This is a genomic window from Actinomadura graeca, assembly GCF_019175365.1.
Lineage (GTDB): Bacteria > Actinomycetota > Actinomycetes > Streptosporangiales > Streptosporangiaceae > Spirillospora > Spirillospora graeca.
This window is the reverse complement of sequence record NZ_CP059572.1, coordinates 277,909-330,663: the sequence shown is the minus strand read 5'-3', so window position 1 is coordinate 330,663 and position 52,755 is coordinate 277,909. Positions and strand designations below refer to the sequence as shown.

Annotated in this window: 66 protein-coding genes and 2 pseudogenes (2 of these 68 cut by a window edge); 28 read left to right on the top strand and 40 right to left on the bottom strand. The window is 72.0% G+C overall.

Translation table 11 applies throughout. The features are described 5' to 3' along the window. The 4 genes from AGRA3207_RS01715 to AGRA3207_RS01700 all read right to left on the bottom strand — a co-directional run. Positions 1-252: the 5' end (the start) of an MFS transporter gene (locus AGRA3207_RS01715; RefSeq protein ID WP_231332784.1), read on the bottom strand. 1,080 nt of this gene lie to the left of the window's left edge; only the first 252 of its 1,332 coding nucleotides appear in the window; the start codon lies at positions 250-252; the stop codon falls past the left edge of the window. 27 nt (positions 253-279) lie between these two features. Continuing rightward, the gene (locus AGRA3207_RS01710) at positions 280-498 is read right to left on the bottom strand and encodes a hypothetical protein (protein WP_231332783.1); all 219 of its coding nucleotides are present in this window, start codon (positions 496-498) and stop codon (positions 280-282) included. A 20-nt stretch (positions 499-518) separates the two neighbouring features. Next, on the bottom strand, positions 519-1,028 hold the full coding sequence (locus AGRA3207_RS01705; protein WP_231332782.1) for a GNAT family N-acetyltransferase: 510 nt from the start codon (positions 1,026-1,028) through the stop codon (positions 519-521). 78 nt (positions 1,029-1,106) lie between these two features. Continuing rightward, positions 1,107-1,703: a TetR/AcrR family transcriptional regulator gene (locus AGRA3207_RS01700; RefSeq protein ID WP_231332781.1), complete on the bottom strand. Its 597-nt coding sequence runs from the start codon at positions 1,701-1,703 to the stop codon at positions 1,107-1,109. Positions 1,704-1,770: 67 nt separating this feature from the next. Between AGRA3207_RS01700 and AGRA3207_RS01695 the strand changes: the two genes are divergently transcribed. Next, complete coding sequence (locus tag AGRA3207_RS01695) at positions 1,771-2,199, top strand: nuclear transport factor 2 family protein (RefSeq protein ID WP_231332780.1); 429 nt, start codon at positions 1,771-1,773, stop codon at positions 2,197-2,199. A 40-nt stretch (positions 2,200-2,239) separates the two neighbouring features. On the opposite strand, the gene AGRA3207_RS01690 is transcribed toward AGRA3207_RS01695, so the two are convergent. Both AGRA3207_RS01690 and AGRA3207_RS01685 read right to left on the bottom strand, forming a co-directional pair. After that, complete coding sequence (locus AGRA3207_RS01690) at positions 2,240-2,890, bottom strand: hypothetical protein (RefSeq protein WP_231332779.1); 651 nt, start codon at positions 2,888-2,890, stop codon at positions 2,240-2,242. Between the two features lie 117 nt (positions 2,891-3,007). Further along, positions 3,008-3,751, bottom strand: a complete 744-nt coding sequence (locus AGRA3207_RS01685) for a TetR/AcrR family transcriptional regulator (protein ID WP_231332778.1) — start codon at positions 3,749-3,751, stop codon at positions 3,008-3,010. Positions 3,752-3,804: 53 nt separating this feature from the next. On the opposite strand from AGRA3207_RS01685, the gene AGRA3207_RS01680 reads away from it, so the two are divergent. Further along, entirely contained in the window at positions 3,805-5,253 is a 1,449-nt protein-coding gene (locus tag AGRA3207_RS01680; RefSeq protein ID WP_231332777.1) for a DHA2 family efflux MFS transporter permease subunit, read from the top strand. Positions 5,254-5,297: 44 nt separating this feature from the next. On the opposite strand, the gene AGRA3207_RS01675 is transcribed toward AGRA3207_RS01680, so the two are convergent. Then, on the bottom strand, positions 5,298-5,594 hold the full coding sequence (locus AGRA3207_RS01675) for a hypothetical protein (protein WP_231332776.1): 297 nt from the start codon (positions 5,592-5,594) through the stop codon (positions 5,298-5,300). 77 nt (positions 5,595-5,671) lie between these two features. Continuing rightward, positions 5,672-5,926 (bottom strand): annotated as a pseudogene (locus AGRA3207_RS01670) (low molecular weight phosphatase family protein); the annotation flags it as partial. A gap of 256 nt (positions 5,927-6,182) precedes the next feature. Here AGRA3207_RS01670 and AGRA3207_RS01660 point away from each other — a divergent pair. Next, positions 6,183-7,640 carry a benzaldehyde dehydrogenase gene (locus tag AGRA3207_RS01660; RefSeq protein ID WP_231332775.1) on the top strand — a complete coding sequence of 486 codons (1,458 nt, stop codon included), beginning with the start codon at positions 6,183-6,185 and terminating at the stop codon, positions 7,638-7,640. Positions 7,641-7,680: 40 nt separating this feature from the next. Here the strand turns inward: AGRA3207_RS01660 and AGRA3207_RS01655 are convergent, their stop codons facing one another. From AGRA3207_RS01655 to AGRA3207_RS01605, 11 genes are all read right to left on the bottom strand, one after another. Beyond that, positions 7,681-7,941 (bottom strand): hypothetical protein, encoded by a 261-nt coding sequence (locus AGRA3207_RS01655; protein ID WP_231332774.1) that lies wholly within the window; start codon positions 7,939-7,941, stop codon positions 7,681-7,683. A 130-nt stretch (positions 7,942-8,071) separates the two neighbouring features. Further along, positions 8,072-9,025: an alpha/beta hydrolase gene (locus AGRA3207_RS01650; protein WP_231332773.1), complete on the bottom strand. Its 954-nt coding sequence runs from the start codon at positions 9,023-9,025 to the stop codon at positions 8,072-8,074. Between the two features lie 231 nt (positions 9,026-9,256). After that, complete coding sequence (locus tag AGRA3207_RS01645; protein ID WP_231332772.1) at positions 9,257-9,697, bottom strand: gas vesicle protein K; 441 nt, start codon at positions 9,695-9,697, stop codon at positions 9,257-9,259. Then, the gene (locus AGRA3207_RS01640) at positions 9,694-9,897 is read right to left on the bottom strand and encodes a gas vesicle protein (RefSeq protein WP_231332771.1); all 204 of its coding nucleotides are present in this window, start codon (positions 9,895-9,897) and stop codon (positions 9,694-9,696) included. The genes AGRA3207_RS01645 and AGRA3207_RS01640 overlap by 4 nt, the downstream gene beginning before the upstream one ends. Further along, the gene (locus AGRA3207_RS01635) at positions 9,894-10,748 is read right to left on the bottom strand and encodes a GvpL/GvpF family gas vesicle protein (RefSeq protein ID WP_231332770.1); all 855 of its coding nucleotides are present in this window, start codon (positions 10,746-10,748) and stop codon (positions 9,894-9,896) included. Before AGRA3207_RS01635 ends, AGRA3207_RS01640 begins: the two co-directional genes overlap by 4 nt. After that, positions 10,745-11,143 carry a gas vesicle protein gene (locus tag AGRA3207_RS01630; RefSeq protein ID WP_231332769.1) on the bottom strand — a complete coding sequence of 133 codons (399 nt, stop codon included), beginning with the start codon at positions 11,141-11,143 and terminating at the stop codon, positions 10,745-10,747. Before AGRA3207_RS01630 ends, AGRA3207_RS01635 begins: the two co-directional genes overlap by 4 nt. A gap of 6 nt (positions 11,144-11,149) precedes the next feature. Next, the gene (gvpO, locus tag AGRA3207_RS01625; protein WP_231332768.1) at positions 11,150-11,407 is read right to left on the bottom strand and encodes a gas vesicle protein GvpO; all 258 of its coding nucleotides are present in this window, start codon (positions 11,405-11,407) and stop codon (positions 11,150-11,152) included. A gap of 14 nt (positions 11,408-11,421) precedes the next feature. Continuing rightward, positions 11,422-11,661 carry a gas vesicle protein GvpG gene (locus AGRA3207_RS01620; protein ID WP_231332767.1) on the bottom strand — a complete coding sequence of 80 codons (240 nt, stop codon included), beginning with the start codon at positions 11,659-11,661 and terminating at the stop codon, positions 11,422-11,424. Between the two features lie 4 nt (positions 11,662-11,665). Next, positions 11,666-12,436, bottom strand: coding sequence for a GvpL/GvpF family gas vesicle protein (locus tag AGRA3207_RS01615; protein WP_231332766.1), 771 nt, complete (start codon positions 12,434-12,436; stop codon positions 11,666-11,668). Continuing rightward, entirely contained in the window at positions 12,433-12,876 is a 444-nt protein-coding gene (gvpJ, locus tag AGRA3207_RS01610; protein ID WP_231332765.1) for a gas vesicle protein GvpJ, read from the bottom strand. The genes AGRA3207_RS01615 and gvpJ overlap by 4 nt, the downstream gene beginning before the upstream one ends. 152 nt (positions 12,877-13,028) lie before the next feature. Continuing rightward, a complete protein-coding gene (locus AGRA3207_RS01605) occupies positions 13,029-13,307 on the bottom strand; it encodes a hypothetical protein (RefSeq protein WP_231332764.1) in 279 nt (92 codons plus the stop codon). A 200-nt stretch (positions 13,308-13,507) separates the two neighbouring features. On the opposite strand from AGRA3207_RS01605, the gene AGRA3207_RS01600 reads away from it, so the two are divergent. The 8 genes from AGRA3207_RS01600 to AGRA3207_RS01565 are packed head-to-tail and all read left to right on the top strand — an operon-like array spanning position 13,508 to position 18,376. Next, entirely contained in the window at positions 13,508-14,077 is a 570-nt protein-coding gene (locus AGRA3207_RS01600) for a hypothetical protein (RefSeq protein ID WP_231332763.1), read from the top strand. Then, positions 14,074-14,325 (top strand): monovalent cation/H+ antiporter complex subunit F, encoded by a 252-nt coding sequence (locus AGRA3207_RS01595; protein WP_231332762.1) that lies wholly within the window; start codon positions 14,074-14,076, stop codon positions 14,323-14,325. The genes AGRA3207_RS01600 and AGRA3207_RS01595 overlap by 4 nt, the downstream gene beginning before the upstream one ends. A gap of 14 nt (positions 14,326-14,339) precedes the next feature. Beyond that, positions 14,340-14,627: a monovalent cation/H(+) antiporter subunit G gene (locus tag AGRA3207_RS01590; RefSeq protein WP_231332761.1), complete on the top strand. Its 288-nt coding sequence runs from the start codon at positions 14,340-14,342 to the stop codon at positions 14,625-14,627. Next, positions 14,620-14,982 carry a hydrogenase subunit MbhD domain-containing protein gene (locus AGRA3207_RS01585; protein ID WP_231332760.1) on the top strand — a complete coding sequence of 121 codons (363 nt, stop codon included), beginning with the start codon at positions 14,620-14,622 and terminating at the stop codon, positions 14,980-14,982. The genes AGRA3207_RS01590 and AGRA3207_RS01585 overlap by 8 nt, the downstream gene beginning before the upstream one ends. Continuing rightward, on the top strand, positions 14,979-15,668 hold the full coding sequence (locus tag AGRA3207_RS01580; protein ID WP_231332759.1) for an MnhB domain-containing protein: 690 nt from the start codon (positions 14,979-14,981) through the stop codon (positions 15,666-15,668). The genes AGRA3207_RS01585 and AGRA3207_RS01580 overlap by 4 nt, the downstream gene beginning before the upstream one ends. Next, positions 15,665-16,012 carry a sodium:proton antiporter gene (locus AGRA3207_RS01575; protein ID WP_231332758.1) on the top strand — a complete coding sequence of 116 codons (348 nt, stop codon included), beginning with the start codon at positions 15,665-15,667 and terminating at the stop codon, positions 16,010-16,012. The genes AGRA3207_RS01580 and AGRA3207_RS01575 overlap by 4 nt, the downstream gene beginning before the upstream one ends. Next, a complete protein-coding gene (locus tag AGRA3207_RS01570; RefSeq protein WP_231332757.1) occupies positions 16,009-17,790 on the top strand; it encodes a complex I subunit 5 family protein in 1,782 nt (593 codons plus the stop codon). Before AGRA3207_RS01575 ends, AGRA3207_RS01570 begins: the two co-directional genes overlap by 4 nt. Before the next feature lie 46 nt (positions 17,791-17,836). Then, the gene (locus AGRA3207_RS01565) at positions 17,837-18,376 is read left to right on the top strand and encodes a dihydrofolate reductase family protein (protein WP_231332756.1); all 540 of its coding nucleotides are present in this window, start codon (positions 17,837-17,839) and stop codon (positions 18,374-18,376) included. A gap of 23 nt (positions 18,377-18,399) precedes the next feature. On the opposite strand, the gene AGRA3207_RS01560 is transcribed toward AGRA3207_RS01565, so the two are convergent. Genes AGRA3207_RS01560 through AGRA3207_RS01550 form a run of 3 tightly spaced genes read right to left on the bottom strand, consistent with a single transcriptional unit; the run spans position 18,400 to position 20,378 of the window. Then, complete coding sequence (locus AGRA3207_RS01560; protein WP_231332755.1) at positions 18,400-18,825, bottom strand: nucleoside deaminase; 426 nt, start codon at positions 18,823-18,825, stop codon at positions 18,400-18,402. Positions 18,826-18,885: 60 nt separating this feature from the next. Then, positions 18,886-19,515, bottom strand: coding sequence for a hemerythrin domain-containing protein (locus AGRA3207_RS01555; RefSeq protein ID WP_231332754.1), 630 nt, complete (start codon positions 19,513-19,515; stop codon positions 18,886-18,888). Between the two features lie 59 nt (positions 19,516-19,574). After that, positions 19,575-20,378, bottom strand: coding sequence for a TetR/AcrR family transcriptional regulator C-terminal domain-containing protein (locus AGRA3207_RS01550; protein ID WP_231332753.1), 804 nt, complete (start codon positions 20,376-20,378; stop codon positions 19,575-19,577). 83 nt (positions 20,379-20,461) lie between these two features. Here AGRA3207_RS01550 and AGRA3207_RS01545 point away from each other — a divergent pair, with 83 nt between their 5' ends. Next, complete coding sequence (locus AGRA3207_RS01545; RefSeq protein WP_231332752.1) at positions 20,462-22,741, top strand: ATP-binding cassette domain-containing protein; 2,280 nt, start codon at positions 20,462-20,464, stop codon at positions 22,739-22,741. 24 nt (positions 22,742-22,765) lie between these two features. Here AGRA3207_RS01545 and AGRA3207_RS01540 read toward each other — a convergent pair whose 3' ends face one another. After that, a complete protein-coding gene (locus AGRA3207_RS01540; RefSeq protein WP_231332751.1) occupies positions 22,766-23,221 on the bottom strand; it encodes a pyridoxamine 5'-phosphate oxidase family protein in 456 nt (151 codons plus the stop codon). 116 nt (positions 23,222-23,337) lie between these two features. Here AGRA3207_RS01540 and AGRA3207_RS01535 point away from each other — a divergent pair, with 116 nt between their 5' ends. From AGRA3207_RS01535 to AGRA3207_RS01510, 6 genes are all read left to right on the top strand, one after another. Beyond that, a complete protein-coding gene (locus AGRA3207_RS01535; protein WP_231332750.1) occupies positions 23,338-24,303 on the top strand; it encodes a helix-turn-helix transcriptional regulator in 966 nt (321 codons plus the stop codon). Between the two features lie 81 nt (positions 24,304-24,384). Beyond that, entirely contained in the window at positions 24,385-25,308 is a 924-nt protein-coding gene (locus tag AGRA3207_RS01530) for an aminoglycoside phosphotransferase family protein (RefSeq protein WP_231332749.1), read from the top strand. A 148-nt stretch (positions 25,309-25,456) separates the two neighbouring features. Next, positions 25,457-26,377, top strand: coding sequence for a serine protein kinase RIO (locus AGRA3207_RS01525; RefSeq protein WP_231332748.1), 921 nt, complete (start codon positions 25,457-25,459; stop codon positions 26,375-26,377). Positions 26,378-26,640: 263 nt separating this feature from the next. Beyond that, positions 26,641-27,066, top strand: a complete 426-nt coding sequence (locus AGRA3207_RS01520) for a nuclear transport factor 2 family protein (protein WP_420830853.1) — start codon at positions 26,641-26,643, stop codon at positions 27,064-27,066. Beyond that, positions 27,063-27,911: an NmrA family NAD(P)-binding protein gene (locus AGRA3207_RS01515; protein ID WP_231332747.1), complete on the top strand. Its 849-nt coding sequence runs from the start codon at positions 27,063-27,065 to the stop codon at positions 27,909-27,911. The genes AGRA3207_RS01520 and AGRA3207_RS01515 overlap by 4 nt, the downstream gene beginning before the upstream one ends. Positions 27,912-27,971: 60 nt before the next feature. Then, complete coding sequence (locus tag AGRA3207_RS01510; RefSeq protein ID WP_231332746.1) at positions 27,972-28,571, top strand: TetR/AcrR family transcriptional regulator; 600 nt, start codon at positions 27,972-27,974, stop codon at positions 28,569-28,571. 11 nt (positions 28,572-28,582) lie between these two features. On the opposite strand, the gene AGRA3207_RS01505 is transcribed toward AGRA3207_RS01510, so the two are convergent. The 5 genes from AGRA3207_RS01505 to AGRA3207_RS01485 all read right to left on the bottom strand — a co-directional run bounded on the left by AGRA3207_RS01505 (position 28,583) and on the right by AGRA3207_RS01485 (position 31,683). Then, positions 28,583-29,083 (bottom strand): MarR family winged helix-turn-helix transcriptional regulator, encoded by a 501-nt coding sequence (locus AGRA3207_RS01505; protein ID WP_231332745.1) that lies wholly within the window; start codon positions 29,081-29,083, stop codon positions 28,583-28,585. 185 nt (positions 29,084-29,268) lie between these two features. Beyond that, complete coding sequence (locus AGRA3207_RS01500) at positions 29,269-30,306, bottom strand: hypothetical protein (protein ID WP_231332744.1); 1,038 nt, start codon at positions 30,304-30,306, stop codon at positions 29,269-29,271. Positions 30,307-30,486: 180 nt separating this feature from the next. Continuing rightward, complete coding sequence (locus tag AGRA3207_RS01495; protein ID WP_231332743.1) at positions 30,487-31,107, bottom strand: MerR family transcriptional regulator; 621 nt, start codon at positions 31,105-31,107, stop codon at positions 30,487-30,489. Continuing rightward, positions 31,094-31,333 carry a hypothetical protein gene (locus AGRA3207_RS01490; protein WP_231332742.1) on the bottom strand — a complete coding sequence of 80 codons (240 nt, stop codon included), beginning with the start codon at positions 31,331-31,333 and terminating at the stop codon, positions 31,094-31,096. The genes AGRA3207_RS01495 and AGRA3207_RS01490 overlap by 14 nt, the downstream gene beginning before the upstream one ends. After that, entirely contained in the window at positions 31,330-31,683 is a 354-nt protein-coding gene (locus AGRA3207_RS01485) for an ATP-binding protein (RefSeq protein WP_231332741.1), read from the bottom strand. The genes AGRA3207_RS01490 and AGRA3207_RS01485 overlap by 4 nt, the downstream gene beginning before the upstream one ends. Positions 31,684-32,113: 430 nt before the next feature. On the opposite strand from AGRA3207_RS01485, the gene AGRA3207_RS01480 reads away from it, so the two are divergent. Continuing rightward, positions 32,114-33,004 (top strand): helix-turn-helix domain-containing protein, encoded by an 891-nt coding sequence (locus AGRA3207_RS01480; protein WP_231332740.1) that lies wholly within the window; start codon positions 32,114-32,116, stop codon positions 33,002-33,004. A 477-nt stretch (positions 33,005-33,481) separates the two neighbouring features. On the opposite strand, the gene AGRA3207_RS01475 is transcribed toward AGRA3207_RS01480, so the two are convergent. After that, positions 33,482-35,443, bottom strand: a complete 1,962-nt coding sequence (locus AGRA3207_RS01475) for a hypothetical protein (RefSeq protein WP_231332739.1) — start codon at positions 35,441-35,443, stop codon at positions 33,482-33,484. A gap of 808 nt (positions 35,444-36,251) precedes the next feature. On the opposite strand from AGRA3207_RS01475, the gene AGRA3207_RS01470 reads away from it, so the two are divergent. Next, positions 36,252-36,572: a recombinase family protein gene (locus tag AGRA3207_RS01470; protein WP_231332738.1), complete on the top strand. Its 321-nt coding sequence runs from the start codon at positions 36,252-36,254 to the stop codon at positions 36,570-36,572. 479 nt (positions 36,573-37,051) lie between these two features. On the opposite strand, the gene AGRA3207_RS01465 is transcribed toward AGRA3207_RS01470, so the two are convergent. Genes AGRA3207_RS01465 through AGRA3207_RS01450 form a run of 4 tightly spaced genes read right to left on the bottom strand, consistent with a single transcriptional unit; the run spans position 37,052 to position 39,088 of the window. Beyond that, the gene (locus AGRA3207_RS01465) at positions 37,052-37,564 is read right to left on the bottom strand and encodes a GNAT family N-acetyltransferase (RefSeq protein WP_231332737.1); all 513 of its coding nucleotides are present in this window, start codon (positions 37,562-37,564) and stop codon (positions 37,052-37,054) included. Continuing rightward, a complete protein-coding gene (locus AGRA3207_RS01460; RefSeq protein ID WP_231332736.1) occupies positions 37,561-37,986 on the bottom strand; it encodes an arsenate reductase ArsC in 426 nt (141 codons plus the stop codon). Before AGRA3207_RS01460 ends, AGRA3207_RS01465 begins: the two co-directional genes overlap by 4 nt. Then, a complete protein-coding gene (locus AGRA3207_RS01455) occupies positions 37,983-38,717 on the bottom strand; it encodes an aquaporin (protein ID WP_231332735.1) in 735 nt (244 codons plus the stop codon). Before AGRA3207_RS01455 ends, AGRA3207_RS01460 begins: the two co-directional genes overlap by 4 nt. Continuing rightward, entirely contained in the window at positions 38,714-39,088 is a 375-nt protein-coding gene (locus AGRA3207_RS01450) for an ArsR/SmtB family transcription factor (protein ID WP_231332734.1), read from the bottom strand. Before AGRA3207_RS01450 ends, AGRA3207_RS01455 begins: the two co-directional genes overlap by 4 nt. Positions 39,089-39,178: 90 nt before the next feature. Here AGRA3207_RS01450 and AGRA3207_RS01445 point away from each other — a divergent pair, with 90 nt between their 5' ends. Then, positions 39,179-39,664 carry an ArsI/CadI family heavy metal resistance metalloenzyme gene (locus AGRA3207_RS01445; protein ID WP_231332733.1) on the top strand — a complete coding sequence of 162 codons (486 nt, stop codon included), beginning with the start codon at positions 39,179-39,181 and terminating at the stop codon, positions 39,662-39,664. A 131-nt stretch (positions 39,665-39,795) separates the two neighbouring features. On the opposite strand, the gene AGRA3207_RS01440 is transcribed toward AGRA3207_RS01445, so the two are convergent. After that, positions 39,796-40,989 (bottom strand): MFS transporter, encoded by a 1,194-nt coding sequence (locus tag AGRA3207_RS01440; RefSeq protein ID WP_231332732.1) that lies wholly within the window; start codon positions 40,987-40,989, stop codon positions 39,796-39,798. A gap of 59 nt (positions 40,990-41,048) precedes the next feature. Between AGRA3207_RS01440 and AGRA3207_RS01435 the strand changes: the two genes are divergently transcribed. Beyond that, entirely contained in the window at positions 41,049-42,020 is a 972-nt protein-coding gene (locus tag AGRA3207_RS01435; protein WP_231332731.1) for an ArsR/SmtB family transcription factor, read from the top strand. Between the two features lie 99 nt (positions 42,021-42,119). Next, complete coding sequence (locus AGRA3207_RS01430) at positions 42,120-43,301, top strand: MFS transporter (RefSeq protein WP_231332730.1); 1,182 nt, start codon at positions 42,120-42,122, stop codon at positions 43,299-43,301. A gap of 4 nt (positions 43,302-43,305) precedes the next feature. On the opposite strand, the gene AGRA3207_RS01425 is transcribed toward AGRA3207_RS01430, so the two are convergent. Next, a complete protein-coding gene (locus AGRA3207_RS01425) occupies positions 43,306-44,316 on the bottom strand; it encodes a tyrosine-type recombinase/integrase (RefSeq protein ID WP_231332729.1) in 1,011 nt (336 codons plus the stop codon). Between the two features lie 119 nt (positions 44,317-44,435). On the opposite strand from AGRA3207_RS01425, the gene AGRA3207_RS01420 reads away from it, so the two are divergent. Further along, positions 44,436-45,581 carry a coiled-coil domain-containing protein gene (locus AGRA3207_RS01420; protein ID WP_231332728.1) on the top strand — a complete coding sequence of 382 codons (1,146 nt, stop codon included), beginning with the start codon at positions 44,436-44,438 and terminating at the stop codon, positions 45,579-45,581. Between the two features lie 50 nt (positions 45,582-45,631). On the opposite strand, the gene AGRA3207_RS01415 is transcribed toward AGRA3207_RS01420, so the two are convergent. Further along, the gene (locus tag AGRA3207_RS01415) at positions 45,632-46,744 is read right to left on the bottom strand and encodes an ABC transporter substrate-binding protein (RefSeq protein ID WP_231332727.1); all 1,113 of its coding nucleotides are present in this window, start codon (positions 46,742-46,744) and stop codon (positions 45,632-45,634) included. A gap of 361 nt (positions 46,745-47,105) precedes the next feature. Between AGRA3207_RS01415 and AGRA3207_RS01410 the strand changes: the two genes are divergently transcribed. Together AGRA3207_RS01410 and AGRA3207_RS01405 are read left to right on the top strand one after the other, a co-directional pair. Next, positions 47,106-47,945, top strand: coding sequence for a helix-turn-helix domain-containing protein (locus AGRA3207_RS01410; protein WP_231332726.1), 840 nt, complete (start codon positions 47,106-47,108; stop codon positions 47,943-47,945). A 64-nt stretch (positions 47,946-48,009) separates the two neighbouring features. Beyond that, positions 48,010-48,591, top strand: coding sequence for a dihydrofolate reductase family protein (locus AGRA3207_RS01405; protein ID WP_231332725.1), 582 nt, complete (start codon positions 48,010-48,012; stop codon positions 48,589-48,591). Positions 48,592-48,629: 38 nt separating this feature from the next. Here the strand turns inward: AGRA3207_RS01405 and AGRA3207_RS01400 are convergent, their stop codons facing one another. The 4 genes from AGRA3207_RS01400 to AGRA3207_RS01385 all read right to left on the bottom strand — a co-directional run bounded on the left by AGRA3207_RS01400 (position 48,630) and on the right by AGRA3207_RS01385 (position 52,062). Further along, positions 48,630-49,409 (bottom strand): class I SAM-dependent DNA methyltransferase, encoded by a 780-nt coding sequence (locus tag AGRA3207_RS01400; RefSeq protein WP_231336200.1) that lies wholly within the window; start codon positions 49,407-49,409, stop codon positions 48,630-48,632. A 132-nt stretch (positions 49,410-49,541) separates the two neighbouring features. After that, on the bottom strand, positions 49,542-50,033 hold the full coding sequence (locus AGRA3207_RS01395) for a darcynin family protein (RefSeq protein ID WP_420830852.1): 492 nt from the start codon (positions 50,031-50,033) through the stop codon (positions 49,542-49,544). 77 nt (positions 50,034-50,110) lie between these two features. Next, complete coding sequence (locus AGRA3207_RS01390; RefSeq protein ID WP_231332724.1) at positions 50,111-51,268, bottom strand: serine hydrolase domain-containing protein; 1,158 nt, start codon at positions 51,266-51,268, stop codon at positions 50,111-50,113. 245 nt (positions 51,269-51,513) lie between these two features. Continuing rightward, a complete protein-coding gene (locus AGRA3207_RS01385; protein WP_231332723.1) occupies positions 51,514-52,062 on the bottom strand; it encodes a dihydrofolate reductase family protein in 549 nt (182 codons plus the stop codon). Positions 52,063-52,242: 180 nt separating this feature from the next. On the opposite strand from AGRA3207_RS01385, the pseudogene AGRA3207_RS01380 reads away from it, so the two are divergent. Both AGRA3207_RS01380 and AGRA3207_RS01375 read left to right on the top strand, forming a co-directional pair. Next, positions 52,243-52,380, top strand: a pseudogene (locus tag AGRA3207_RS01380) (VOC family protein); the annotation flags it as partial. 315 nt (positions 52,381-52,695) lie between these two features. Beyond that, positions 52,696-52,755: the beginning of a DUF1062 domain-containing protein gene (locus AGRA3207_RS01375; protein ID WP_231332722.1), read on the top strand. It continues 480 nt past the right edge of the window; 60 of the gene's 540 nt are visible here — the first part of the coding sequence; the start codon lies at positions 52,696-52,698; its stop codon lies beyond the right edge, outside the window.

The following is a 52,755-nucleotide window of genomic DNA, read 5'->3' as shown; positions in this document are numbered from 1 at the left end:
GACGGCGAGCAGCGCCCCGACGGCCCCGCTCGCCGCGATCATCGACACCTGCGCCGCCCCCACGTGCAGGAGGAGGATCGCGATCAGGGGGAACGCGTCCAGGGCCAGCCAGGTCCCCAGCGTGCTGGCGGCGTAGGCCCGCCACAGCCGCGTGAAGTCCCGTCCCAGGCGGTCGTCCTCGCGCCGTCCCGCTCCAGCGCCGCCGCCGTCCGCCGCGATCGGCGACGGCCCGGCTCGATCCCGACCGGCCATCGCGGACGATCATAGGCGCGCCCGGGCTCACGGCGTCAGGCGGGCCGCCGGCCAGGCCGGCGCCGGAGACCGGCGGCGCGCCCGCAAGGACACACGGGACCGGAAGCCGTCCCACCAGCGGAAGATGCCGCCGTCATAGTCGCGCAGGTGACGGGCGGCGTGCGGGAAGTGCGGGAGGCACCGGGCCTCCGACCCCGCGCCGCCCGAGTGGCCGGCGAACACGCCGGACAGGTCCGGCCGCAGCATCGAGATGATCGCGGCGACGGTCAGGGCCGCCGAGAGGCCGCCTCCAGGTCGAAGCGCCAGTCGTTGGAGCGGAGCAGGCGGCCGGGCGGATACTCGAAGTCGCATTCCCCGAGGAGTATGAACCCGGCCTTGCGGCAGACGCCGTTGGACGCATGATGGTCCACCGACGGGAACGCGTGCAGGTGGCGGCGCCGGCCGTGGTCCCTTGCGGCGCCGAGGACCTCGCGCACGGCGGCGACCGCGACGCCCCGCCCCTGGAACTCCGGCAGCACGCTCCAGCCGCTCTCGTAGACCGGTTCGTCCCGCCACACCCGCGACCAGAAGCCGACCGTCCCGGCGGCCTCGCCGTCGGCGACGATCCGGTACATCCGCCCACCGATCTCGTCCGGGCGCAGGTACCGCGCGTGCCGGACGCGCACCTGCTCCTCGGTCTCGGGCCCGCCGAGGTGCTCCTTCATCTCCGGGACGTTCACGCGGCGCAGCAAGCCGAAATCGTCCTCGGACCAGGGCAGGATCCGCACACTCGTCATGGTCGGGCCTCCGCGATATCCGTCGCGCCACTGATCAGGCAGGCCGCGCATCGTAGCGCCTCCCGCAGCTCACCAGATTCAGGCGTCCTCGGGTCGGCTCTTTTCCGCCCCCTCGCCGCAGGCCAGTCCATCGAAGACGATTCCGAGCGCGCGGGCCCGGACCTGTTCGTCGAGGTGAAGGTGGGCGGCGGCGCGGGAGACGCCGACGAGGAGCGCGTAGACCTCCTCAAGGCGGGCGTCCGCGCGGACCGCTCCGGCCTCCTGGGCGCGCGCGAGCAGGACGCCGAAGGCCGCACGCAGGTCGAGCGGCCTGTGGTCCGCCTTGTCGCGGGCGTCACCGCCGGCGTCGGTGAACGCCTCGATGATGGCGAGCTTGCCCGCGGCGTCGTCCACGAGATGGCGGAAGAAGCCGAAGAAGGCGCGGCCGGGATCCGCCGAACCGGCCAGGTCGTCGGCCTGCCCGCAGAGACGGTCGAAGTGCTTGACCAGGACCGCCTCCAGCAGCGCCCGCTTGGTGGGGTAATGCCGGAAGACGGTGGCGATGCCGACCCCGGCGAGCCGTGCGACCTCCTCGGTCGAGGCCGCCGAGCCGCCCCGGCCGAACACCTCCTCCGCCACCTCCAGGATCCGGGCCCGGTTGCCGCGGGCGTCGGCGCGTGTGGGTTCCATTGACATCCGAAGTCTCCACTTCGTATATTCGGAGTCTCCACTTCGGTAGCCTACCGTGTCGTCAGGAGGCGTCATGCCGCCCACCCCCCGCGAGGTGTTCCTCCAGCTCGTCTGGGGCGTCTCAGAAGGCCGCTGGGACGAGCTGCCCGAGCTGTACGCGGAGCAGACCCGCGTCGAGCACCCGTTCTCCCCGCTCGGGGACAAGCCGCTGCGCAACCGCGAGGAACTGCGCAAGCACTTCTCCGCCGGGAGGCTCCTGCCGCCCCTCCACCAGGAGCCGGCCGACATCACCGTGCACGAGACCACGGATCCCGAGGTGATCATCGCCGAGTTCGCCTACCGGGGGACGGTCGAGAACGGCGAGCCGTTCCGGGTCCCCTGCATCTTCGTGCTCCGCGTCCGGGACGGGAAGATCATCGCCTCCCGCGACTACATCGACCACATCTCCTCGGCCCGCCGCCGCGGGCTCCTCGACGAGCTCATCGAGGCCATCCGGGCGTGACCGGCCTCCGCCGGGCCGGGCGGCGCTCCGGCCACCGCGCTCACGAGGGACCCGCATCGGCGCGGGAGACCACGTCCTCGGACATCAGGACACGGATGTCGCGGCCGTCGGCCGTGAGGATCTTGGTGTAGGGGCTCTGCACGTTCATCACGTAGCCGGTCACGCTTCCGCCGCCGCGCAGGCCGATGCGCTCCTCGGGGACCCACACCGTGTCGGTGAGCCCGCCCAGCGCCAGGAACGCGAGCCAGCCGACGACGCCCATGTGGGCGTAGACCTTGTACAGATACGGCCTGAGCGGGCCGTGGCGCCACATCACCGTGAAGACCGCCGTGCTGCTCCCCAGGACGACCAGCAGTGTGGGCCACGCGCGCAGCGTGATCAGGGCCGCCGCGAACACCCCGGCGAGGACGGCCATGAAGACCGCTTGGTGAGGTTTCCAATCGCCGTCCCTGAGATGGCGGACGTGCCGGGCGACGGCGAGCGGGAGCACCAGGGCGAGCAGCACGCCCGTCAGCGTCCCGGCGCCGAGGAAGGTGCCGACCACGACACCGATCACGTCGTCGAAGTTGATCGAGTCGGAGAGCGAGAACGCCACCTGCCAGTCGTAGTGGGCGACCGCGAGCAGGCGCAGCAGCAGGAAGAGCATCCCGCCCAGTCCCACGGCGTTCACTCCGGTCGCCCTGGATGCCACGCCCCTGCCCTCCGCCGCAACCGTCACGCCGATCATCTCCGAGCGAGTCCCACCGGGCCGCCAACGCACCGCCCACGCTCGGGAAAGCCGGGCAGGTCGCTCCCGCCAACCGGGCGGTCATCGCCCTCCGGTGCGTTCGCCTGGATGCGGGACGAGGCCGTCGAGCATCAGGCCGAGGGTGAAGTCGAACCGCTGGTGTCCGCTGCCGGAGGTCAGCTCGGCGGCGTGGCGCCGGGTGTGGGGGAAGCGGTCGGAGGGCAGGGAGCCCAGACGATCGAGGAGTTCGTCGCGGCCGAGGACCCACTCCTGGTCCTGGTCGGCCTGCCGCGCGCGGACCATGGAGATCTCCAGGGTGTAGGCCGCGACATAGAGCGACAGGGAGTCCAGGGCCCATGCGGCGGTGTGGGGCTCCACTCCGCCCGCGAGCAGGATCGCCAGGATCGCCTCGCTCACCCGAAGCGTCTCCAGGTTGGTGGGGACGGTGGCCAGCGCGGCGCGGGAGATGCCCGGATAGCGCAGGTACTGGTCGCGTATCTGGGTGTAGACCTCCACGACCTGTTCCCGCCACCGGGCCGGATCGGGCTCGGGCAGGACGAGCTCGGAGCTGAGCCGTCCGATGATCAGGTCGTCGATGTCGGCCTTGTTGACCACGTGCGCGTACAGCGAGGACGGGCTGGTGCCGAGCTCGCCGGTGATGGCCCGGACCGTCAGCGCGTCATAGCCCTGGACCGCCACGACGCGCAGCGCGGCGTCGACGATGCGGTCGACGGTGAGGGGTTCGCGGCGCACCGGGGCCGGGGCCGCGGCGGTGTCCGCCTGCAGGTGCCGGGCCGCCCGGCGTGCTCTCGGATCTTGGGCCATGGCCCCATCCTACCCTTTGACAAGAACTAAGTTCGCCGGATAGAACTAAGTTTATGAGCACTGAACAAAGTTCTCCCCCGGTGCGGTCCCCCGCCGCGCGGTCGCCGGTCCTGCCGCTGCGCCGCGCCTGGCTCGTCCTCGCGGTCGTCTTCGTCGCCGACGTGATGGACGTGCTGGACTCGACCGTCGCCAACCTCGCCGGCCCCTCGATCCAGGGCGATCTGGGCGGCAGCGGCACCACCGTCCAGTGGGTGCTGGCCGCCTACACCGCGGCGTTCGCCATCGGCCTGGTCGTCTCCGGCCGGCTGGGCGACCTGATCGGCCGCCGCCGCCTGTTCCTGCTCGGCATGGCCGGCTTCACCCTGGCCTCGCTGGCCTGCGGCCTCGCGCCCGGTGTCGGATTCCTGATCGGCGCCCGCGCGCTGCAGGGCCTGTGCGGATCGGTGATGATCCCGCAGGGCTTCGCCCTGGTGAAGATCGTCTTTCCGCCCGAGCACCTGCGCCGGGCGCTCATCCCCTTCGGCCCGATGATGGGCCTGGCCACCGTGGCCGGGCCGATCCTGGCCGGCTGGCTGCTGCACCTGGACCTGTTCGGCGGACAGTGGCGCCCGATCTTCCTGATCAACGTCCCGATCGGGGTCGCCGCCTGGATCCTCGGCCGGTGCTTCCTGCCCCGCGACGCCGGCGAGAACCCCTCCGCCCGCCTGGACCCGCGCGGCGTCGCCCTGCTCACGCTGGCCTCGGCCCTGCTGATCATCCCCCTGGTCCAGGGCCGCGAGCTCGGCTGGCCGGCCTGGACGTTCGCGATGATGGGCGCCTCGGTCCCGGCGCTCGTGCTGTTCGCCGTCTCCGAGCGCCGTGCCGCCCACCCCGTCATCACGCCGTCGCTGCTGCGCAAGCGCAGCTTCATCGTGGGCCTGGTGATCGTCTGCGGCTTCTACTCCGCGCTCACGGGATTCCAGCTCGCCCTCAGCCTGATGCTCCAGCTAGGCGCGCACTGGACACCTCTGCACACCGGCCTCACCCTGATCCCGTGGGCCCTGGGCAGCGCCGTCGCCGTCGGCCTCGCCGGGGCCTTCCTCGCCCGGCGGCTCGGCCGCGCCACCCTCCGGCTCGGCCTCGGCATCGCCGCCGCGGGGCTGATCGCGCTGTGGTGGACCGTCGCCCGCGGCCAGGACACCCTGAGCTCCTGGACCCTCGCGCCCGCGCTGCTGATCACCGGATTCGGCTCCGGGCTGGTGTTCATCCCCGTCTTCGACCACGTCCTCGGCGACGCCACGGCCGACGAGGTCGGAACCGGATCCGGGATGCTCAACGCCGCCCAGCAGTTCGCCAGCGCCATCGGCGCCGCCGCCCTCGGCACCGCCTTCTTCGCCCGGGCGGGACATGGGGGCCTCTTCGACGCCGGCGGACTCGTCATGGCGGTCGCCGCCGCGCTCTACCTGGCCACCTTCCTCCTGGTGGGCCTGCTGCCCAAGCACGCCCAGCAGGCACACGGCTGACCCGTGACCGTCGAGCCGCCTCGCCGCCCGATCGCCCTGGGAGATCAGCGGACGAAGACGCTGCCGGCCTGCCGGAACCGGGCGGCGTCGCCGGGCGACAGGGGACGGCCGGCGAGCGGGCCCCTGCAACCTGGGAAGACGAACACGAGCGCGGCCTCGTCGGTCCGGTTGTCGACCGCTACCGGCTTCGGCGGGGGCGTTCCCTGGACGGGGATGCAGCCGCTCGGGTCCTCATACCGGGTCTGGTCGATGATCAGGGTCCCGGTGGCGGCGGCGGCCGGGCCGGCCGGTGCGAGCAGGGCGGCGAGCGCGAGCGCGGCCAGCAGGAAGCGCGTGATCATGTGGTTCCTTTCCCAGATTCTGCAAGGAACTCACGGATATCACTATGAGTAGCTATATAGACACTATCTGTGCGGTGCTAAGGCTGTGATGGTCGCGGCTCAGGCCGGATGCCGAGTTCATCGAGCAGACGGCGCACACGACGGTCGATCTCGTCGCGGATCGGACGGATCGCGTCCGCGTCCTGCCCGGCGGGGTCGTCCAGCGTCCAGTCCAGGTAGCGCCTGCCGGGGAAGGAGGGGCAGGCGTCCCCGCAGCCCATCGTGATCACGACGTCACCGGACCGCACGGCCTCGGCGGTGAGGACCGCGGGCTTCGCGGCGGACACGTCGATTACGCCGTGCAGGACAAGGTGAGGGTGACCGGCCGCGGCAAGGAGCCGTGGGAGGTGCACGTGGTGAAGGCCGACACCTTCGGCAAGGACGCCCAGGGCGCCGCCGGGTGCGTGTGCGGCACGTGACGTGCCCCGGGTTCACCTGCCATTCCGGTGAATGGAAAGGTGATGTTCCCCCGCGCCTTCGGCATGGTGAGGCTTAGGGAGGGGATCTGTGCACCCGGCGGGTCCCCGCGCGCTGACCTGAGGAGGAACGATGTCGTTGCTCGACCCCGGCCTGTGGACCGGCAAGATCTTCGACGGCGGCTGGACCGTCGGGCGGGGCGGCGTCTACGACGTCGTCGAGCCCGCCACCGGCGGGACGCTCGGCACGCTGGGCCAGGCGGACGGCTCCGACGTCGCCCGTGCCGCGTCGGCCGCCGCCGCGGCGCAGCGGGACTGGGCGGCCCGTCCCTACGAGGAGCGGGCGGCGATCCTGCGGCGGGCGGGCCGGCTGTTCGAGGAGCACACCGAGGAGATCCGGGACTGGATCGTCCGGGAGGCGGGCTCGATCCCTCCCAAGGCCGAGCTGGAGACGCATTTCGCCGCGAACCTGTGCTATGAGTCGGCGGCGCTGGCCTCGCATCCGCAGGGGCTCGTCCTGCCGTCCGCGCAGCCGCGCTGGAGCCTGGCGCGGCGGCGGCCCGCGGGGGTGGTGAGCGTCATCTCGCCGTTCAACTTCCCGCTGATCCTGTCGATGCGCTCGGTGGCGCCGGCGCTGGCGCTGGGCAACTCGGTGCTGCTCAAGCCCGACCCCCGCACCGCGGTGTGCGGCGGTGTGGTGCTCGCGCGGGTGTTCCAGGAGGCGGGGCTGCCCGAGGGGCTGCTGCACCTGCTGCCGGGCGGCCGCGAGGCCGGTGAGGCGGTCGTCGCGGCGCCGGAGGTGCGGGTGGTGTCGTTCACCGGCTCCACCGCGGCCGGACGCAAGATCGGTGAGGTGTGCGGGCGGATGCTCAAGCGCGTGCACCTGGAGCTGGGCGGCAACAACGCGCTGATCGTGCTGCCGGGCGCGGACGTGTCCAAGGCGGTGTCGGCGGGCGCGTGGGGCTCGTTCCTGCACCAGGGGCAGATCTGCATGACGACGGGACGGCACCTCGTCCACGAGAGCCTGCACGAGGAGTACGTCGCGGCGCTGGCCGACAAGGCCGACAAGCTGCCGGTCGGTGACCCGGCCGCCGGGCCGGTGGCGCTGGGCCCGATCATCGACGAGCGGCAGCTCGCGCACATCGACGGGCTGGTCCGCGGGACGGTCGCGGCGGGCGCGCGGCTGGCGGCGGGCGGCACCCACGAGGGGCTGTTCTACCGTCCGACGGTGCTCGCGGAGGTGAGCCCGGAGATGCCCGCGTACGCGCAGGAGGTGTTCGGGCCGGTCGCCCCCGTCGTGCCGTTCGCGACCACCGAGGACGCCGTGGCGCTGGCGGCCGACAGCGAGTACGGGCTGTCGCTGGGCATCCTCGGCGACGTCGGCCAGGCGATGAAGATCGCCGACGCGGTCCCGACCGGGCTGGTCCACATCAACGACCAGACCGTCAACGACGAGCCGGTGGTGCCGTTCGGCGGCCTGGCGGCGTCCGGCAACGGATCGCGGTTCGGCGGCCCGGACGCCAACATCGAGGCGTTCACCGAGTCGCAGTGGGTCACGATGCGCGGCGAGATCGCCCCGCACCCGTTCTGACCGGGGACGACGCGAGGCCGGGTCGCGCGGGCCCGGCCTCTCAGATCATCTCGGGGTGGCCGGTGAGGGGGCCCTTGCCCGTCTCGCGCAGCCACCGCCGCTCGCGCTCCCCGGGCGCGGGGCCGGTGGTGGTCTCCAGCGCGCCCACGTGGCCGGCGAGCTCGTCGCCCGGCTCGACCACGAGCTTCTCGTAGTGCGGCGGCCATCTCAGCATGAGCCGGCGCCCGCAGGTGGGGCACGCCCACTCCTCCAGACCGGACTCCTCGGTCCCGACCATCCGCATCTCATGCGCTTTCCGCAAGACGGCCTCCTCAACCGCTGCTCCCACGCCGCGGCGATCTCGGCGAGGTCCCGGTCTCCGGTACGCCTACCGTCATAGCCCTTGACAGCGTCTTTAAACGGTTTTGCCCCCTCTGACCTGCTCGAATGCATCATCGGGAGGGTCGGGACGGCCCGGGCCGCCGGGTGAGGGCGGCGCGGACGGCGGCGCCGATCCCGGCGACGGCCTCGGCGGGACGGCGGGCGAAGGAGCCCCAGCCGAGGAAGCTGTGGTCCAGGCCCGTCCCGGCGATCAGCGTGACCGGCACCCCCGCCGACCGCAGCCGCGCCGCGTGTTCCTCGGCCTGCGGGCGCAGCCGGTCGTACTCGGCCGTCGCGATCACCGCCGGGGGCAGGCCGCCGGGGTCGGGGTCCAGCAGCGGCGACACGTCCGGGCGGGCGCGGTCGACGCCCCGCAGGTAGATCTCCAGGACCGGCCTCACCCCGTGCGGGGGAAGGGCCAGCCCGTCGGGGTCGGGCGGGTCCGGCGGCTCCTCCCGCAGGTCAAGGGCCGGGTAGATCAGCACCTGCAGGGCCGGACGCGCCGGGCCGGGGGCCCGCAGGCGGGACGCGGCGGTCGCGGCGAGCTGCGCGCCCGCGCTGTCGCCCGCCACGCCGATCCGGGAGGGGTCCAGGCCGAGCCGGGCGGCGTTCGACACGGCCCAGCGGACGGCGGCGACGGCGTCGTCCAGGGCCGCCGGGAAGCGGTGTTCGGGCGGCCTGCGGTAGCCGACGGACAGCCAGCCGACACCGCTCGCCACGGCCAGCGCCCGCACCACGGGGTCGTAGCTGTCCACATCGCCGAGCGCCCAGCCGCCGCCGTGGAAGTACACCAGCCCGGGGACCGGCTCCTCGCCCGCGGGACGGTAGAGGCGGGCGGGCAGGGGCCCGGAGGGGCCGTCGACGGCCAGGTCCTCGACCACGCCGACGTGCGGGCGGGGACTGCGGGCGAGGTCGGCGGCGTGCTCGCGGCGCGCGTCCTCGATCGTCCGGTCCCGCGCCGGCGCCGCGGGTCCGGCGGCCAGGCGGCGGCGCATGTAGGCCAGGTACTCGGGATCGCGGCCCATGGAACCCCCGGTGACGGCAGGGCGGACGATCCTCAGCCTACGGCGCCTGGAAAACCCATTGGAGGTCACGGCGAGGTGCCGATGACCTCACCCGGTGTCCGTTTCGAGCCCGGCTCTCCCCTGACACCGTCGTCGCGTTCGCCCATCCGGACCAGTGGGTCGTGCTCTTCCGCGTCCGGCAGGACTACCTCATCCAAGGCGCAGTGACCACGCCGACATCGAAGGCCCCGCTCAGACCTCGGGGAGCAGCGGGCCGAGCGGCCCCAGGTCGAGGTTGAGGTCCTGGTCGTCCAGCTCGAAGTGGTCCTTGAGCTTGACCATCGCCTCGTCCAGCCGCATCAGCGCCAGGCCGAGCTGCTCGACCTGCTCGTCGGTGAGGTCGCCGCCCTCCGCGCGGCGCAGCGCCTGCCGCTCCATCAGCTGGCGGATCAGCTCGACCAGCGTCAGGACGAGCTTCACGAGGTCGCGCTCCACCGTCTCCGGGTCGGTGCGCAGGCGCTGCACGGTCCGCGAGGACGGCGACGGCCCGGGTCCGCGGGCGGGCGCGGCCCGGGCCGGGTCCTCGGAGGCCGCGTCGCCGCCGGCCAGGAGGTCGCCGGTGAACCGGTCCCCCGCCAGCGGGTCCCGCACCGACATCTCGCCGGTGACCGGTTCCCGGCGCGTCCGGCTCATGACTCCCCCTCGGGCAGCAGCTCGTCGCGGACGGTGGTGATCAAGGCGCGCAGCGATATCTGCACCAGGTCGACGTCGGCGACCGAGATGACCAGGTCCCCCGTGATGACGACACCGCCGGCGAGCAGCCGGTCGAGCAGGTCGACCAGCGCGATCCGCTGCGCGGGGGCGCCGGCGCCGGCCTCCAGGGCCGCCGTCACGACGCCGGGTCCCCGGCGGCGGGCGCCGCGGACACCGTGTCGGCGTCGATGAAGGAGTACGGCGGCCAGGGCCCCGTCACCTCCAGCTCGACGCCTTCGAGGTGGCCCGCGGCCGCGCGGGCCGCCGCGAGGAAACCGGCCTCGCGCTCGTCGTCGAGCAGGTAGGCGGCGTTCATGATCTGCGTTCCCGCACGGCCCGACAGCCTCGGGTCCTGCGGCGGATGGTGCCGCGAGGCGATGGCGTGCTCCGCGAGCTCGGCGTGGAGGGCGGACGCCCGCTCGGCCATCCGGCGGCCCGCGTCCTCGCGGCGGCGGCGCTCGTCCTGGCGCCGCCGCAGGTACGCCGTGCCCGCGCCCGCCCCGGGCTTGGGGGGCCGGGAGCCGGTGAGGGGCTCGGCCCTCGGCTCGAGCCCCCCACCGGGGTCCGATCCGGCCGGTTCGGCGGGCTCGGGCGGGCTCGCGTAGACCTTGACGCCCCACTCCGAGCGGCCGGCGATGCCGTCCAGCACCTCGCCGAACCGTTCACGCTGGTCCGCGAGGATCTCGGCGACCCGCGCGTCGTCGCGGTAGAGGGTCGCGATCCGCACCGGCGCCGTGGGCGCGGCGTGCGCCGCCCGGTCCACCACCTCGTGGTGGGCGCGGGCGGTCTCCTCCAGCCACGCCAGGTCCTCCAGGTTGGCGCGCAGCGCCGCCTCGCCGTAGTCGTCCAGCCGGACGGTGCTGACCAGCGCGGTCAGCCCGCCCGCGACGACGCCGCGGACGGCCGCGCCGGACACGCCCGGCGTCCCGCCGAGCGCGGCCGGGTCGAGATCGCGGGCCACCCCGTACAGGTAGACGGCCGTTCCGGTCATGACGCGTCCCCCTCCGCCCCGTTGCCCTCCCTGGCCTCCAGCGCGGCGAGCCGCTCGCGCAGCCGCCGGTTCTCCTCCAGCAGCCCCCCGTCCGCGCCGTCCTCCACCTCACGGTCGCCGCCGTCCCCCTTCCGGGCCCGCGACGACAGTGACGGGTCGTGCTCCCACCAGTCGATGCCCATCTCCTTGGCGCGGTCGACCGAGGCCACCAGCAGCCGCAGCTTGATGGTCAGCAGCTCGATGTCCAGCAGGTTCACCCGGACGTCGCCGACGATCACGATGCCCTTGTCCAGGATCCGCTCCAGCAGGTCGGCGAGGTTCGCCGACTGCTGCGCGGGCGGCCCCGACATCGACCGCGCCGGCGACCGCCCGCCGGTCCAGGAGATCTCGCTCAACGCTTCTCAGTCCCTCTCCACTCGTCCGCGGTTGTAGCGCCGCGCGCGGCGGAAGGCGACCAGGTCGCCGTCCTCGTCCACCTCGGTTTCGTAGACCGCCAGGATGTCGGCGGAATCGGGGATGCGGTGGGTCTCCACCACCTCCACCGTGACGCGCCACCCCTCGCCGGCGCGCTCCATCCCCACGACGCCCTCGGCGCTGCGGCCGGTCATCGCGGTGACGTGCTCGGCCGCGCGCTTGGCGGCCTCTGCCGCGGACATCATCACTGGCCTCCTCGCTACAGGCTCCGCGCCCGGCCCTCGTGGAGCCGGCGGATCAGGTCCTCTTCCAGCACGGCGGCCTCCTCCTCGGTGATCTCGCCGGTGGCCACGTCGTCGGCCACCTGCTGCATCTCCGCGGCGATCCGCCCCGGGTCGTACAGCCGCGCCTCCGCCTGCTCGGTGAGCACCCCGGCCATCCAGACCACGCCGCGGACGGGCGCCAGCGGCAGCGTGACCAGCCCGGTGAAGAAGCCCATCGGGTCACGCCTCCGGGACGAAGTCGTAGGGCGGCAGCGGCCCGATCAGCCGGACCCGGACGCGCTCGGAGTTCGCCTCGCCCAGCTGGTCCACGGCACGCTCGAAGTCCGCGCGCCGCCCTTCGGCGACCAGGAAGGACGCGTCCAGCACGTCCTCCTCGCGGGCGGGCGTCTTGCGGACGAACGCCTCCGCGGCGGGCGCGGCGCCCTCCAGGAGCACCTGCCCGTCGTGCTCGCGGCGCCGCTCCATCGCCTGGGCGATCAGCTCGCCGAGCCGGACCCGGTCGTAGTAGACGGCGTCGGCGGCGTCCGCGGGGACCTCCCGCAGCCGCGCCGCCAGGTCGGCGATCTCGGGCTCGGCCCGCAGGATCTCCGCCAGGACCGCGTCCTGGACGTAGGTGGCCTTCACGCGCATCTCCACCCGGCCCTCAAGCTGGTCCAGGACCTGCCCGAGCCTGTCGGTGTTGCCGGCCAGCAGTTCCTTCTCCACCGCCTCGCGGTCCGACAGCGCCGCGCCGAACCGGAACGGCACGACCGTGACCCCCGCGTCCAGCAGCGCGTTCAGGACCCGCTGGTGCGCGACCAGGTCGGCGCGCTCGCCGAGCGCCCGCCCGGCGGGCAGGTCGCTGATGACCGCCGCGCAATGGCCGCCGTTGCCGACCACCGTCACCGGACGCTCGTCCAGGCCCGTGATGCCGGACGGCAGCTCCACACCGGCGCGGATCACCCCGTACACATACTGGGGGGCGGGCCCCTCGGGCTGCGGCGTCGTCATTCGTCGTCCTCCTTCTTACGGGACGAGCTGCGCCGCGCGGACTGCTTGCCCTCGTCCTCGTCCTCGTCGTCGGAGTCCGACGAGCCGAAGGTCTCCTTGAGGCGTTCCTGGGCGCCTTCGAGGGCGCCCCTCGTCTTCTTCTTCGCGCCGGACTCCTGCATGCCCCCGACGAACTCCGGCAGCCCCTGCGAGGTGCCGTCGTGGGCGATGTCGAGCCGGTTGACGGCCTTGGCGAACCGGAGGTAGGTGTCCACGCTGGCGACGACGATCCGCACGTCCACGGTGAGGATCTCGATCCCCACCAGCGACACGCGGGCGTACAGGTCGATGACCAAGCCCTTCTCGAGGATCAGGTCGACGACGTCAGCCAGGCTGCTGCCCGTGCGGCCTCGTTGGGCGGTATTGCTGCCCGAGGTCTGCTGGGCGATCGGCCCAGTCATCTCATCCACTCCTTGGGGGTTGGGGGGTCTTGCGTTCGGATGGATTTCGGATGGATACGGACGGATTCAGATGGATTCGGTCGTTCCCGGGCCCATCTACCCGTACTGATCTCCTTAAACGGGCTGCGGGTCGTCCGGCCGCCCGCAGCGGGTCAGCGCTTGCGTGCCACGCGCCGCCCGACGAGGACCGCGGCACCCGCGGCGGCGACGACGGGCGCGGCCTTCAGGAGCCGCCGCAGCGTCATCAGCCGCGTGAGCATCACGACGCGTCCGGGCAGGGCCGTGACCTGCCCGCCGACCTTGGCACCGGCCCGTCCGGCCGCGCTTCCGGTGTCGGCGGCCTTCTTCCCGGCCTTCGTGGTGCCCTTCCGGGTGCTCTCCTGTGCTTCCTTCGCAGCGTCCCCGGCCTGCTTCACGGTGGGGGGCTTCATGCGTGTTCCTTCCCTGGGGGTTCCGTTCACCTGCCGGCCGCCATGCGGCCGCGTTCGCGCTTTACCCGAACCAGAGAGGACAAACCAGGCAGGTGGCGGCGTGCTGGTCACCGCGCACAGAGCCCCCCGAGTCGATGTCCCGTGCGGTGGCCGGATCGTGTCGGCGCGGTTGGAACCGTCCGACGGGGTATGCGAAGCGCATGAGGACGCCGGATCCCGTCAGGCTGCTGCGCACCGGACCCGCGCGCCGGGCCGCGGAGCCGCTGGTCTGGTGGACGGTCCTGCTGGCCTCCTACCTCGCGTTGGTCTCCGCCGTCTCCGTGACCGAGATCACCATCGGAGCGCTGACCGCCGCGGCCGGGGCGGCGGCCGCCGTCGCCGGGCGCCGCGCCCTGTTCACCACCGGCACCGCCGGCGACCCCGAGGGCGGTGTGCACCCCGCAGCCGATCTGGTTCCCGGCCGGCGGCCCGTCCCGCCCGCCCGGCTGCTTCCGCCGCTGGCGCTGCTGCCCGGGCAGATCGTCACCGACACCGCCCTCGTCATGGTGCGCGGCGCGGGTGGCGGGTGGGCCGACCAGGGCGTCGCGCCGGGCGCGGCCAACCGCGGCGCCGCCACACTGCTGCTGTCCGTCTCTCCCGGCACCTACGTCGGCGCCGTGGATCCCGGGCGCGGCACGCTGCGCGTGCACCGGCTGCGCGCCCGCCCGTCGCCGTTCGAGCGCCGCCTCCGCAACACGGGCCTGCTCAGGGACGGGGAGCGGCCATCATGAGCCTCGCCGTCCCCGCCCTCGCGGTCATGCTCGGCGGCGTCCTGCCCGCGCTGCTGGCCACCCTGCGCGGCACGGCGGAGGACCGGCTCGCCGGGCTCATCGTCACCGGGCCGCTGGTCACCCTCGCCCTGACCCTGCTGGCCGCCGCCTACGGCAGGCCCTCCTACCTCGACGTCGCCCTCGTGCTGGCGCTGCTGTCGTTCGCCGGGTCCCTGGTGTTCGCGCGGTTCCTCGGCCGGACGCTGTGACGGGACGGACCGCGATGAGCCTCTCCCCCCTCTCCGACGTGCTGATCTGGGCCGGCACCGCCGTCGCCGTGCTCACGCTGGTGCGGCTTCCCTTCACCGCCGGCGCCGCCGCGCGGCTGCACGTCGTCGCACCCGTCACCGTGCTCGCGGCGCCGCTGCTGCTGATCGGCCTGGCGCTGCGGCCCTGGTCGTCGTGGCACGACGTCGCCAAGCTCGCCGCCATCGCGGTGCTGCTCGCCGCGACCGGGCCCGCGACCGTGGTGACCTCCGGCCAGGCGGTCGGGAGGACGCCCCGTGGATGACCCGCTCTCCGGCCCCCTCTCGGGCGTCCTTGCCGGCACCGCGCTGGCCCTGGTCGCGCTGATGGCCACGGCGGTCGTCCTCACCCGCGACCCCACCCGGCAGGCGATCGTGCTGTCGGGCTACGGGCTGACGCTCGGCCTGCTGTTCCTCATCCTGCAGGCACCGGACGTCGCCATGTCGCAGATCGGCGTCGGGACGGTCGTCGTCCCGCTCGTCGTCATCCTGGCCCTGCACGCCACCCGCCGCTACCGCGAGGACGCGGACGGAGCCGGGGACCCGGCCGACGACCCGGCCGACCGGCCCCGCGCACACGGCGAGGACGGCACGCCCGCAGAAGACGGGACGCGCCCGTGAAGGCCCGCGCCAGGACCCTCCTGTTCGCCGCCGGTGCGGCGGGGACCGGGGCGCTGTTCGCCGCCGGGGCCCTGGAACTGCCCGGCTTCGGCGGCCCGTCGCACCCCTACGGGGACCGCGCCGTCCGCGAGGCGCTCGGCACGGGCACCGCCAACGTCGTCTCCTCGGTGAACTTCGACCAGCGGGCGTTCGACACGATCGGCGAGGAGCTGATCCTGCTGGCGTCCGCGCTCGGCGCCGTGGTGCTGCTCCGCGTCGTCCGGAGCGAGGAGGAGGACGACGGCGCCGCGCACCGGCACGGGCCCGCCGAGGTCTCCGACGCGCTGCGGATCGTCGGCTACCTGCTGCTCCCGCTGACCCTGATGGCCGGCGTCTACATCGTCGCGCACGGCGCCCGGTCGCCCGGCGGCGGGTTCCAGGGCGGCGTCGTCCTCGGCACCGCCGTCCACCTGCTCTACCTCGCCGGGGACTATCCGGCGCTGCGGCGGCTGCGGCCCATCCCGGTGTTCGAGGCCGCCGAGGCGCTCGCCGCCGGCGCGTTCGTGGCGCTCGGCCTGGCCGCCGCCGGCCAGGTGCCCGCCCTCAACGCCGTCGTCGGCGCGGAGGTCGGCTGTGCCCTGGTGCTGCTGATCGGCAAGTTCTTCGAGCGGGCACTGCTCGTCCGCGAGCCCCCGGAGCCGCCGTGAGCCACCTGCCCTACCTGACCGCCGGCTGGATCATGCTCGTCGGCGTCTACGGGATGGTCACCAGCCGCGACCTGGTCCACGCCGTGGTGTGCCTGTCGGTGACCCAGTCCGGCACCTACGTGCTGCTGCTGTCCATCGGCTACCGGTCGGGCGCCACCGCGCCGGTGTTCTCCGACCGTCCGCCCGGCGGCCGCCCCGTCACCGACCCCGTCGTGCAGGCCATGACGCTCACCGACATCGTCGTGGGCGCGACCGTCACCGCGCTGCTGCTGGCCCTGGCGGTGCAGGTCGCCAAGCGGCGCGGCACCCTGGACCCCGGCGGGCTCCGCTCCCTCGAATCGTGATCCTCCAGCTCACCGTCGCGGTGCCGGTGCTGGTCGCGGCCCTCCTCGCGGCCGCCGGGCGGTGGCTGCCGCGCCTGGTCGTGGACGCCTCCGCCGTCCTGGCCGTCGCCGCCGTCACCGCTCTCGCCGCCGTCACGCTGGCGCGCTCCCCGCACGGCGCGCAGGTCACCTGGCTCGGCGGGTGGGGCCCCGGCACCGGCGTCGGCATCCCGCTGGTCGCCGACCCCCTCGCCGCCGCGCTCGCCCTGCTCACCGCGCTGCTCACCCTCGCCGCGCTGATGTTCTCCTGGCGCTTCTTCACCGAGGTCCAGGCGATCTTCCACACTCTGCTGCTGCTGTTCCTGGCCGCCATGTGCGGGTTCGTCTACACCGGCGACCTGTTCGACGCGTTCGTGTTCTTCGAGCTGATGAGCGTCGTGGCGTTCGCGCTCACCGGCTACCGGTCGGAGGAGCCGTCCACCGTCCACGGCGCCCTCAACTTCGGGATCATCGCCTCGCTCGGCGCCTACCTCACCCTCGCGGGCATCGGGCTGGTCTACGCCCGCACCGGGGAGCTGGGCCTGGCCGCCATCGGACGGCAGCTCCCCGGGCACGGCGACGCCCTCGTCACCGCCGCGTTCGTGCTGATCTGTACCGGCTACCTCGTCAAGGCCGCCGCCGTGCCGTTCCACTTCTGGCTCGCCGACGCGCACGCCGTCGCGCCGACGCCGGTCTGCGTGCTCTTCTCCGGGGTGATGGTGGAGCTCGGCGTGTACGGGATCGCCCGGACCTACTGGGCCGCGTTCGACGGGCTGGTCCCCCTGCGGGGCGTCGCCGTGCTCGGCGCCGCCGCCGCGCTGCTGGGCGCGGTGATGTGCGTCCTGCAGAGCCACATCAAGCGGATGCTGGCCTACTCCACCATCAGCCACGTCGGGCTGCTGCTGGCCGGCGTCGCGGCCCGGTCCCCGGACGCGCTCGCCGGGACCGCCTACTCCCTCGCCGGGCACGCCGGGGTGAAGGCCGCGCTGTTCCTCGCCGCGGGCGCGCTGCTCAACCGGCACGAGACGGTGGACGAGCACGACCTGCGCGGCCGGGGCCGGAGCATGCCCGTCACCGGCGCGGTCTTCCTGCTCGGGGCGCTCGGCCTGGCGGGCCTGCCGCCGTCCGGGCTGTGGGCCGGGCACGCGGTCACCGAGCACGCGGCCGGGCACATCGGCTGGTGGTGGTTCACCCCGCTGGCGGTCGCCTCGTCCGCGCTGACCGCCGGCGCCGTCCTGCGGGTCTGGTACCGCGTGTTCCGCGCCGGCCCCGCCGGCGACGGCCCGCCCGACGGCGGCGGCCGCGGGCACGAGGACCCCGAGACGCGCCGGAGCCTGCGCTCCCTGCCCTGGACGATGGTCGCCCCCGGCGCCGTGCTGCTCGCCGCCGGCCTGCTGTCCGGGCTGATCCCCGGCGGGCCCGTCGCCACCGCCGCCGCGGCGTTCGCCGACCACGGCGCCTACGCGGGCCTGGTCCTGGACGACAGCGTCCCGCAGCTTCACGCTCCCCCGGCCGACCCGTGGACCGCGCCCGGTCTCGCCGGGGCCGCGGTGTCGCTGCTGCTCGCGGTCGTGGTCGCCGTCCACGCGCTGCGGCGCCCGGCCCGCAGGTCCCGGCCGGACCCCGCCCGCCCGCTGAGACGCGCCGCGCACGCCACGGCCCGGCGCCTGCACGCCCTGCACTCAGGGCACATCGGCGACTACGCCGCATGGCTCACCGCGGGCGTCGCGGTGCTGGCGCTGCTCACGACGCGGCCGTGATCCCGGTAGAGTTAATGAATAGCCGTTCATAAACCGGGAGGCGCGCGTGTCCACCGACCGTCCGTTCACCGCCGCGGTCTTCATCGCCACGAGCCTGGACGGGTACATCGCCCGCGCCGACGGCGACATCGAGTGGCTCACCAGCCGCGGAGAGCAGGCGGGCGACGCGGGGTACGAGGAGTTCGCGGCGGGCGTCGACACCCTGGTGCTGGGACGCGCCAGCTACGAGAAGGTCCTCACGTTCGGCGCGTGGCCCTACGAGGGGATGCGCGTGGTGGTGCTGAGCACCCGCCTCCCCCAGGACGCGGACCCGCGTGTCACCGTCGTCCGCGACATGGACGCGCTGATGGAGGACCTCGCCGCCCACGGGGCCCGGCGCGTCTACGCCGACGGCGGCCAGGTCGTCCAGTCGTTCCTGCGCGCGGACCTGGTGGACGAGCTGACGGTCACCACGGTCCCGGTCCTGCTGGGCGGCGGGCTGCCGCTGTTCGGCGCCCTCGACCGCGACGTCGACCTGGCGCACCGCTCGACCCGCGTGCTCGGCGGCGGGCTCGTCCAGTCCACCTACGCGGTCGCCCGCGGCTGAGCCGCGCGGGCCCGGCCCGCCCGCTACAGGTAGTAGCCCTCGACCGGGACGGACGCCTCGCCGGGCAGCGCCGGGCCCTCGAACCGGACGCCCGGGCCCGTCACCGGCGGCTTCAGCGTCCGCAACTGCTCGGCCGACAGCGCGAACACCACCCGCCCGAGCCCCGAGCGGTCGATCGCGCCCGCGCACATCTCGCACGGCTGGCAGCTGGTGTACAGGGTCGTCGCCGCGGCCGCCGCGGGCCCGAGCTCGCGGCCCGCCCACCGCGCCAGCTTCAGCTCGGGGTGCGCGGTGATGTCGTCGTCGGAGATGCTGGAATTGCGCTCCTCCAGCAGGACGGTGCCGTCCTCGCCTACCAGCAGCGACCCGAACGGCGGGTTCCCGCCCGCGCGCGCCGATGCCGCCAGCTCCAGGGCCCGGCGCAGGAAACGCACGTCGTCGTCGGTCATGGGGCCTCCGTCCGCCACCCGGCCGCGGCGCCGGGAACGACCATGATCCCCCGGCCGGGGTCACACGGTCCACAACCGGCGCCGGCGGTAGTGCGGCTCCCAGACCAGCCGGTTGCGCGCCCGGGCCGCCTCCGGGAGCGCCGAGAGGAACCGGCTCCGCTCGACCGGCGCGATGCCGTCGACGATCCACGGGACGAACAGCGTCATGCGGGACCCGCAGTCGCGGTGGGCCGAGCCGGCGATCCCGCGCCAGTCCTCGGGCCCCAGCACCGACCGGGCCAGCGGCAGCGCGCTGATCTCCTCATGGCGCAGATGCGTCTCCAGGGCGTCCCTCAGCGCCCCGGCGGCGCCCGCCAGGTCGCCGCCGTCCTCCAGCGCCGCGTCGACCGCCACCAGCAGCGGCCCGATGCGGGCGTGCTCGGCCTCCATCTCCGCGAGCACGCCCAGGTCGGCGCGCCGCCCGCCCAGCGCCTGCGCGACCCGGGGCCACAGCAGGGCGTCCTCCATCCGATGGTGCAGGTGGAGCTGCTGCTTGAGGTTCTCCCACCCGGCGCGGACGTGCGGGGCGCGGGCCTTGCCCGCCGTCACGGCCGCCCCGAGCCGCTCCAGGTCACGGCGGAAGGCGTCGTGCGCCGCGTGGACGACGGTCAGGCCGGCGTCCTCCCGCGGCAGCGTCGCGAAAGTCTCCATACCTAGAAGAGGGGCCCGGCCGCCGGGATGTGACGCCTCCGGCTGGCCCGAGACGAAGCTCACATCCGCGGCGGTGAGCCGCCGGCCCGGGCGACGGCGGCCTCGATGCCGTCCAGCACCAGGGCGAGACCGCCCTCGAACGCCGTGCGGGCCGCGTGCTCCAGGTAGGAGACGTCCTCGGCCGCCGGCTCCGGCGGCGCCTCGGTATCGAGCCGCACCGTCGCGGGGAACCGTTCGGCGAAGTCGGGCGCGATGCTCTGGAGGACCTCGGTGCGGGAGTACCACCACTCCTCCTCCGACCTCCCGGTCGCGCGCACCGCCTCCCGCGACTCGGCCACGATCTGCGCCGAGCCGCGCACCACGTTCGACAGGGTCGACACCGCGTGCCGTACGTCCCGCGCGCCGAGCCCCGTCCCGGACAGGACGTTCAGGAGCGTCTCCAGCGCGCGGTACTCGTTCGGCCCGAGCACCGGGCGGGCCTGCGAGACCTGGAGCATCCACGGATGGCGCAGGTAGAAGGCCCAGGAGTCCTCCGCCCAGGCCGTGACCGCCGCCCGCCAGCCCTCGCCCGGGTCGTAGCCGGAGGGCAGCTCGGCGAGCGCCCGGTCGTACATCAGGTCGACCAGCTCGCCCTTGCCCGGGACGTAGGTGTACAGGGCCATCGCCGTCCGCCCGAGGCGCTCCCCGACCGCGCGCATCGACAGCGCGCCCATGCCCTCGGCGTCGGCGACGGCCACGGCGGCCGCCACGATCGCGTCCACGCTCAGCCCCGGCTTGGGCCCCGGGCCGGGTGCCCGCTCCCCGGGGCGCCACAGCAGATCCATGGTGCGGCGGGCGTCGCCCTGCCCGGCGAAGACGACCAACTTGCAACTCCTTATGCCATAAACTAACTTCGTCGGGCTCGACTCTTTACAGCCTAAGCCATCTGAAATGCCGGAGGCACGTGATGACCCAGCCAGCACCGGCGCCCCGGACGGCCGCCGACAGCCACGACGTCATCGAGGTCCGCGGAGCCCGGGAGAACAACCTCTCCGACATCAGCCTGGACATCCCCAAGCGGCGCCTCACCGTCTTCACCGGCGTGTCGGGGTCGGGGAAGTCGTCCCTGGTGTTCGGCACGATCGCGGCCGAGTCCCAGCGGCTGATCAACGAGACCTACACCGCGTTCATCCAGTCCTTCATGCCGAGCCTCGGCCGTCCCGACGTCGACACGCTCCGCAACCTGAGCGCGGCGATCATCGTCGACCAGGAGCGGATGGGCGCCAACGCGCGCTCCACCGTCGGGACGGCGACCGACGCGCACACGCTGCTGCGGATCGCCTTCAGCCGGATCGGCGAGCCGCGCGTCGGCACCTCCTCGGCGTTCAGCTTCAACAACGCCGAGGGCATGTGCCCCGGATGCGAGGGCCTCGGCCGCGCCACCCGGATCGACATCGACCAGCTCGTCGACCGGGACCGGTCCCTGAACGAGGGCGCCGTGACCGTCCCGAACTTCGCGGTCGACTCCTGGTACTGGAAGGTCCTCGCCGGATCCGGCTTCGTGGACCCCGACGTCAAGCTCCGCGACTACACCGACCAGCAGTGGGAGGACTTCCTCCACAAGCCCCCCACCAAGGTCAGGAACAGCGGCCTCAACACCACCTACGAGGGCCTGGTGGTCAAGGTCCAGCGGCTCTACCTCGGCAAGGACAAGGAGTCGCTCCAGCCGCACATCCGCGCGTTCGTCGACCGCGCCGTCACCTTCAGCACCTGCCGCGCCTGCGCCGGCACCCGGCTGGCGCCCGCCGCGCTGGCCAGCCGCATCGGCGGCCTGAACATCGCCGAGTGCGCGGCGATGCAGATCAGCGACCTCGCCCGCTTCGTGCGGGGCATCGACGAGCCGTCCGTCGCGCCGGTGCTGGCGACGCTGCGCGACACCCTGGACGCCCTCGTCGAGATCGGCCTCGGCTATCTGAGCCTGGACCGGGAGTCCACCAGCCTGTCGGGCGGGGAGGCGCAGCGGGTGAAGATGGTGCGGCACCTGGGCTCCAGCCTCACCGACGTGACCTACGTGTTCGACGAGCCGACGATCGGCCTGCACCCCCACGACATCCGCCGGATGAACGAGCTGCTGCTGCGGCTGCGCGACAAGGGCAACACCGTCCTGGTCGTCGAGCACAAGCCCGAGACGATCGCGATCGCCGACCACGTCGTCGACCTCGGCCCCGGCGCGGGCGCGGCGGGCGGACGGGTGTGCTTCGCCGGGGACGTCGCCGGGCTCCGCTCGTCCGGCACGCTCACCGGCCGCCACCTCGACCACCGCGCCCGGTTGCGCGAGCGGAGCCGCGAGCCCTCCGGGCACCTGGCGATCGAGGGCGCGAACCTGCACAACCTCAAGAACGTGGACGTGGAGATCCCGCTCGGCGTGCTGACCGTCGTCACCGGCGTCGCCGGGTCGGGCAAGAGCTCGCTGATCCACGGGTCGCTGCCCGGACGCGACGGCGTCGTGGTCGTCGACCAGTCCGCGATCCGCGGCTCCCGGCGCAGCAACCCCGCCACCTACACCGGCCTGCTCGACCCCGTCCGGACGGCGTTCGCCAAGGCCAACGGCGTCAAGGCCGGCCTGTTCAGCGCCAACTCCACGGGCGCGTGCCCCGCCTGCAAGGGCATCGGCGTCGTCTACACCGACCTGGCGATGATGGCGGGGGTCGCGTCGGTCTGCGAGGAGTGCGAGGGCAGGCGCTTCACCCCCGAGGTGCTCACCTACAAGCTGCGCGGCAAGGACATCAGCGAGGTCCTGGCGATGCCGGTCGACGAGGCCCGGGACTTCTTCACCGGCGGCCAGGCCCGCGCCGTCCTGGACCGGCTGTCGGACGTCGGCCTCGGCTACCTCGGCCTCGGGCAGCCGCTCACCACGCTGTCCGGCGGTGAGCGGCAGCGGCTCAAGCTGGCCATCCACATGGCGGAGAAGGCCGCGATCTACGTCCTGGACGAGCCGACGACCGGCCTGCACCTGGCCGACATCGACCAGCTGCTCGCCCTGCTCGACCGGCTCGTCGACGGCGGCGACACCGTCATCGTCATCGAGCACCACCAGGCCGTCATGGCGCACGCCGACTGGATCATCGACCTCGGTCCCGGCGCCGGCCACGACGGCGGCGAGATCGTCTTCACCGGCACGCCCGCCGACCTGGTGGCCAAGGGCGACTCCCTGACCGCCCGCCACCTGCGCGAATACGTCGCCTGACCCGCAAAAGCCCGGCCCGCCGGGTCAGACGAGCCAGGCCCCGCCGCGCATCAGGTCGCGTCCGGCCAGCTCGTTCGACTCCCGCCAGGATTGGAGCCGGTCCGGGCGGATGCGGTAGTAGGTGTAGGGCTCCGCCTGCGCGCGGGGGTCGAAGCCGGTCTTGGCCGCGAACGCGGCGGCGACGTCCTCGGCGATCCCGCCGTCGGGGACCGGCTCGGCCGTGCCCTCGATGAGGACGACGTCGCGGGTCGGCCCCACCCCGGCCCGCACCTTCCCGGACGACCGCAGGTTCCGTCCCGTCGGGCTGCCGCCCGGCGTGGCGACCAGCAGGGTCGTCCCGTCCCAGAGGAACGACAGCGGGACCATGTACGGCGTCCCGCTGGCGGGATCGGCCGTGGCGACCCAGGCGTCGACGTCGTTCTCCAGCCGGTCGAGCACGTCCCGCTTGCGCTGCTCGGTCGTCCGTGCGGGCGGCTTCATCCTCGTCAGCCTCCTGATCATCTCGTCCGCCACCAGGATGGCCCATCCCCCCGCCCGTCCACGACGGCGGGGCCACTAGGTCGCTGGACGTCCTAGAAGCGCGGCATCATGGAGCCATGCGCGATCCCTCCGGGCGGCTGCTGCGGCTGCTGTCCCTCCTGCAGGCGCCGCGCGAATGGTCGGGCGCCGAACTGGCCGAGCGGCTGGACGTCACCGCCCGTACCATCCGCCGCGACGTCGACCGGCTGCGCGAGCTGGGCTATCCGGTCCACGCCACGCACGGCAACACCGGCGGCTACCGGCTCGGCGCGGGGACGGCGATGCCGCCGCTGCTGCTGGACGACGACGAGGCGATCGCCATCGTCCTCGGCCTGCGCACCGCCGCCACCCTCGCCGTCGAGGACACCTCGCTGCGGGCGCTGGCCAAGCTGGAGCAGGTCCTGCCCCACCGCCTCCGGCACCGCGTGGCCGCGCTGTCCCAGGCGGCGGTCGCCCTGCCGCCGCAGGACCGCGGCGTCCCCGCCGCCGACCCCGGCCTCCTCGCCACGCTCGCCGCCGCCTGCGTGACCCACGAGCGCGTCCGGTTCGCCTACACACGCGCGGACGGCGAGGCGACCCGCCGCCATGCGCAGCCGCACCGTCTGGTGGCCGCCGGGCGCCGCTGGTACCTGGTCGCCTACGACGAGGACCGCGCGGACTGGCGCACGTTCCGCGCCGACCGGATCTCCGAGCCGCACCGCACCGGCGTCCGGGTCCCGCCCCGCGAGCTCCCGGGCGGCAAGGACGCGGTGTCCTGGGCGATGGACACCCTGGCCGGCGGGTCGGGCACGATCCGCGCCCGGCTGCGCCTGCACGTGCCGCTCGCCGAGGCGTCCGAGCAGGTGACCGCCTGGCAGGGCTTCCTGGAACCCCTCGACGACCGTTCGTGCCTGCTGCACACGCGGTCGGACTCGATGCACTTCCTGGCGTACCGGATCACGCTGCTGACCGTCGACTACACCCTGCTGGACCCGCCGGAGCTGGCCCCGCACCTGGCCGCCATCGCCCGCCGGGCGACCCACGCCATCGAGTCCTTCACCTGATCCGGCGGCACACCCCCTGGGCGGGCGTCCCCCCTCCCCGGCCCGAACGAGCCCGCCGCCGCCGAACTACTGTTGCTCCGCATGACGCACGCCGAGATCGAGATCACCGCGGAGCTGGTCCGGGATCTGCTGCGCGATCAGCACCCCGACCTGGCCGACCGCCCTGTGAAACTCGGCGCGCGCGGCTGGGACAACCAGCTGTGGCGGCTCGGTGACGACCTCGCCGTCCGGCTGCCCTGGGCGACGGAGTCCGCGGACGCGCTGCTGCGCAAGGAGCACACCTGGCTGCCCGTCCTCGCCCCCCGCCTCCCGCTGCCGGTCCCCGTTCCGCAGCGTCTCGGCGAGCCCTCCGCGCGGTTTCCACGCCCCTGGATCGTCACCACCTGGGTGCCGGGCACACCCGCCGACCGCGCCCCCGTGACGCGTGGCGCGCAGGCGGCCACCACCTTGGCCGCCTTCCTGACGGCGCTTCACCGGCCCGCCCCCGGGCACGCCCCCGCCGGCCGGGGCCGCGGCGGGCCGCTGGCCGGCCACTCCGAGGGTTTCGCCAGGCAGCTCGCCTCGGCCACCGAGCTGGGGCTCGTCCCCGATCCCGGCGCCGTCCGCGCGGTCTGGGAGGACGCCGCCGCCGCGCCCGCCTGGACCGGCCCGGCGCTCTGGCTCCACGGCGACCTGCATCCGGCCAACGTCCTCACCGCGGACGGCACCATCCGCGGCGTGATCGACTTCGGTGACCTCTTCGCGGGTGACCCCGCCTGCGACCTCGCCGCCGTGTGGAATCTGCTGCCGGACGGCGCCGCCGACCACTTCCACGCCGCCTACCGGCCGGTCCCTGACGCCGCGACCCTGCGCCGCGCCCGCGGATGGGCGGTGGCGCGCGCCCTCGCCTGCCTCCTCATCGCAGACGCCGACGTCCACGGACGCCCCGGCGGCAAGCCGACATGGGGGCCGCCCGCCCACGCCGCCCTGCGACGTCTCACCGCCGACCGATTGTTCCCCCGATAAATACGTTGCGGGTCCCGGAACGGGCGGGCATCCTGGGCCGATCGAGCAGCGGCGAACGCCGCCTGGACGAAGGAGGGCTGACAAATGGCCATCACTGCGCTGCGGCATGTCCGCATCAGCCCCGTCTCTTTGTTCAGGAGCACACCCGTTGTCTTCCGAGTACGAACTCTCTGATCTCTCTCCAGACCTTTCTTCTCCCCGGTCCGCTTCCACCGGTGACGAGCCCCGGCAGGGTCCGGCCGACGCCTTCGCCTTCCAGTTCCATTCGGTCGACGAGACGCTGGGCCCGGATCAGCGGTGGTCCACCTGGCTGGACGTCGAGCGCGGTTCTCGCGGCCCGGAACCACGTCCCTCGTGGGTCGTCACGGAACAGGCCGCGATCGATACCGAGCTCGGCATCCTCAAGACCGGCAAGGAAGCCGACGTCTTCCTGCTCGAACGGGCCGTCGAGGCGATCGGCGACAACCCGGCGAGGTCCTCGCTGCTGGCCGCGAAACGGTACCGCACCGAGGAACACCGTTCCTTCCACCGCAGCACGTCCTACGTCGAGGGCCGCCGCACCCGCAACAGCCGCGACAGCCGGGCGATGGCGAAGAAGACCTCGCACGGCCGCAGCGTCGCGGCCGGCCAGTGGGCGTACGCCGAATGGGACGCCCTCAACCGGTTGTGGAAGGCCGGTGTCCCGGTGCCCTATCCCGTGCAGGTGGACGGCACCGAGCTGCTGATGGAGTTCATCGACGACGGCGAGGGCGGCGCCGCACCCCGGCTCGCCCAGGTCCGGCCGCCGAAGGAACTGCTCGGCGTGTACTTCGAGCAGCTCCGCGACGGCCTGCGCGAACTGGCCCGCGCGGGCCTCGCGCACGGCGACCTTTCGCCGTACAACGTCCTCGCGCAGCCCGAGCGGATCGTGATGATCGACCTGCCCCAGGTCGTCGACGTCGTCGGCAACCCGAAGGGCATGGACTTCCTGATGCGCGACTGCCACAACATGGCCGCCTGGTTCACGAACCGCGGGCTTGAGATCGACGAGCAGGAGCTGTTCGCCGACCTGCTCACGATGGTGTTCTGACCGCCCTCCGCAGAACGACCCATCGGCAAGGGCATCGGGGGCGGGGGACCTGTTGGACACCGTGCGGACGATCGCCGACGGCGACACCCTCCTGTCCACCGCTGCGACCCGCGCTGGTCGCCGTAGTCCGATACCGCGGTTCACCCCGTTTGCAAAGCGGACCGTCGGTCCGTATGGTGGAATCATACGGACCGACGGTCCGTTTGTGGTCGGATGCCTGCCCGCCGGCCGCCACGCTCCCCCGAGAGAACGGATTCTCGATCGTGACAACCCCCATGCCGCCCTCGGAACTCTTCCGCCACGGATTGCGCCTGCTGCTGGAGAAGGACATCCCAGGCTGGGTGGCGCTCTGGGACGAGGACGGCGTCTTCGAGTTCCCCTTCGCGCCCGATGGCTGGCCCGCCCGCCTGGAGGGCAAGGCGGCCGTGGCGGACTACATGCGTCGCTATCCCGACCACATCGACCTGCGGGAGTTCCCTGACGTGCGGATCCACCAGACCACCGTCCCGGAGACGATCGTGGTCGAGATGCGCGGCACCGGCCGTCTGGTGGAGACCGGTGCCCCCTTCGACATGACCTACATCGCCGTGGTCACGGTGAAGGACGGGCGCATCACCTTCTACCGCGACTACTGGAATCCGCTGGCCGTCCAGGAGCCCGGTGCCGGGTTCGCGGGCGTGGGACGATGAGCGGGCCCGGCGCCACCCTGGTCATCGGGGCCACCGGCACCACCGGCCGCCGTGTCGTCGCCGGGCTGGTCGCCGAGGGCCACCAGGTGACGGCGGCCGGACGGCGCGCCACGCCCGTCCCCGGCGCGCGGGCGGTCCGATTCGACTGGGACGAGCCGGAGACGCACGGCGGCGCCCTCGCAGGCAACAGCCGCGTCTACCTCGTACCACCGGTCGGCGCCTCGCATCCGGAGGCCGTGATGCTGCCCTTCCTCCGCCAAGCCCGCGCGGCGGGCGTCCGCCGCGCAGTGCTGCTCAGCTCATCGGCCATCCCCGCGGGCGGACCGGCCGCCGGGCGGGTCCATCAGGCCCTGCCGGGCTTGTTCGAGGAGTGGGCGGTGCTGCGGCCGTCCTGGTTCATGCAGAACTTCACCGGATCCCACTCACACGCCCGCACCATCCGCGAGGACGGCGTCATCCTCACGGCCGCCGGGGACGGCCGCGTCGGGTTCGTCGACGCCGCCGACATCGCCGCCGTCGCCGTCCGCGCCGTGGCCGACGTGCGCGCGCCCTGCGCCGACCTGGTCCTCACCGGCCCGCAGGCATTGAGCCACGACGACGTCGCAGCGATCATCACCGAGGTCACCGGCCGGCCGGTGACGCACAGGCGCCTGACGTTCGAGCGGTTCCGCGACCATTTGACCGCCGAGGTGCCGCTGGAATACGCCGGCATGCTCGCCGAGATGGACCACGCCATCGCCGCCGGGGCAGAGGACCGCACCACCGATACCGTCCGGCGCATCACCGGCCGTCCCCCGCGCTCCTTGCGCACCGTGGTCGAGGAGGAGGCGGCACGGAGCCGCTGACGCGCGATGCCGGTCAAGCTCCTAAGCTTCACCTAGGGGGGCGATCAAGAGGAGGGGCCCGTGGTCCAGCGCGCCGAGCGGGCGGATGCCCTGCGCAACCGTGAGGCGGTCCTCGCCGCCGCCGACGCGCTGTTCACGCGCAGCGGCAGCCCCCACAGCGTGTCGATGGACGACATCGCCGCAGCCGCGGGCGTCGGCAAGGGCACCCTCTTCCGCCGTTTCGGTGACCGCGCGGGACTGATCGCCGCCCTGATCGCCGCCCGCCTCGAACCGCTGCGGCAGGCCCAGGACACCGGCGGCCGGTCCGTCCCGCCCCGGCAGCGGGTGCTGGACCTCCTCGACGCCTCGCTGCGCTTCAAGATCGAGAACCGGCACCTGATGTCGGCCGCCGAGGACGCCGGTCTGGGCAGCCCCTACCAGGCCGGACACTACGGATGGTGGCACGGGGCCCTGCGGGAGGCGCTCGGCCAGGTGCCCGGCGTCGGCGACGCGGACTTCACCGCCCACGCGCTGCTGGCCGCCGTCCGCGCCGACCTGGTCGTCCATCTCATCGACGACGAGGAGAAGGATCCCGAGGCGCTCCGGGCCTCCTTGGCGGCCTATGTCGACCGGGTCCTTGCCAGCGGGCCGGACACCGCTCCGGCCGCGGCCCCGAACTAGGGGCGCACGCGTCAGCGCATGGACGTGTCGCCGAGCGACTCCAGGAGCGTGCGCAGCAGCCCGGCCAGCCGATCGCGGTCGCCGGGTTCCAGGGCCTCCAGCAGGCGGGCCTCGTTGACGACGTGCAGGCCGACGACCTCGTCCACCAGGGACAGCCCGGGAGGGGTGAGGCGGATGCGCACCGAGCGGCGGTCCTCGGCGTCGCGGACCCGCTCGACCAGCCCGCGGGACTCCATCCGGTCGATGCGGTTGGTGATCGCCCCCGAGGTGACCATCGCGGCCTTCAGCAGCGCCCCGGCCGTCAGCTCGTAGGGCTCACCGGCGCGGCGCAGGGTCGCCAGGACGTCGAACTCCCAGCTCTCCAGGCCCTGCCGGGCGAAGAACTCCTTGAGCTCGCGGTTCAGGACGAGCTGCAGCCGCGAGATGCGGCCGATGACGCCCATCGGCCACACGTCCAGGTCGGGTCGCTCCCGCTTCCACTGGGCCAGGATCCCGTCCACCGCGTCCGCCATCCCCACCTCCCCTTTAGCTCAACGTTGAGATTATCAACCGGCGCGGATCTTCGGTGGAAAACGGCGCGGACGCCGACCGCGATCGCGGTCGGCGGCCATCCGGCCCCTCACGACAGGGACACCGCCACCCCTCTGACCCCAGCGCCGCGCAGCGGCCCCCGCCACCAGCACGCCGCTTCGCGATCTCACCCAGTCGGCGTCCGCCAGGGCACCCGGCATACCTCGCACCGGCCCTCTTCGCCCATCCGGCCGGGACTCTCCCGGCCCGTGTCCGCCGGCAGGTCGTACAGGACCTCCCTGCCCATGTTCACCAAGTGCCTTCCTGCCGCCACCACATCCCGGGCCGCGTCGAGGTGGGTCATCGCCAGATCCACCGCCTCCAGACTCTCCGCCTCAGGCCCCGCCACGACGCGCCGCCTTGCGGCGGCGTCCATCCCCGCCACCAGGCGCGGCACCGCGTCTTGCACCTCGCACTGCCGGACGCCCATCGTCCGGTCCGCCGCCAGGCCCAGCGCCCGCCAGCCCGACATCAGCACCTCGTTGGCGATCTCCAGAAAGACGCACAACTGCCCCAGCGTCAGCCACGGCACGCCAGACCCCGGCGCCCTCACCGCCTCGTAGAGCCGGTCGGACGCCTCGCCCAGACTCTCCAGCATCGACTCCGCCGCCTGCGGGCCCGCCGCGCCGCCCGCCCCGCCCTGAGGTGCGCAGCCCGGACAGGCCCCAGCCAACGGCACCGGCGCCCCGCCTGCCGAACCTCCCGCCGCGCCCGGGCCGCGCGCCTCCCCGCTCATCGCGCCCCCGCCATGGGGGTCCCGCGCCGCCCTCACCAGGCGTCCTTTGCCTGGCAGCCGCAGCGACCGCCGCACCGCGGCATCAGCCGATCCCGTGATCTGACGGCGCAGTGCCGCGTCCAGCCCCGCCTCCTGCAGAGCCCCGGCGTAGGCGGCCGAGACCACCCGGATCGCCTCCATCAGCAGCCAGCCCCCGCTATTGCCGGTCTGGACGTCCCCCGGCCTGTACAACTCATACGCCAGGTGGACCCGCTCGACATCCCTCAAGGTCGGCGGCGGGTCGCCCTTGAGCACCCGGACCACCCCCAGCAGCGCGGCCAGCGCCCGCACGTCCTCCCCCGAATAGCTCGTCCGGCACCCCTCGTCCGCCACCCCGAGACCGCGCACGTGACCGTGCAGCGCCCACCGCCGAACCTTCCGCCGCGACACCCCCAGAAGCTCGGCCGCCTGCCCCGAGCTGAGGAAATCCCCCTGGCGATACCACTCAAGCGAGTGCCATTTGAGTGCCCGAGCCCCAGGCGCTTTCGCCTCTTCCATTTATCCTCTTATCCCCTTTCATGAATCCGGGTCATAATCTGCGGACGCTAAAGATTGGGAGCGTCGCCCTTCTCACCCTTGAGCGTCCGTTGCCTGCGTCCCCGCGATCTCCCCGCCATTCCCAGCCACATTGCCGTTGCCGTCACCGTTGCCGCCCGCGATCTGGTCACTTCCCGCGCTGCCCGCCGGGCCGTCAGGCACTCGCCGCAGCACCCGCTGCAACGCCGTCTCGGCCGTCGCCGTGATCTCCGCGCGCTGGGCATCGTCCAGCTTCGCCTCCAGCACCCCGGCGTATACATCGCAGACCAGCGCGACAGCCGCCTCCAATTGGTGGCGGACGCCCTCCCGGCCACCCTCGGGCACCGCACCGTCCACCGGCTCGTACATCTGATACGGCACATGCACCCGCGCGACATCCCGCAAAGTCACCGGCGACGCCGGGCCCCTGGCCTCCCTCACCACCTCCAGCAGCGCATCCAGCGCCTGCACGTCCGCACCCGAGTACAGCGTGTGAGACCAGGGAGCCCGGTCCGGCTCCAGCCCGGTGCCACGCACGTGACCGAGCACCGCCCACCGCCGCACCGTCCGAGTCGGCAACCCCAGAATTTCGGACGCCTCACCCGGAGTCAGCGTGGCCCCCTCGCAAAACCAATCGAGCGCCGCCCATTCGGCCGGAATCTCAGCCTTCCCCATTTGCCTCCCTTTTCCATTCCTTGCTGAGAGCGGCACCGTCGTCCGGCCCGCCATCCGATTCACGCATTTCTAGGATTTCGGAGGCGCTGCGGACGATGCGCTCGGCCCGCAGCCGCTCACCGTCGGGCACCACCGGCCCCGCCGCGCCCCGCGCCCACCGCTCATAGACCCGGATCACCGCCCGCAGATACAGAGCGTCCACGGCCCGTTCCTCGGGCGTGGTCACCTCGCCCACCGCGCGAAGACCGCCTTGCCACCAGCGGGCAGCCGCCGTACGCCCCACTCGCCCGCAAGCTCCGCCACCACCACCAGCCCGCGCCCCGACTCCCAGGCCAGATCCGGCGTCCGGGGCTCAGGCATCCGGGGGGAGTAGTCCCAGACCTCCACCACGTACCACGCAGGCAACTCGTAAGCCCGCACCACGATCGACTCGCCCCGCGTGTGCACCACGGCGTTCCCGACCAGCTCACCTACGACGGTGAGGAGATCATTGAAATCGATGAGCCAATCAGCCGCAGCCTTCCGGACGAACTCCCGAGCCGCCGCGCTGCTTTCCGGCTCATGAGCGAGGATCACGCCCGACATCACCGGCCCCCCACCGCGCGAGACCGACGCCTACGCCGATATGTGACCTTTGACCGCCTCACCCCGGTCAGGATGCATCTAACATCGTGCATCGGGTCCGACCTCCCTGTCGGGCCAAGGCCCCGGACCCCCCGACGCTGCAACGTCGGGCCGGGGCCGCCTACTGTCTGCAGCGGTTGGCGCAGCCGTACGACTCCGTTGCCTGCCGCGCCAAGGCTGGCGAAGCGCCGCTGCTTCTTCTTGTGTGGCCTGTTTCCACCTAGGCTTGGGCGTTACAGTGCCGACAAGCGGCAATCAATCCAATAGCAGATCAAGGCAATTGGATTGCCGTCAGACGACAACGAGAGGTCGCTGTATGGCTGCTAGCAGGGAGAATGCGAGGCGGCGCCGACAGATCGAGCGCGAGGCCGGGGAGATTCGGTTGGACGGTATCCGCCGTGGTTTCACGACCGATGCCATCGCAGAGAAGATCACGCGGAACGTCCAGGGCATCACGCCCCTGGAGGCTTGGCGGATCGCCTACGGCTATGAGCGCAGCGAGGTAGCCGCACGGATGGACGCCCTATACGAGGCTGATGGCCTACAACCGCCGTCCCTGGATGCGGCCACGCTCTGCCGGTGGGAACTAGGTGATCGTCGCCCCGGTGACGAACGTATCGAGTACCTTTGCCGCCTATATCGCACCCGACCGGACAAGTTGGGGTTTGGCACAGATCACAGCCCGGGCGATGTGGGCCACGTCCAACGCGCGGGCATCATCGACGCGTTTCCGTTCACGAGCGAGGATTCCGAACGGGATCTGATCGAGCGGATATCTGCCGCCCAGCGACGAATCAACCTTTTCGGCCTGACACGCTCGTTTTACGCGAGCGAAGAGATGCTATCGCTTCTCGAAGAAAAGGCCAGGACGATGGATGTGCGCATCTACGTCATGGACCCGTACTGCGACTCGCGGAAGGACCGATACCGGATCGAGCCAGCGGACGCAACGATGGAAGATCCCGAACGCTACATCAGAGAGATACTCCGCCCGCTCCGGGCTGCCGCGGACAGGGCCCCCAGACTCAGACTCTTTTTGTTCAATTTCGCTTGCTCGTTCGCAATGGAGGAGGTGGACAGCACGGTTCGCGTGATGATGTACGGTCATGGGCGAAGAGGCACCCACGGGCCGATCATCGTCTTTGCAGAGGGAACCTCGTCTCACACTTACTTCGTCGAGCAATTCCACTGGTTGGAACGTCTAGCGTCGGGCACCTCACCGGAGCCATGGCGAAGTAAGGGCGTTGAAGTGCGCCCGTTTGATCTGTGGTGAACATTCTTGTGTGAGGATCCTCCCACCAGGTCAAGCCGGGTCCTCCCGCCCACGGCCCATGCCCGCCAACGCCTGGGGCAGCCCGGAGCCGCGCGAGGCTACCAGTCCGCCGCCCCGGTGGGGCGCATCGTCCACGACGTACCCCGTCCCTCCGCTTATGCAGAGCAGCCGCACCCTGACCGCGACCGGCGGCCGCAGGCGAGGGGCCGGGAGCCGGGGTGATTCGGCTTTCAGCCCGCCCCTAACACCCTGTTGAGAGAATGGCCCATGCCCACAAGCAACAAAGCCCCACCGTCCCCCGCGAGCGCACCCAAAACCCATATCCCGGTGACATGCATGACCGCAGGCGGCCTCAGCACAACACCGACCTTCCTCAACCATCTTCGCGAGCTACTCGATCAGCGCTGCATGTCACTGCACGAGTTAGCCAGGCGCGCCGCCTAGGTCGCAGTTCGGGAGAAGGACGCCAGGTAGCGCCTACCCCACCGACATGGGGAGAATTGGCTGAAATTCATGTGGGCGGCCCCAGCCCGGGCTCCAGTGCCATCTCCAGCGCCCGGGGCCCGACACGTTGAAACCCGGCTCGGCAGCCGTTCGGTTCCAGTCCACCCAACCGTTGCACCTGGTGTTGTCCAATCGGCGGACACGGAGGTCAATGCCGTAAGGGCGCTCGCGAACTTTAATTTCTTCGAGGTGCAGGGAGTCTCCTCTGCCCCTGGTGGGCGAATAAAGGACTCCCCCGTCCATTCGTGTGCCATTTATGGACAATTCCCACTGAACTTTGACCTCAGAACGGCATTCCATACTGGACGAGAGTACGAGCTCTCCTTGAAGGTTGGTGACGTTGCCGTATGGATCGGCGCGCCATTGAGTGTGGAAACCGCCTCGCTCCTTGAGTTCCCATCCATCGACAGGTGGATCGCCTGAAGTATAGATGAGCGGCACATCCACTTGCCCATATCCTTGATCAAGAATAAGACCGGATACGATAAAGACGAAAGCGCAGACGCCTAGGCCGATTACTGCGGGAAGGGAGATATCTTCTACCCGCCGGTACGCGACAGAAAACAGCGACCGGATGTTACGCAATGCCTTTCCGGGATCGGAGACTTCGGGTTCCTCGTTCTCTGACCGGGGCGGACTAGCATCCCTTCCTTGATCACTAGCTTCCGGGTCGGATTCTGTTTGTGCAATGATTCTGTAGAACTCTTGATCGAAAGGAGATTGAGCGGAGTGGTGTTCAGCTGCGGCCCAGAGCCGTCCTGCATAGTCGGCTTGTCCGCCAGCCGCCTGGGCGATGCGGACGGTGATGTCTCGGCCGGGCAGGTGATCGGCGCTGAGGAGACGTTCTATGAGTTCCACACTCATCCCAGCCGCTTTGGCCAGCTCCTCAGGGCTGCGAGAGGAAAAGGTGAGATGCGTGCCGACGTAGACGCCCACGGCCCGGTGCGCTGGATGGGCGGTGCTGCTCAGGCGCTGGCGGCTACGGATCGCCGAGGTAGGAAGGAACTCGGACAGCATCGGCGCGGGGTACGGCAACTCCTTCAACCCGCTCACCTCTAGGTGAGCAAGAAGCTGGGCGATTGTCTCCCGGAGCTCGGCCGCCGTGGCCTGCGCCCGGGTAGCGTCATCGCTATGCCCGCGAGCTGCCCGTTCGGCACTCTGCAGCCGAACCCGCAGACGTGAAAGTTCGTCCTTCAGCTCAGCGATCTGTGACTCTGCTGCAAGAGACTTCGCCTGCTCGCGGTCCAGAGCCCGCGTGGCGCCGTGCAGCTCCTGCTCCGCCTGGCGTAGCTCCCGCCGATAGTCCCCTATCGTCCCCCGGGTCCGAGCGAGAGCCTCGTTGTCTTCCTCGCCCGCCCCTTGAGGGCGCGTGGTCTCAGCACGCAGAGGCCGCGCCGAGGCAGGAGGGACGATGATGGCATCGATCTCTGCCTGGGTGGCTGGCTCACACTCCCATCCCGGCGGCGCCTTCCCGCGTCCGGCGTGCCACAGGCGAGCGATCTGGTCGAGGGCCCTCTGGCGTTCATCTGCCTGGCTGGTCCGCTGAACGATCTGCTCAGCTAGCCACCAGTCAAGACCTTTGGGCTTGCGACGGTGGTTCCCCAACCCGTAGTTCAGTTGGGTGAGGAGCTCTTTCGCCTGCTTGGGGTCCTTCGGGTGGACGCTCTCGGCGTAAGCCGTGCGGCTGTCGTGGACAGTGAGGATGCGCTCCTCCAAGAACACGATCAGTGCACGGACCGGGAGGGGAAACAACTCCATCTTCTCTACACACCTGTCGACGTCCTTACGCCTGGCACCACCAAGCCTCTCGTGCCACTCAGGATCGCGCTTGGCCTCGATGTACTTGACAACGTCGCTGCGCCGTCCGCGGTGAGCAGCCCGGTCATCGCCTTGACCAGCATTGTTGCGGTCTTGTTTCCCTGCGCCACCGCGCACGGCACACTCCTCGCCACGGGCTTGGGTCTGAGCTGCGACAACGGCTCATTGTCGGCAAACTCAACGCCCCGCCTTGTTGCGGAATTGTCGGCATGGACGAGCCCGACTCTACGAGGTCGAATAGGCCCCGCGCACCTCTCCGCCGCTGAAGACGGAGGCGCACGCACAAAGCCCCGCGCCGACTGCCGGTCGACCAAACCTGTCAGCGCGGGGCATCCCTCTCTATAGGAAGGACGCTCCAAGCATGCTTCACCGTCTGGCCTGGGGACTAGCCCTCATCGGCCCCTTGGCCTACCTCCTGACCGTCGCTGCCACAGCGACCGTGGTGTTCTGCTCCCGGAACACCGACCGACGAGACAACGCACAGCAACTGCTACTCCGGCTAGTTCCCGCCGGAGCAGTACCCCGGAAGCCCGTCCTGGTCATCACCGCCATCGGCATGCTGGTCGGGGTCCTGGTCGCGCTATTTCCGCCGCTCGGACTCCCAACCGCAGCCGGCGCGACGGTGATGGGAGCACTCCGGGCCCTGTGGAGGCACGAGTAGGGCCACGAGGAGGATCGGTACGGAAATAGCGATAGGGAAATGACCGGCGGTGATACCGGACCCCAGACCGGACAGAGTGACACTCTGTCCGGTCTGATCAGGTGACGACCCGCCGATTACCAGCTGGAACGCTGGCTACCGCTAATCCGGTCCGATCCTCCTCGCGGGCCAGGCATCCACCCGCATCACCACCCGCCCCGAACTCGAACGCGCCATCGCGCACGCCGCGGACCTGCGCCCCCCGGCGTCGCCGTCACCCTCGTCGTGCACGAGCACAAGCGGCTCGGCCGCGGCCTGGAACTCCCAGAGCTCGCCGAATGGCTCGCCGTCGGCGACGTCGGCCTGGAATTCCTCACCGGCGAACTCCACGGCCACCACGACCCCGGCGGCATCGTGTTCACCGTCCTGGCCGCCCTGTCCGGCATGGAACGCGAGTACATCCGCGACAAGACCCTCGACGACCAGGAATCCGCCCGGGTACGCGGCAAGAACATCGGCGGCGCCGCCGTCACCGACCCCGCCATGCTGTCCATGGCCGTGCACCTGCGTAACCAAGGCCAGAGCCTGCGCGACATCGCCGCCTGACTCCTCATCACCAAGGGAAGAAGGACAAACGCCCCTCACCCGCCACCGTCATGCGCATGCTCCACGACCACGACGAACACGCGACAGCGGCCGAGATCAATGAGACAAAGCCAACCCGCTGACCAGCACCAAACCTCTACCTTGCGGCTCACCGTAGCTTCAGGAGTCCTCGGCCGTGACCGGTGTGTGAGGACTTTCCTGCCAGGTCAAGCCCACCCGCCGCCGCCCATGGGGGTGTCCACGTGCCAGATCCGGTTGGCGGTCTTTTCCAGCAGCACCGTGTCGTGGCTGATCACGACCAGGCTGCACTGGTGAGCGGTGAGGACGGCCCGCAGCCAGGCTATTGCGTCGCCATCCAGGTGGTTGGTGGGCTCGTCCAGAAGCAGCGCGCACTTCCCGGCGAACAGACCTCCGCGGCCGTGACCGCCGACGCCGATCCCGCCGCCCGCGACGCACCCGCTAAGCCGGACACCCCCGGGTCAGATGATGGCCGGGCTGCGGCGTTCCAGGAGGATGACGTCGCGCCAGCGGCCGTGGTGGCGGCCGATCCGCTCGCGGACGCCGATCTCGCGGAATCCCGCCCGGCGGTGGAGGGCGAGGCTGGCGGTGTTCTCGGGGAAGATCCCGGACTGGACGGTCCAGATCCCGGCGGCGTCGGTGGACTCCAGCAGCGCCATCAGCAGGGCCAGGCCGATGCCCCGGCCTTGGGCGTCAGGGCTGACGTAGACGGAGTGCTCGACGACGCCGGCGTAGGCGCACCGATCGGAGACCGGCGCCACGGCGGCCCAGCCCACGACGTCCCCGTCGGGTGCAAGGGCGATCAGGCGGTGCTCGGGAAGTTTTGCGGCGTCGAACTCCTCCCAGGTCGGCGCCTGGGTTTCGAAGGTGGCCTGGCCGGTGTCGATGCCTGCCTGGTAGATCGCGAGAACCTGGTCGGCGTGCTCGGGCAGCATCGCAGCGATGCGCACCGCGGCGGCGGGGGTGGCGGTCATGCGGTCGCGGGGGTGCCGAGCTCGGCGAGCAGGCCCCGGATGCGGCGTTCGATCTCGTCCCGGATCGGGCGCACCGCGTCCACGCCCTGCCCGGCGGGGTCATCCAGGGTCCAGTCGAGGTAGCGCTTGCCGGGGAAGACGGGGCAGGTGTCGCCGCAGCCCATCGTGATGACCACGTCCGAGGAGCGGACGGCGTCGGTGGTGAGGATCTTGGGGACCTGCGCGGAGATGTCGATGCCGACCTCGCGCATCGCCTGCACGACGGCGGGGTTGACGGTGCCGGCGGGGGCGGATCCGGCCGAGCGGACCTGGACGCGGTTCCCGGCCAGATGGCTGAGGAACGCGGCGGCCATCTGGGAGCGTCCGGCGTTGTGGACGCACACGAACAGCACCGACGGCGTGAGCGGAGGCGGGGTGGTCATGGTGTGAGAACGCCTTCCTCGGGACGGGCGGGCTGCGGGATGTCGGCCGGGCCGCTGTCGCGGCCGAAGGTGAGGGTGGTGAGGCCGATGCCGAGGACGGCTCCGGCGAGCTGTGCGGCGACGAACGCCGGGACGCCGGCGGGGGCGATGCCGGCGAAGGTGTCGGTGAACGCCCGGCCCAGGGTGACGGCGGGGTTGGCGAAGCTGGTGCTGCTGGTGAACCAGTAGGCCGCGCCGATGTAGGCGGCGACTGCCGGGGCGGCCAGGTGGGTGCGGCCGGTGCGGGTCAGGCCGCCGATCAGCCAGAGCAGCCCGGCGGTCGCGACGACCTCCGACAGCCACAGGTGCGGCGCGGACCGGTCATGGGTCGACCAGGCCACCCATGGCCGGTCGAACATCGCGTCGGCCAGGATCGCTCCGCCGACCGCCCCGACCGCCTGGGCGGCCAGATAGGCGGCGGCCTCTGGCGAGCTCGGGCCGTCACCGGTGCCGCGGCCCGACCACCAGGCCACCAGGGTGACGACCGGGTTCAAGTGCGCGCCCGACACCGGGCCCAGCAGGACGATCAGCACCCCGAGCCCGAACACCGTCGCCAGCGAGTTCGCCAGGAGCTGCAGGCCGACATCGCCGGTGAGCCGGGTGGCCTGGATGCCGGAGCCGACGACCACCGCGACCAGGACGCCGGTGCCGAGCGCCTCGGCGGCCGCGCGCCGGGCCAGCGGAACGCTCACGCCGAGACCGTCGCCGCGGGCGTCTGCAGCAGCGCCGACAGCCGCTCCAGGGCGGGCGGGAGCACCCAGTAGTACACCCACGTACCGCGCCGCTCGGAGCCCACCAGGCCGGCCTCGCGCAGCACCTTCAGGTGGTGGGAGATCGTCGGCTGGGAGACGTCGAACGGGCCGATGAGGTCGCACACGCACGCCTCGCCGCCCTCGTGCGAGGCGATCAGCGACAGCAGCCGCAGCCGGACCGGGTCGGCCAGCGCCTTGAACATCTTGGCCAGCTCGGCCGCGTCGGCCTCGCCCAGCGGTTCGCGGACCATCGGCGCGCAGCACGCGGCCTCGTCCTGGCCGAGCACCGGCAGACCACCCTGTTTCGACATTCCTCTATGTTGACAGATGTCGATTCAGAATGCCAAGCTCGACTGTATCGACATCCGTCGATACAGTCTTATCGTGAGGAGGGACCGCTGATGTCCCGTGTCCAGCTCGCCCTGGCCGTCGCCGATCTGGAAGGCTCGATCGCCTTCTACTCCAAGCTGTTCGGCGCCGGACCGGCCAAGATCCGCGACGGCTACGCCAACTTCGCCGTCACCGAGCCGCCGCTCAAGCTCGTCCTCATCGAGGGCAAGCCCGGCGAGCCGACCCGCCTGGACCACCTCGGGGTGGAGGTCGAGACGACCGGGCAGGTGAGCGCGGCGACGACCCGCCTGGCCGAGGCCGGGCTGGCGACATTCGAGGAGAACGACACCTCCTGCTGCTACGCCCTGCAGGACAAAGTGTGGGTGACCGGCCCCGGCGCCGAGCCGTGGGAGGTGTACGTGGTGAAGGCCGACGCCGACAACCTCGGCAAGAGCGCCGAAGGTTTCCCGCAGACCTGCTGCTCCAGCATCACCCCGGCGGCCGTCGGCGCCGCATCCGACGAGGCCGACGCCGGATGCGTGTGCGGCCCGTCCTGATCGTGCGCCCGAACCGCACCTGAACCCCTCCTCCGTCTCGCCGGTGGCCGGGTGAAGCGCCCCCACCCAAGATCAACGGATTGACGTCGAGCCCTGGCCGAGGCGTCAACACTCCACACCACTTCGCCTGGTCACGGGGTGGGCTCGTAGGCGGGCGACGGGACGGCGGGGCGGTCGCGCAACCCGGGGGCCAAGGCGAGGGTGACCGCGGCCGACGCCGCCGCCAGCACCGTGATGGCCGTCGAGGGCGAGGTCAGCTCGGCCACGGCGCCCGCGATGGCCGCGCTGACACCCTGCATCGCGAGCATCCCGGAGCCGTGGAGGCCGAGGGCGTGCCCGCTGAGCTCGTCGGGGGTGAGGGCCATCAGCCTGTCCTGGAGCAGCAGCGTCGCCCCGTAGCCCACGGTGGCGAGGGTGACGGCCGCGGCCGCGACCGGGAGCGCGGGACGGAGGACGAAGAGCAGGTGCGGGACCGCCAGCAGGAGCCGCAGCGGGGCGTCGAGCCTCCTTCTCCAGCTCTGCGGGACGAACCGTCCGGTCAGGGTGTCGCCGGCCAGCATCCCGAACGCCGCGAACGCGAACAGCACTCCCGCATGGTCGGGTGCGTAGGGGACGTAGAGGGATTCGCAGCCGACGATCAGCCCGTTCGGCACCCACAGCGCCAGGTAGACGTACCGGCGCGGCTTGGACGACCACAACCGCGCGTTGTTCCGCCAGGTGTCGGCCGCCGACAAGCGCCCGCTGGCGCGCGGGGGGCGCGGGGTTAGGCCCAGGCGGGCGACCGCGGCGGCGACCAGGTACAGGCCCGCGCCCGCGAGCAGCGTCCCGCGCGGCGACAGGGTCGCCACCAGCACGCCGCCGAGGGCGAAGCCGACGATCTGCATGGTGCCGGTCGACATGTTGAGCACCGAGCGTCCCAGCAGGTAGCCGTCCCGCGCGAGCATCTCGTTGAGCAGCCCGTACCGGACGCCGCCGCCGAGGGACGCCATCACCCCGAGGGCCAGGACGACGGCGAACACCCCCCACACCGGCATACCCGGGACGGCCTGCGCCGCCGTTCCGAGGCCGAACAGCAGCGCCAGACCGCTCAGCGCCGCCCTCGGCGGGAGCCGGTCGGCTGCCGCCAGCAGCGTCGTCGCGCCGATCAGCTGCGCCAGGGACGGCCCGAACATCGCCAGCGACGACAGCAGCGGCGAGCCCGTAGAGGAATAGACCATCGTGCCCAGGGCGAGCCCGCTCACCGTCTGCGCGGCGACCTGCGCGGAGGAGGTGAGGAAGAGGGGCGTGAACTCAGGCGTCCGGAAGAGCTCCCGATACGTGCGCATGGGCGGAGTCTCCGGCGCACCGCCGCGCGGCCGGTAGAGTTTCGCGGGGGTGCGAAACCATGGGGTGGTGGGATCTCAGCACGGACACGCTCGCCGGGAGCCGGTTCCTGGTGTCCCCGCTGGCCGAGGCCATCGCGGCGCTGAAGATGCTGGAGCGGGGGACGGCGGCGTATCCGTCCGAGCGCGCCTGGCTCGACGTCCACCTTCCGGCCTACCGCAAGCGGCTGGCCGGCGATCCGATCACCGCGCTGACCGTCCGGTCCGCCCTGGGACGCACCTGGAACGCGGACTTCCTCACGCCCACGCCCGCCCACGAGGGCGAGGCCACCTTCACCGAGGAGGTACGGGCCGTCCGCGAGGCGCCGCCCGCCGCCGCCCGCGACGACCTCACCGTCTCCCTCGGCGGTCCCCTGCCCGCCGAGCTGCACCGCGACGACCTCCCCGAACGGACCGCAGGGCTGCTGGAGTGGGTCTGGACGCACGCCGTCCTGCCCGACTGGCCCCGGCGCCGCCGGATCATGGAGGCGGACGTCGTCGCGCGGACCGCGCAGCTGAGCCGGGGCGGCTGGGCCGAGGCCCTGGACGGGCTGCGGCCCGGCATGCGGTGGCTCGGCGGCAGCCGCCTGCAGATCAACACCCATGACTACCCGCCGCGGCGGGTCTCAGGGGCGCGGCTGATGTTCGTTCCGGTCACGCCGCGTCATGCGTGGGTCTCCTGGGACGAGACCCGGCGGCGGTTCGCCCTCGTCTACCCGTGCTCCGGCACCCTCGTCGGCGCGGGCGCCCCCGCACCGGAGGGGCTCGGCAGGCTCCTAGGGCCCGCGCGGGCGGGCGTGCTCGTCCTGCTGGAGACGCCCATGAGCACCACGCAGCTGGTCGCGCTGACCGGCCAGGGCCTCGGGTCGGTGGGCCGCCACCTGAAGGTGCTGCTCGACGCGCGCCTGGTCGAGAGGCGCCGGGCCGGGCGGTCGGTGCTCTACTACCGCACGACCGCCGGGGAGGTGCTGGTGGCGGCGCAGCGGGACGGCTGACCTGCGGCGGCAGGACGGGCGGCACGCCGCGCGGGCCGGTCTGGGTGACGCATATCACTCTTGCCCTCACACTAAGTGTGAAGGTTCGAGCATGACCGCATGTCGACCGTCGCGGCGGCGGGCCGCTCCACCGGCCCGGCGGCGATGCCGTGGCCCGGGCTCATGGCCCTGTTCACCGCGGCGTTCACCGCGGTCATGACCGAGCTGCTCCCGGCCGGGCTGCTGCCGCCGATGGGCGGGGCCCTGGACGTTCCGGAAGGGCGGATCGGCTTCCTGGTCACCGGCTACGCGGCCGCGTCGTTCGCCGCCGCGATCCCCGTCACCGCGGCGCTGCGCGGGCTGTCCCGCCGCCCGGTGCTGATCGGCGCGCTCCTCGGGTTCGCGGTGTGCAACGCCGTGACCGCCGCGTCCTCGTCGTACCCGCTCACGTTCGCCGCCCGGCTGCTGGCCGGCGTCATGGGCGGGACGCTCTGGGCGATGCTCGTCGGGTACGCGGCGCGGATGGTCCCCGCCGAGCGGCGCGGCCGCGCCATCGCCGTGGTGCTGGCGGGCATCACCGTGGCGCTCTCCCTGGGCATCCCCGCCGGGACGGCCGTGGCGTCCGCTCTCGGCTGGCGCGCCGCCTTCGGGCTGCTGGCCGCGCTCGGGATCGTGCTCGCCGCCTGGACGCGCTGGAAGGTCCCGAACTTCCCGGGCGAACCGCCCGCCGAACGGACGCCGCTGGGCCGCATCGCCGCGCTCCCGGGCATCCTCGCCGTCCTGTCGGTCACCCTTCTCCTGCTTCTGGGCCACCAGGCCATGTACACCTACGTGGCGCCGTTCACCGAACGAACCGGCTTCGGGCGCACGGGGCTCGTCCTGCTGGTCTTCGGGCTGTCGACGGTCGCGGGGATATGGCTGACCGGCGTCCTCATCGACCGGTTCCTCCGGGCGACGCTGGTGGGCGCGCTGCTCCTGCTCGCGGCCGCCATGCTCGTCCTGGGGCTGGCCGGTGACGTCCCCGCCGTCCTGCCGGCCGCCGTCGCGGTGTGGGGCGTGGCGTTCGGCGGCGCGCCGACGCTGATCCAGACCGCGCTGGTGAACGCCTCGGGACCCGCCGACGCCGACGTCGCGACGTCCATGCAGACGACCGTCTACAACGCCGGGATCGCGGGCGGCTCGCTCCTCGGCGGCGTCCTGCTGGAGGGGGCGGGGCCCGGCGTCCTGCCCTGGGCGGCCCTTCCGCTCGTCGCCGCGTCACTGGCCGTGGTGGTCGCGGCGCGGCGCCACGCGTTCCCCTGACGGATCACCGCAGGTCCTCCGGCGACGGGAACGGCAGCTTGTCGACCGCGCCGCGCCGCCGCCGCCCGGGACGGCGGTCGTAGCGGGCGGTCGTCGCCGGGGAGGCGTGCCCCACGAGCTGCTGCACGGTGGCAAGGTCGACGCCCTGGTCGAGGAGGTCGCCGATGAACGTGCGCCGGAAGTCGTGCGGCGTCATCGGCGGCAGGCCCGCCTCCGTGCGGCGCTTGACGACCGCGTTCCGCACGGCCGCGTCCGTCATGGGACGGTGCTGGACCGCGCCGGCCCGGTGCACGGGCTTGAACAGCGGCCCGGACGCCCTCCCGTCGAGGGCGAGCCACGCCCCGAGCAGCGCCGCCGCCCCCTCGTGCACGTACTCCAGCCGTTCCTTGTCGCCCTTCCCGACGATCCGCAGCGACCGCTCCCCCGGGTCGTAGTCCTCCCGGCGCAGGCCCGCGACCTCCGAACGGCGGGCACCGGTCGTGTAGAGGACGGCGAGCAGCGCCGCGTCCCGCACCCCGGCGGGGGACCGGTCGGCGGCGCAGGCGCGCAGCAGCGCGGTGAACTCGGCCGCGTGGACGCTCCGCCCCGCGGGCAGCCGCGTCCCCCGGAAGTTGGCCACCGCCTTGGCGCGCTGGTAGTCGTCGGTGGACATCTCCCCCAGCCGCCACGCCGTCCGCAGCACGCCGCGCAGGGCCGACAGGTGCAGGTTCCGGTAGGCGGGCGACCACGGCGCCGGCTCGCCGTCGGGACCGTCCAGCGTCTGGGCCCCGATCAGCGCCCGCAGCGCTGCGGTGTGCTCGGCCCGCACCTCGCCCCAGGGGAACGCCTCCCCCGGCGCCGCGCCGGCCTCCCGTCCCGCCGCCACGTGCAGCATCGCCGCGAGACGGTGCAGGCAGGCCCCCATGGCCCGCCGCGACCGCGGGCTCTCCAGCGACGCGACGTACACCAGGAACGCGTTCCGCGCCGCCGGTGCCCTCTCGGCGAGTCCGGCCCTCCGCGGCTCCAGGACGGTCATGCACGGCAGCCTAGCGGTTCCAACTTCTGAGAACGAACATTGTCGTCAGTCAGTGCGCCATGTTTTCTGGAGCTTCTTATTTGCTGGAAATAGAAATCTAGAAATTCTAAGATGGCCGGGTGAGTGAAACGATGACCGTGGACGGACGCGCCTGCCGCTACTGCGGGCGGCCCGTCCCGCAGCGTGAGGGACGCGGCCGTCCGCGCGAGTACTGCCTCCAGGGCGACTGCCAGGCACGGGCCAAACGCGAGCGCGAGCTACGGCGCGGAACCCCCGGCCTTGAGGGCGCCCTGGCACGCGCCGAGGACCTCTACGAGCGCATGGAGCAGGGCCTTACCTCGGCCCTCGCCCCCCTGGCGCAGGCGCTGGAGTCCGAACTGTCGCCGCGCGGCGTCGAGGCGCGGATCAGCGCCGTCCGAGCCGAGGCCGAGGCCACGGTGGCGGCGGCCCTGGCCGAACGCGAGGACGCCACCACCCGCGCGGCGAGCGCCGAAGAGGCCGCGAAGAAGCAGAGGGAGCGCGCCCAGACGGCCAGGCAGCGCGCGCAGCAGGCAGAACACGAGCGCGACGACGCCGTCGAGGCGGCCGCGCAGGCCCGCGCCGAGGCGGAGGCCGCCATCCGGTCGGCGCAGGACGAGGCCGAACGCACGGTGGAAGCCGTCCGCGCCGAGGCCGACCAGCTCGTCCACCAGGCCCGCCTGGCATCCGAACGCGCCGTCGCCGACGCCCGCGCCCAAGCGGAGCAGGCCCGCCTGGACGCCCACGAGGCGCGCACGCAGGCCGACGAGGCCCGCCGCACCGCCGACGCCGCCGCCCGCGACGCGTCCGAAGCCAGGACCGAGACGGCACAGGCGCGCGAAGCCGAAGCCCACGCCGAACGCGAACGCGCCGCCGAGCAGGCACGGGCCCAGGCCGCCGAAGAAGCCCGCGACAGGGCCGAACACCGCGCATTCACGGCCGAGCAGGCGCGCGCCGAAGCCGTCGAAGCCCGCGACAGCGCCCGCGCCGACACCGAACAAGCACGCACCGAAGCCCACCAGGCCCGCGCCCAAGCCGAAGCCGCACGCGCGGAAGCCGCCGAGACACGCGCGCTGACCGAACGGCTCCGCGAGGAGCTCGCCGAGGCCCGCCTGGACCTGCGCGCCGAGCAGGCACGCAACACCGAACTCGCCCGAGAGCGAGACGCCGCACGCGCCGAAGCCGCCGCCCAACGCGAGCGCGCCGTGACAGCGGAACTCGCCGTGCCCCGCTCCCCCGAGGAATAGCGCGATCGCGAACCTCGAACAGGCCGCAGCCAGCCGGCCTCCGTGCCGTCTCAGCCCGCGCCGAGGACCCGAAAGCGTTCGGGTTCCGCCGGATCCCGATCAACAACCTGCACCGGCGCCCAAGCCCATTGCCAGACGTTGACGCCCGGCGCGCGGGAGAACCGGATCCGCCCGCGCGTGCCCTCGACGGAAACACGCGGCCAGGATCCGGCGATGCGCTCCCGGTCCGCGCCGTGAGAACGCAGCACCTCCGCAAGTACGGCGACTGCGTCGTAGCCCTCGAAAGCGACGAAGGAAGGCGCTTCGGCCAGCCGCTCACGCAGAGCCGCCTCGACTCGCGCGCCGAGCGGGCTGAAGCGCTCGGGCAGATAGCGCAGAAATGGGATCGCGGCACTGCCGTCGCCCAGCAACGCCTTCCATTCGGCGAACTCCGGCTGCCCGGCCGGAGCACCGATCATGATCTCGCCAAGGCGCCGGTCACCGCGGACGGACCGGACGATCGACACCGCCGGCTCCGGATACCCGGTGAGAAGAAGAAGGGCGGTCACACGATGGTCGACGAGTTCGTCGCACACGGCCGCGGGAGCGAGCGCGCCCATATCGAGTTCGATGAGCGTGCCACCGCGTGAAGCCAGATGGTCCCGCAGGATGCCGATCCCAGACGTCCAATAGACACTCGACTGAGCTGCTACGGCGATGCGGCTGTGGCCCGCACCGAGGAGGAAGTCGGCGTAGATCCGCCAGCCGTGCGACTGCGCCGGAGCCAGGCGCGCGACCCATTCCGTCGGCTCGTCGGTAAGCGCGTCGAGAACCGCCGACGAGCACAGGAACGGCACACCGAGGGCATCGGCCTTGGCAGCAGCAGCGCGAGCGACGACGCTGTGATACTCCCCCACCAACGCTGCCACGCCCAGGCGGCCCAACTCGTCCACGGCCGCCTCCGCCTTGCGGGGATCGGCCGCGGTGTCCCGGACCACCAGCTCAAGCGGCCTCCCGGTGATCCCCCCGGCGGCATTGACCTCGCGGACCCCCAACTCAAGTCCAGCGAGCAAGTGCCGCCCCGCCTCGACCCAGCCGGGCGGGCTCAACGGAACCAGGGCGCCGATCTGGACGGGAGCTCCGCCCGTCCGTTCCCCTTCAGATGGCGGTGGCGGCCTGCCCATGCATTCACCTCAGCGAGCCAGGATGATCAGGACGAGCAGCCTACCCACCGAACTCGGCGACGCCGGACACCTTCGACCTGGACGTCACCATCAAGCAGATCCGCTCCACCGGGTACCCGCCACCGACAACACATGCGCCCGGCTCTCCGCGGTCTGCCACGACCCAACTGCCTCCGGCCGCTACGCCCTCACCCGCGCCGAACTCGACACCGGCCTCCGCCCATGCCCCTGCGGCCGAGCCGCGAGAGGCAGCAACCGAACCGAGCTGGTCGGCGTACGAGCCTGCCCGCGCTTCAAGGTGACCGACGGCTGCACAATCCCCGGCGCGCGATGCCGGCGGGGCGTCGGCGATACTGTGCGGGTGGAGTACGTGTCCAGAGTGCCGCGGCCGCCGCTGGACGCGCTGATCGACGACCTCTACTACCTGGAGGGCGCGCCGCCGTACGCCCGGCTGACGCTGCCGCCGATGCCGGCGGCGTTGCTCATCGTCAACCTCGGGGCGCCGTTCCACATCCGCGCCGGCACCGACATCGAGACGGCCGAGTACGCCGACGGCTGCGTGATCACCACGCCCACCCGCGCGTTCGAGTTCGGCTACCCCCTCCCCACCCGGTCCGTCGGCGTGCACTTCAAGCCGTGGGGGCCGGCGCCGTTCCTCCCGATGCCCGCGGCCGAGCTGCGTGACCGGCCGGTGACGGTGGAGCAGGTCTGGGGCCGATCCGCCATCGCCGAGCTGCGAGAGCGGCTGGCAGCGGCGGACGGACCGCACGAGATGCTGACGCTGCTTGAGGACGAGCTGATGCGACGGCTGCGAGAGACCGCCGGGCTGGGGCTGGTCCGCCACACGAGCAGCGTCATCGCGGCGACCAGCGGGGCGGTGGCGATCGGCGACCTGAGCGTGGCGGCCGGTGTCAGCAGCACCCATCTGGCGCAGCGGTTCAAGCAGCTCATCGGCGTCACGCCGAAGCGGCTGGCCCGCACCTACCGCTTCGCCGCCACCGTGTTCGCGATCGACCCCGCCGGGCCGATCGACTGGGGCGACCTCGCCGGTGGCGCGGGCTACTTCGACCAGGCCCACTTCGGCCACGAGTTCCGGGCGTTCACCGGGCTCACGCCGACCCGGTACGTCGAGGTCCGGCGGCGGTTCCTGCGCGAACATCCCGGCCACGCGATGGACGGCTGGCCGCTGCCCGCCGATTGATTTCGTACAAGAGCGACAGCGCACGACCAGCTATTTTGGGCACCCCAAAGCAGAGGAGGGCCCCGTGGGCAAGGTGGTCATGTACAGCTCGGTGTCGGTGGACGGCTTCGTCGCCGACGAGAATGACCGGCCCGGCCCGCTGTTCGACTGGTTGACCGGCGGTGACGTCCCGTTGGACGAGAGCGGCGAGGTGAAGGTGTCGCAGACGTCCTATGACTACATCCGGCCGTACTGGGACCAGATCGGGGCGACGATCGTCGGCCGCCACGTCTTCGACATGACGGACGGCTGGGACGGGAAGCCTCCGGGCGGGATCGACCACGTGGTCGTCGTGACGCACCGGCCGGAGCCCGAGGGCTGGGACCCCGGGGCGCCGTTCCACTTCGTCGACGGCGTCGAGGCGGCCGTGGCCAAGGCGCAGGAGCTCGCGGGCGACCGCATGGTCGAGGTCGCCGCCGGCGACGTCGGTGGCCAGGTGCTGGCCGCGGGCCTGATCGACGAGGTGCGCATGGACGTCGTACCCGTCGTGTTCGGGTCCGGCAAGCGCTACTTCGGGTCGGTCCACGCGCAGCATCTGTTGGAGGATCCCGACGTGGTCATTCAGAGCAACCGGGTGCTTCACCTGCGCTATCGGGTGCGCCGTTGACCGATCTGAGCGGGTACTGCATCGCTGCCCCTGGATCGTCATATGCTCGGGTCCGTCTCCCAGATCGACACGTGTTTGGTGCTCTCAGCCGTGAACTCCGAGCGGTCCCAGTCCGCCCACCGGTGTTTCAGGGTCATTCCGGCGATGCGCGCCATGAGGTCCATCTCGGCCGGCCAGGCGTACCGGAAGGGAATCCGGTGGAACCGGCCCGTCCCGTCTGCTGACACGGTGACGTGGTTCGAGGTGAACTCCTGCGTGACGACGTCGTATTGGTCGAACCCGACGTAGCCGCCGCCATCGGTGCCGGGCGCCATTGTGAAGGGGACGGTGTCCTGACCGGGCGGCAGGCGGCGCAGGTCCGGCAGGGCCACCTCGACGAGGAACAGCCCGCCGGGCCGAAGGTGCGCGGCCGCGTTCCGGAAGACGTCCACCTGCCCGTCCTGTGTGGTCACGTTGCTGATGGTGTTGAACACCAGATAGACCAGCGAGAAATGACCGGCCACCCGCGTCGTCGTCATATCGCCGATCGTGACCTCGACCGCGTCGCCGCCCGGCTTGCCCGCGATCCGCGCAGCCATCGCGCGGCTCAGTTCGATGCCGCTCACCGGCACCCCGCGGGCGGCCAGCGGCGCCGCGATCCGCCCGGTGCCGACGGCGAATTCCAATACCGGACCGTCGGCCAGGTCTTCGAGGACGTCCACCGCGGACGTCACCACCTCCGGCACGTTCGCGCCGCCCGGGGCGTCATAGCCCGCTGCCACGCTCTCGGGGAACCAGCCGTCCGCAGGGTCGTCTCCCACATCCGCTTTACCGATCATGGTCACCGACGCTACGCCCGCGATCGAGGGCTCCTCAGCCCATTTTCGGCTCCCGTGAGCCGCGGATCGCCGAGCGACTGATTTCGAGGGCGGTTCGGGTGGTGGCGGCACCGGCCCGGTCGGGGAGGGACGTCAGGTGGCGAGGGTGGCCACCGGGTCCAGGTCGTAGGTGCGGGCGTAGCCGTTCTCGGTGCCCACGAGCAGGGCCACGACGGTGAAGTAGCGGTCCCAGAAAGGGGTTTCGCGCAGTGCGTCGATCAGCAGCCGGTAGGCGTCATGGTCGTCCGCCTCCCAGACCCAGATGTCGGTGATCCGCGCCGAGTAGGGCTCCGTGTCGTAGAAGCGGGAGCGGACGCCACGGGTGCGGGCCTCGATCACCGGGACACTGCCGACACCGGTCCAGGAGCGGTCCAGGAGAAGCCCGGCCGCCGTCGCGGCGATGTCGGCGACGGCCACCATCGGGGCCGGACGGTCCGCGGCGGCGGTGTCGGTGAAGACGCCGTTCCCGCGGATCGAGCCGGCCTCCTCCTGCACGGCGTCCTCGGCCGACGCGAAGTCCGCTCCGCGCCGGACGAGGACGCCGGTCACCGCGGGCACCGGCTCCCGCAGCAGCCGCTCGTTCACCCGGCGACCGCGGGCGACCCGCCGGACGCCCTCCGCTTTGGCCTTTGATGCGGTGGAGGGGCCGGATCTGCCGCTGGCTAGGACGGGCAGAAGACGGTCTCCACGGTCTTGCCCATGGCCTCGCCCACTGCGGAGGGGTCCTTGACGCTCAGTGTCGCCGACACCGCCAGCTGACGGCGGCCGTCATCCGAGTAGAAGGTCATGGCGAGGTAGCCGGCGGTGGTCCCGCCCATGATGTTGAAGGTGCCGCCGCAGAGGCCGATACCGTCATCCAGGACGCGCGAGCCCTTGGGCAGCCGCTCGGTCAGGACTCGCTGGAGTTCGGGCGGCAGCAGCCTGCCCTGGATGAACGCCCGTTTGAAGGCGCTGACGTCGTGCGCGGTGGAGATCACCCCTCCGGCCGCCCCGGCGATGCTGGCGTTGAACCGGTCGACGTCGCGCAGCCTGCCGTCGGCGTCCGGGAAGTAGCCGTGGCCGTGCGGCCCCTTGATGCCCTCCGGCGGCTTGAGGGGAAGGTAGGTCTTGGTCATCCTGAGCGGGCCGAACAGGCGCCTGTGCATCTCGGTGGCCAGGTCGTGGCCGGTCGACCTCTCAATGATCATGCCGAGGAGGGTGTAGTTGGTGTTGGAGTAGGACCACTTCTCACCCGGTTCCCCGGTCCGGGGACGGCCGCGGCTCCACTTCACCAGATCGAGCGGCCGGTAATGGGTCGTGAAGTCGAACACGTCGAACGAGAGCTCGCCCTCGCTCCCGTCCGGGTTCGGCTCGGCGGCGTACCAGTCGGGAATCCCGGAGGTGTGCCGGATCATCTGCCGGACCGTGATCTCGTCGGCCCGCGCCACCAGGTCCTTCTCCGCCACCTCCGGCAACAGGTCGTGGAGCTTGTCGTCCACGCCCAGCCTGCCCTCCTGGACCAGTTGCAGCACCACGGTCGCCACCATCTCCTTGGTCTGCGACCCGATCCGGAAGCGAGAGGTCGCGGGTATTCTCCCGCCCTTCCCGCCCAGCAACCGGGAGCCCGCGCTGCCCAGCCCGACGGGCCGCCCGTCGACGTAGGCCCCGCCGACGGTTCCGACGACCCCGGGGGCGTCGGCCAGTTCCTCCATGGCCTTCTGCACGTTCCCCACCCGCGCCGGCGCGGCGGTGGCAGGCCAGGCATAGGCCAGCATCGCCATGGCGGCACCGGCGGCCAGGCCGGCCCTCCCCCACGGCGCACGAACCTTCTTATATGGCATGAGGCGTCCCTTTTCGTGCTCACCCTCCGGAACCGAGGGAGCATGTCCTCGGCGCGGACCACGACGGTCCGCGCCTCCACAAAAGACGGAAGGCCGTTGCGGTGCCGTATGAATTTCTCGATACGCCCGCGATACACAATTTCCGATAGTGAGGAACCGGCGCGCAGCGACAGTCAGATGACCCCGCCGCGGGTCGTCGTGATGACACGGCTGCTGCGGCTGCTGCGGGACGCCGGGGCGGATCGTCAGCTTCTCGGCTCGTACCGCATCGCCACGGCCCCCGAGTCGAACTCCAGTCGGCTCACAAGCTTCAATTCGATGCTCTTTGAGAGCCCTGCGAACAATGTCGGACCATGGCCCGCCAGTGCCGGATGCACGATGAACTCGTACTCGTCGATCAATCCCAGCTCCGCCAACGCCAGCGGGAGCTTCACACCTCCCACGAGCAGTCCGTTGCCGGACTCCTGCTTGAGCCGCCGCACCGCCGTCTCCAGATTCCCGCGCACGACCTCCGCATTCCAATCGACCCGGCCCAAGGTGCTCGACACGACGTACTTCTTTGCCGCGTCGATCGTCCGGGCGAAGGGTTCCATCCAATCCGGCCTCGCTCCCGGCTGCACCGGCGGACGCCATGCCGTCTCCATCATCTCGTAGGTCACCCGGCCGAAGAGGAGGGCATCGGCCCGGGCGATGCCCTCGGCCGCGTGACGATGCAGGTCTTCGCCCGGGACGATCGCGCGATGGTCGCAGCATCCGTCCAATGTGACGTTGATGGAATACCGAAGAGGCCGCATTGCGCGAGGGTATCAATCGTCGAAGCCGCAGGTGAGGTGGTCGTCCGGTCGGTAAATGTGTTGTTTGAGGAGGGCGCGACGCTGACTTTTCTCATGAGTGACGACGACTGGGTGGCTGATAACGCCCCGTCCTGCTAAACGTAGGGTTGGGTGGCATGGTGCTACGACTTGTTCAGGTGCACCTCTGCGGCCCATCAGGCGGAGTTTGTCGCGCGACTGAAGGATCTCGGTGCGACGTCGGCGGACGTGGGCCAGGGCGATGTCCCGTGGAGGGTCCTGGCCGGCCCCGAGGGCAACGAGTTCTGTGTCCTCAACCCGGGCTGACAGGCCGGGTCACGTCAAGGTCGGCGCCCTCACCATGGAGGCGTCCGGCAGCGCGGCCCTGGCCGGAAACCCGTTGAGCCCTCCTGCCGCGTTCGCATAGATTGCCTCCGGCCCCGCCGTAGTGAAGACAGAGGATGACCGCGTGACCCCGCCTGCCCTTTAGACCTGACACCTTCCGCTCACCTGTAGCCGACGTTGCGGTCGGTTCCGCCGGGCTGCCCTTGTGCGCCCGGTCATACGGCGTTCGAGGTCGCGCGTAATCGGCCTCGTGTCAGGTCTAGAGAGATCATGTCTTCACAACCTCATACCGTGCTGCCCTGGGTCGTCCGGCGGACCAGGCTGCCTCTGCTGTCGTTGCGGTGCGTGGAC

Bases quoted from the DNA above. Each gene is read 5' to 3' on its own strand.
- AGRA3207_RS01710 (WP_231332783.1), bottom strand. From the start codon at position 498: ATGCTGCGGCCGGACCTGTCCGGCGTGTTCGCCGGCCACTCGGGCGGC.
- AGRA3207_RS01705 (WP_231332782.1), bottom strand. From the start codon at position 1,028: ATGACGAGTGTGCGGATCCTGCCCTGGTCCGAGGACGATTTCGGCTTG.
- AGRA3207_RS01700 (WP_231332781.1), bottom strand. From the start codon at position 1,703: ATGTCAATGGAACCCACACGCGCCGACGCCCGCGGCAACCGGGCCCGG.
- AGRA3207_RS01695 (WP_231332780.1), top strand. From the start codon at position 1,771: ATGCCGCCCACCCCCCGCGAGGTGTTCCTCCAGCTCGTCTGGGGCGTC.
- AGRA3207_RS01685 (WP_231332778.1), bottom strand. From the start codon at position 3,751: ATGGCCCAAGATCCGAGAGCACGCCGGGCGGCCCGGCACCTGCAGGCG.
- AGRA3207_RS01680 (WP_231332777.1), top strand. From the start codon at position 3,805: ATGAGCACTGAACAAAGTTCTCCCCCGGTGCGGTCCCCCGCCGCGCGG.
- AGRA3207_RS01675 (WP_231332776.1), bottom strand. From the start codon at position 5,594: ATGATCACGCGCTTCCTGCTGGCCGCGCTCGCGCTCGCCGCCCTGCTC.
- AGRA3207_RS01660 (WP_231332775.1), top strand. From the start codon at position 6,183: ATGTCGTTGCTCGACCCCGGCCTGTGGACCGGCAAGATCTTCGACGGC.
- AGRA3207_RS01650 (WP_231332773.1), bottom strand. From the start codon at position 9,025: ATGGGCCGCGATCCCGAGTACCTGGCCTACATGCGCCGCCGCCTGGCC.
- AGRA3207_RS01645 (WP_231332772.1), bottom strand. From the start codon at position 9,697: ATGAGCCGGACGCGCCGGGAACCGGTCACCGGCGAGATGTCGGTGCGG.
- AGRA3207_RS01635 (WP_231332770.1), bottom strand. From the start codon at position 10,748: ATGACCGGAACGGCCGTCTACCTGTACGGGGTGGCCCGCGATCTCGAC.
- gvpO (WP_231332768.1), bottom strand. From the start codon at position 11,407: ATGATGTCCGCGGCAGAGGCCGCCAAGCGCGCGGCCGAGCACGTCACC.
- AGRA3207_RS01620 (WP_231332767.1), bottom strand. From the start codon at position 11,661: ATGGGCTTCTTCACCGGGCTGGTCACGCTGCCGCTGGCGCCCGTCCGC.
- AGRA3207_RS01615 (WP_231332766.1), bottom strand. From the start codon at position 12,436: ATGACGACGCCGCAGCCCGAGGGGCCCGCCCCCCAGTATGTGTACGGG.
- gvpJ (WP_231332765.1), bottom strand. From the start codon at position 12,876: ATGACTGGGCCGATCGCCCAGCAGACCTCGGGCAGCAATACCGCCCAA.
- AGRA3207_RS01605 (WP_231332764.1), bottom strand. From the start codon at position 13,307: ATGAAGCCCCCCACCGTGAAGCAGGCCGGGGACGCTGCGAAGGAAGCA.
- AGRA3207_RS01600 (WP_231332763.1), top strand. From the start codon at position 13,508: ATGAGGACGCCGGATCCCGTCAGGCTGCTGCGCACCGGACCCGCGCGC.
- AGRA3207_RS01595 (WP_231332762.1), top strand. From the start codon at position 14,074: ATGAGCCTCGCCGTCCCCGCCCTCGCGGTCATGCTCGGCGGCGTCCTG.
- AGRA3207_RS01590 (WP_231332761.1), top strand. From the start codon at position 14,340: ATGAGCCTCTCCCCCCTCTCCGACGTGCTGATCTGGGCCGGCACCGCC.
- AGRA3207_RS01560 (WP_231332755.1), bottom strand. From the start codon at position 18,825: ATGACCGACGACGACGTGCGTTTCCTGCGCCGGGCCCTGGAGCTGGCG.
- AGRA3207_RS01555 (WP_231332754.1), bottom strand. From the start codon at position 19,515: ATGGAGACTTTCGCGACGCTGCCGCGGGAGGACGCCGGCCTGACCGTC.
- AGRA3207_RS01545 (WP_231332752.1), top strand. From the start codon at position 20,462: ATGACCCAGCCAGCACCGGCGCCCCGGACGGCCGCCGACAGCCACGAC.
- AGRA3207_RS01540 (WP_231332751.1), bottom strand. From the start codon at position 23,221: ATGAAGCCGCCCGCACGGACGACCGAGCAGCGCAAGCGGGACGTGCTC.
- AGRA3207_RS01535 (WP_231332750.1), top strand. From the start codon at position 23,338: ATGCGCGATCCCTCCGGGCGGCTGCTGCGGCTGCTGTCCCTCCTGCAG.
- AGRA3207_RS01530 (WP_231332749.1), top strand. From the start codon at position 24,385: ATGACGCACGCCGAGATCGAGATCACCGCGGAGCTGGTCCGGGATCTG.
- AGRA3207_RS01515 (WP_231332747.1), top strand. From the start codon at position 27,063: ATGAGCGGGCCCGGCGCCACCCTGGTCATCGGGGCCACCGGCACCACC.
- AGRA3207_RS01505 (WP_231332745.1), bottom strand. From the start codon at position 29,083: ATGGCGGACGCGGTGGACGGGATCCTGGCCCAGTGGAAGCGGGAGCGA.
- AGRA3207_RS01495 (WP_231332743.1), bottom strand. From the start codon at position 31,107: ATGGGGAAGGCTGAGATTCCGGCCGAATGGGCGGCGCTCGATTGGTTT.
- AGRA3207_RS01465 (WP_231332737.1), bottom strand. From the start codon at position 37,564: ATGACCGCCACCCCCGCCGCCGCGGTGCGCATCGCTGCGATGCTGCCC.
- AGRA3207_RS01460 (WP_231332736.1), bottom strand. From the start codon at position 37,986: ATGACCACCCCGCCTCCGCTCACGCCGTCGGTGCTGTTCGTGTGCGTC.
- AGRA3207_RS01450 (WP_231332734.1), bottom strand. From the start codon at position 39,088: ATGTCGAAACAGGGTGGTCTGCCGGTGCTCGGCCAGGACGAGGCCGCG.
- AGRA3207_RS01445 (WP_231332733.1), top strand. From the start codon at position 39,179: ATGTCCCGTGTCCAGCTCGCCCTGGCCGTCGCCGATCTGGAAGGCTCG.
- AGRA3207_RS01440 (WP_231332732.1), bottom strand. From the start codon at position 40,989: ATGCGCACGTATCGGGAGCTCTTCCGGACGCCTGAGTTCACGCCCCTC.
- AGRA3207_RS01435 (WP_231332731.1), top strand. From the start codon at position 41,049: ATGGGGTGGTGGGATCTCAGCACGGACACGCTCGCCGGGAGCCGGTTC.
- AGRA3207_RS01430 (WP_231332730.1), top strand. From the start codon at position 42,120: ATGTCGACCGTCGCGGCGGCGGGCCGCTCCACCGGCCCGGCGGCGATG.
- AGRA3207_RS01425 (WP_231332729.1), bottom strand. From the start codon at position 44,316: ATGACCGTCCTGGAGCCGCGGAGGGCCGGACTCGCCGAGAGGGCACCG.
- AGRA3207_RS01415 (WP_231332727.1), bottom strand. From the start codon at position 46,744: ATGGGCAGGCCGCCACCGCCATCTGAAGGGGAACGGACGGGCGGAGCT.
- AGRA3207_RS01400 (WP_231336200.1), bottom strand. From the start codon at position 49,409: ATGATCGGTAAAGCGGATGTGGGAGACGACCCTGCGGACGGCTGGTTC.
- AGRA3207_RS01390 (WP_231332724.1), bottom strand. From the start codon at position 51,268: ATGCCATATAAGAAGGTTCGTGCGCCGTGGGGGAGGGCCGGCCTGGCC.
- AGRA3207_RS01385 (WP_231332723.1), bottom strand. From the start codon at position 52,062: ATGCGGCCTCTTCGGTATTCCATCAACGTCACATTGGACGGATGCTGC.